General features: G+C 41.7%; 55 protein-coding genes, 2 tRNA genes and 2 pseudogenes. 36 read left to right on the top strand and 23 right to left on the bottom strand.

What is annotated here, in order from left to right:
* Positions 1 to 712: 712 nt before the first annotated feature.
* The 5 genes from minD to DC077_RS06360 all read left to right on the top strand — a co-directional run bounded on the left by minD (position 713) and on the right by DC077_RS06360 (position 4,830).
* The gene (gene minD / locus DC077_RS06380) at positions 713 to 1,522 is read left to right on the top strand and encodes a septum site-determining protein MinD (protein WP_094567712.1); all 810 of its coding nucleotides are present in this window, start codon (positions 713 to 715) and stop codon (positions 1,520 to 1,522) included.
* A gap of 2 nt (positions 1,523 to 1,524) precedes the next feature.
* On the top strand, positions 1,525 to 1,788 hold the full coding sequence (gene minE, locus DC077_RS06375) for a cell division topological specificity factor MinE (protein WP_094567629.1): 264 nt from the start codon (positions 1,525 to 1,527) through the stop codon (positions 1,786 to 1,788).
* Between the two features lie 158 nt (positions 1,789 to 1,946).
* Positions 1,947 to 2,321, top strand: a complete 375-nt coding sequence (locus DC077_RS06370; RefSeq protein ID WP_109201600.1) for an RNA-binding S4 domain-containing protein — start codon at positions 1,947 to 1,949, stop codon at positions 2,319 to 2,321.
* Positions 2,322 to 2,364: 43 nt separating this feature from the next.
* A complete protein-coding gene (locus DC077_RS06365) occupies positions 2,365 to 3,768 on the top strand; it encodes an aspartate ammonia-lyase (protein WP_109201601.1) in 1,404 nt (467 codons plus the stop codon).
* An 87-nt stretch (positions 3,769 to 3,855) separates the two neighbouring features.
* Entirely contained in the window at positions 3,856 to 4,830 is a 975-nt protein-coding gene (locus tag DC077_RS06360) for a tyrosine recombinase XerC (RefSeq protein WP_109201602.1), read from the top strand.
* Positions 4,831 to 5,014: 184 nt separating this feature from the next.
* Here DC077_RS06360 and DC077_RS06355 read toward each other — a convergent pair whose 3' ends face one another.
* From DC077_RS06355 to mrcB, 4 genes are all read right to left on the bottom strand, one after another.
* A complete protein-coding gene (locus DC077_RS06355; RefSeq protein WP_109217899.1) occupies positions 5,015 to 5,596 on the bottom strand; it encodes a peroxiredoxin in 582 nt (193 codons plus the stop codon).
* 147 nt (positions 5,597 to 5,743) lie between these two features.
* Entirely contained in the window at positions 5,744 to 9,076 is a 3,333-nt protein-coding gene (locus DC077_RS06350; RefSeq protein WP_109201603.1) for an Rne/Rng family ribonuclease, read from the bottom strand.
* Between the two features lie 212 nt (positions 9,077 to 9,288).
* The gene (locus DC077_RS06345; RefSeq protein ID WP_109201604.1) at positions 9,289 to 10,005 is read right to left on the bottom strand and encodes a tetratricopeptide repeat protein; all 717 of its coding nucleotides are present in this window, start codon (positions 10,003 to 10,005) and stop codon (positions 9,289 to 9,291) included.
* Positions 10,006 to 10,125: 120 nt separating this feature from the next.
* Positions 10,126 to 12,483, bottom strand: a complete 2,358-nt coding sequence (mrcB, locus tag DC077_RS06340) for a penicillin-binding protein 1B (RefSeq protein ID WP_239990351.1) — start codon at positions 12,481 to 12,483, stop codon at positions 10,126 to 10,128.
* 268 nt (positions 12,484 to 12,751) lie between these two features.
* On the opposite strand from mrcB, the gene DC077_RS06335 reads away from it, so the two are divergent.
* The 3 genes from DC077_RS06335 (at position 12,752) to DC077_RS06325 (ending at position 14,874) form a co-directional block, all read left to right on the top strand.
* Positions 12,752 to 13,585: a transporter associated domain-containing protein gene (locus DC077_RS06335; protein ID WP_109201605.1), complete on the top strand. Its 834-nt coding sequence runs from the start codon at positions 12,752 to 12,754 to the stop codon at positions 13,583 to 13,585.
* 158 nt (positions 13,586 to 13,743) lie between these two features.
* Positions 13,744 to 13,820, top strand: a tRNA-Asn gene (locus tag DC077_RS06330).
* Between the two features lie 76 nt (positions 13,821 to 13,896).
* On the top strand, positions 13,897 to 14,874 hold the full coding sequence (locus DC077_RS06325) for a TAXI family TRAP transporter solute-binding subunit (RefSeq protein ID WP_109201606.1): 978 nt from the start codon (positions 13,897 to 13,899) through the stop codon (positions 14,872 to 14,874).
* A gap of 35 nt (positions 14,875 to 14,909) precedes the next feature.
* Here DC077_RS06325 and miaA read toward each other — a convergent pair whose 3' ends face one another.
* Positions 14,910 to 15,845: a tRNA (adenosine(37)-N6)-dimethylallyltransferase MiaA gene (gene miaA / locus DC077_RS06320; RefSeq protein ID WP_109201607.1), complete on the bottom strand. Its 936-nt coding sequence runs from the start codon at positions 15,843 to 15,845 to the stop codon at positions 14,910 to 14,912.
* Positions 15,846 to 15,896: 51 nt separating this feature from the next.
* On the opposite strand from miaA, the gene DC077_RS06315 reads away from it, so the two are divergent.
* Complete coding sequence (locus DC077_RS06315; RefSeq protein WP_109201608.1) at positions 15,897 to 16,865, top strand: KamA family radical SAM protein; 969 nt, start codon at positions 15,897 to 15,899, stop codon at positions 16,863 to 16,865.
* A 4-nt stretch (positions 16,866 to 16,869) separates the two neighbouring features.
* Here the strand turns inward: DC077_RS06315 and hflD are convergent, their stop codons facing one another.
* Positions 16,870 to 17,472, bottom strand: a complete 603-nt coding sequence (gene hflD / locus DC077_RS06310) for a high frequency lysogenization protein HflD (protein WP_109201609.1) — start codon at positions 17,470 to 17,472, stop codon at positions 16,870 to 16,872.
* Positions 17,473 to 17,677: 205 nt separating this feature from the next.
* On the bottom strand, positions 17,678 to 18,373 hold the full coding sequence (locus DC077_RS06305; protein WP_109201610.1) for a DUF1345 domain-containing protein: 696 nt from the start codon (positions 18,371 to 18,373) through the stop codon (positions 17,678 to 17,680).
* A 340-nt stretch (positions 18,374 to 18,713) separates the two neighbouring features.
* Here DC077_RS06305 and DC077_RS06300 point away from each other — a divergent pair, with 340 nt between their 5' ends.
* Complete coding sequence (locus DC077_RS06300; RefSeq protein WP_109201611.1) at positions 18,714 to 20,012, top strand: CitMHS family transporter; 1,299 nt, start codon at positions 18,714 to 18,716, stop codon at positions 20,010 to 20,012.
* A gap of 204 nt (positions 20,013 to 20,216) precedes the next feature.
* Here DC077_RS06300 and DC077_RS06295 read toward each other — a convergent pair whose 3' ends face one another.
* Positions 20,217 to 21,470: a hypothetical protein gene (locus DC077_RS06295; protein ID WP_133243421.1), complete on the bottom strand. Its 1,254-nt coding sequence runs from the start codon at positions 21,468 to 21,470 to the stop codon at positions 20,217 to 20,219.
* Between the two features lie 112 nt (positions 21,471 to 21,582).
* Positions 21,583 to 22,473 (bottom strand): hypothetical protein, encoded by an 891-nt coding sequence (locus DC077_RS06290; RefSeq protein WP_109201613.1) that lies wholly within the window; start codon positions 22,471 to 22,473, stop codon positions 21,583 to 21,585.
* Between the two features lie 205 nt (positions 22,474 to 22,678).
* Here DC077_RS06290 and DC077_RS06285 point away from each other — a divergent pair, with 205 nt between their 5' ends.
* The 4 genes and pseudogenes from DC077_RS06285 to DC077_RS06270 form a co-directional block, all read left to right on the top strand.
* On the top strand, positions 22,679 to 23,038 hold the full coding sequence (locus DC077_RS06285; protein WP_109201614.1) for a DUF3037 domain-containing protein: 360 nt from the start codon (positions 22,679 to 22,681) through the stop codon (positions 23,036 to 23,038).
* A 64-nt stretch (positions 23,039 to 23,102) separates the two neighbouring features.
* Positions 23,103 to 23,378: a hypothetical protein gene (locus DC077_RS06280; protein WP_133243422.1), complete on the top strand. Its 276-nt coding sequence runs from the start codon at positions 23,103 to 23,105 to the stop codon at positions 23,376 to 23,378.
* Between the two features lie 280 nt (positions 23,379 to 23,658).
* Positions 23,659 to 24,786 (top strand): annotated as a pseudogene (locus DC077_RS06275) (IS3 family transposase).
* A gap of 15 nt (positions 24,787 to 24,801) precedes the next feature.
* Positions 24,802 to 25,026, top strand: a pseudogene (locus DC077_RS06270) (integrase core domain-containing protein); the annotation flags it as partial.
* A 287-nt stretch (positions 25,027 to 25,313) separates the two neighbouring features.
* Here DC077_RS06270 and DC077_RS06265 read toward each other — a convergent pair.
* The 4 genes from DC077_RS06265 to DC077_RS06250 all read right to left on the bottom strand — a co-directional run bounded on the left by DC077_RS06265 (position 25,314) and on the right by DC077_RS06250 (position 27,486).
* The gene (locus tag DC077_RS06265) at positions 25,314 to 25,784 is read right to left on the bottom strand and encodes a hypothetical protein (RefSeq protein WP_109201616.1); all 471 of its coding nucleotides are present in this window, start codon (positions 25,782 to 25,784) and stop codon (positions 25,314 to 25,316) included.
* 8 nt (positions 25,785 to 25,792) lie between these two features.
* Complete coding sequence (locus DC077_RS06260) at positions 25,793 to 26,113, bottom strand: STAS-like domain-containing protein (protein WP_109201617.1); 321 nt, start codon at positions 26,111 to 26,113, stop codon at positions 25,793 to 25,795.
* Positions 26,110 to 27,174 carry a hypothetical protein gene (locus tag DC077_RS06255; protein WP_109201618.1) on the bottom strand — a complete coding sequence of 355 codons (1,065 nt, stop codon included), beginning with the start codon at positions 27,172 to 27,174 and terminating at the stop codon, positions 26,110 to 26,112. Before DC077_RS06255 ends, DC077_RS06260 begins: the two co-directional genes overlap by 4 nt.
* A gap of 222 nt (positions 27,175 to 27,396) precedes the next feature.
* Positions 27,397 to 27,486 (bottom strand) — tRNA-Leu (locus DC077_RS06250).
* Between the two features lie 178 nt (positions 27,487 to 27,664).
* Between DC077_RS06250 and DC077_RS06245 the strand changes: the two genes are divergently transcribed.
* Positions 27,665 to 28,426 carry a tyrosine-protein phosphatase gene (locus DC077_RS06245; RefSeq protein ID WP_109201619.1) on the top strand — a complete coding sequence of 254 codons (762 nt, stop codon included), beginning with the start codon at positions 27,665 to 27,667 and terminating at the stop codon, positions 28,424 to 28,426.
* A gap of 233 nt (positions 28,427 to 28,659) precedes the next feature.
* On the opposite strand, the gene DC077_RS06240 is transcribed toward DC077_RS06245, so the two are convergent.
* The 10 genes from DC077_RS06240 to DC077_RS06195 all read right to left on the bottom strand — a co-directional run bounded on the left by DC077_RS06240 (position 28,660) and on the right by DC077_RS06195 (position 37,347).
* A complete protein-coding gene (locus tag DC077_RS06240; protein WP_109201620.1) occupies positions 28,660 to 29,343 on the bottom strand; it encodes a cytochrome b/b6 domain-containing protein in 684 nt (227 codons plus the stop codon).
* A gap of 103 nt (positions 29,344 to 29,446) precedes the next feature.
* Positions 29,447 to 30,514: a cell envelope integrity protein TolA gene (gene tolA / locus DC077_RS06235; protein WP_109201621.1), complete on the bottom strand. Its 1,068-nt coding sequence runs from the start codon at positions 30,512 to 30,514 to the stop codon at positions 29,447 to 29,449.
* Between the two features lie 32 nt (positions 30,515 to 30,546).
* Positions 30,547 to 30,972, bottom strand: coding sequence for a biopolymer transporter ExbD (locus tag DC077_RS06230; RefSeq protein ID WP_109201622.1), 426 nt, complete (start codon positions 30,970 to 30,972; stop codon positions 30,547 to 30,549).
* 32 nt (positions 30,973 to 31,004) lie between these two features.
* Positions 31,005 to 31,712 (bottom strand): protein TolQ, encoded by a 708-nt coding sequence (gene tolQ, locus DC077_RS06225; RefSeq protein ID WP_109201623.1) that lies wholly within the window; start codon positions 31,710 to 31,712, stop codon positions 31,005 to 31,007.
* Positions 31,713 to 31,728: 16 nt separating this feature from the next.
* Positions 31,729 to 32,121: a tol-pal system-associated acyl-CoA thioesterase gene (ybgC, locus tag DC077_RS06220; protein WP_094567602.1), complete on the bottom strand. Its 393-nt coding sequence runs from the start codon at positions 32,119 to 32,121 to the stop codon at positions 31,729 to 31,731.
* Between the two features lie 105 nt (positions 32,122 to 32,226).
* On the bottom strand, positions 32,227 to 33,159 hold the full coding sequence (locus tag DC077_RS06215) for an RluA family pseudouridine synthase (RefSeq protein ID WP_157953500.1): 933 nt from the start codon (positions 33,157 to 33,159) through the stop codon (positions 32,227 to 32,229).
* Between the two features lie 136 nt (positions 33,160 to 33,295).
* Positions 33,296 to 34,357, bottom strand: coding sequence for a recombinase RecA (recA, locus tag DC077_RS06210; protein ID WP_109201625.1), 1,062 nt, complete (start codon positions 34,355 to 34,357; stop codon positions 33,296 to 33,298).
* Positions 34,358 to 34,602: 245 nt separating this feature from the next.
* On the bottom strand, positions 34,603 to 36,024 hold the full coding sequence (hldE, locus tag DC077_RS06205) for a bifunctional D-glycero-beta-D-manno-heptose-7-phosphate kinase/D-glycero-beta-D-manno-heptose 1-phosphate adenylyltransferase HldE (protein ID WP_192874927.1): 1,422 nt from the start codon (positions 36,022 to 36,024) through the stop codon (positions 34,603 to 34,605).
* A gap of 112 nt (positions 36,025 to 36,136) precedes the next feature.
* The gene (locus tag DC077_RS06200; RefSeq protein WP_109201626.1) at positions 36,137 to 36,955 is read right to left on the bottom strand and encodes a TatD family hydrolase; all 819 of its coding nucleotides are present in this window, start codon (positions 36,953 to 36,955) and stop codon (positions 36,137 to 36,139) included.
* 53 nt (positions 36,956 to 37,008) lie between these two features.
* Positions 37,009 to 37,347 (bottom strand): PilZ domain-containing protein, encoded by a 339-nt coding sequence (locus DC077_RS06195; protein WP_109201627.1) that lies wholly within the window; start codon positions 37,345 to 37,347, stop codon positions 37,009 to 37,011.
* Between the two features lie 393 nt (positions 37,348 to 37,740).
* Between DC077_RS06195 and DC077_RS06190 the strand changes: the two genes are divergently transcribed.
* The 21 genes from DC077_RS06190 to DC077_RS06090 all read left to right on the top strand — a co-directional run bounded on the left by DC077_RS06190 (position 37,741) and on the right by DC077_RS06090 (position 57,367).
* Positions 37,741 to 38,463: a metal ABC transporter ATP-binding protein gene (locus DC077_RS06190; RefSeq protein WP_109201628.1), complete on the top strand. Its 723-nt coding sequence runs from the start codon at positions 37,741 to 37,743 to the stop codon at positions 38,461 to 38,463.
* A gap of 3 nt (positions 38,464 to 38,466) precedes the next feature.
* Positions 38,467 to 39,345 carry a metal ABC transporter permease gene (locus tag DC077_RS06185; protein ID WP_109201629.1) on the top strand — a complete coding sequence of 293 codons (879 nt, stop codon included), beginning with the start codon at positions 38,467 to 38,469 and terminating at the stop codon, positions 39,343 to 39,345.
* Positions 39,346 to 39,579: 234 nt separating this feature from the next.
* Positions 39,580 to 39,828: a MoaD/ThiS family protein gene (locus DC077_RS06180; RefSeq protein ID WP_109201630.1), complete on the top strand. Its 249-nt coding sequence runs from the start codon at positions 39,580 to 39,582 to the stop codon at positions 39,826 to 39,828.
* A gap of 4 nt (positions 39,829 to 39,832) precedes the next feature.
* Entirely contained in the window at positions 39,833 to 40,318 is a 486-nt protein-coding gene (locus DC077_RS06175; protein ID WP_109201631.1) for a molybdenum cofactor biosynthesis protein MoaE, read from the top strand.
* Entirely contained in the window at positions 40,300 to 40,914 is a 615-nt protein-coding gene (gene mobA, locus DC077_RS06170; protein WP_109217898.1) for a molybdenum cofactor guanylyltransferase, read from the top strand. The genes DC077_RS06175 and mobA overlap by 19 nt, the downstream gene beginning before the upstream one ends.
* A complete protein-coding gene (locus DC077_RS06165) occupies positions 40,901 to 42,103 on the top strand; it encodes a molybdopterin molybdotransferase MoeA (RefSeq protein WP_109201633.1) in 1,203 nt (400 codons plus the stop codon). Before mobA ends, DC077_RS06165 begins: the two co-directional genes overlap by 14 nt.
* Before the next feature lie 8 nt (positions 42,104 to 42,111).
* Complete coding sequence (gene rsmG / locus DC077_RS06160; protein ID WP_109201634.1) at positions 42,112 to 42,747, top strand: 16S rRNA (guanine(527)-N(7))-methyltransferase RsmG; 636 nt, start codon at positions 42,112 to 42,114, stop codon at positions 42,745 to 42,747.
* Positions 42,748 to 42,808: 61 nt separating this feature from the next.
* Positions 42,809 to 43,585 (top strand): ParA family protein, encoded by a 777-nt coding sequence (locus DC077_RS06155; RefSeq protein WP_109201635.1) that lies wholly within the window; start codon positions 42,809 to 42,811, stop codon positions 43,583 to 43,585.
* A gap of 35 nt (positions 43,586 to 43,620) precedes the next feature.
* Positions 43,621 to 44,466: a ParB/RepB/Spo0J family partition protein gene (locus DC077_RS06150; RefSeq protein WP_164488752.1), complete on the top strand. Its 846-nt coding sequence runs from the start codon at positions 43,621 to 43,623 to the stop codon at positions 44,464 to 44,466.
* Positions 44,467 to 44,580: 114 nt separating this feature from the next.
* A complete protein-coding gene (locus DC077_RS06145; protein WP_109201637.1) occupies positions 44,581 to 44,934 on the top strand; it encodes an ATP synthase subunit I in 354 nt (117 codons plus the stop codon).
* Positions 44,935 to 44,942: 8 nt separating this feature from the next.
* The gene (gene atpB, locus DC077_RS06140) at positions 44,943 to 45,764 is read left to right on the top strand and encodes a F0F1 ATP synthase subunit A (protein ID WP_109201638.1); all 822 of its coding nucleotides are present in this window, start codon (positions 44,943 to 44,945) and stop codon (positions 45,762 to 45,764) included.
* Positions 45,765 to 45,837: 73 nt separating this feature from the next.
* Positions 45,838 to 46,071: a F0F1 ATP synthase subunit C gene (gene atpE, locus DC077_RS06135; RefSeq protein WP_094567588.1), complete on the top strand. Its 234-nt coding sequence runs from the start codon at positions 45,838 to 45,840 to the stop codon at positions 46,069 to 46,071.
* A gap of 68 nt (positions 46,072 to 46,139) precedes the next feature.
* Positions 46,140 to 46,610 (top strand): F0F1 ATP synthase subunit B, encoded by a 471-nt coding sequence (locus DC077_RS06130; protein ID WP_109201639.1) that lies wholly within the window; start codon positions 46,140 to 46,142, stop codon positions 46,608 to 46,610.
* Between the two features lie 58 nt (positions 46,611 to 46,668).
* The gene (locus DC077_RS06125) at positions 46,669 to 47,217 is read left to right on the top strand and encodes a F0F1 ATP synthase subunit delta (RefSeq protein WP_157953499.1); all 549 of its coding nucleotides are present in this window, start codon (positions 46,669 to 46,671) and stop codon (positions 47,215 to 47,217) included.
* A 31-nt stretch (positions 47,218 to 47,248) separates the two neighbouring features.
* The gene (gene atpA, locus DC077_RS06120) at positions 47,249 to 48,799 is read left to right on the top strand and encodes a F0F1 ATP synthase subunit alpha (protein WP_109201641.1); all 1,551 of its coding nucleotides are present in this window, start codon (positions 47,249 to 47,251) and stop codon (positions 48,797 to 48,799) included.
* A gap of 47 nt (positions 48,800 to 48,846) precedes the next feature.
* The gene (gene atpG / locus DC077_RS06115) at positions 48,847 to 49,743 is read left to right on the top strand and encodes a F0F1 ATP synthase subunit gamma (RefSeq protein WP_109201642.1); all 897 of its coding nucleotides are present in this window, start codon (positions 48,847 to 48,849) and stop codon (positions 49,741 to 49,743) included.
* 45 nt (positions 49,744 to 49,788) lie between these two features.
* On the top strand, positions 49,789 to 51,177 hold the full coding sequence (gene atpD, locus DC077_RS06110) for a F0F1 ATP synthase subunit beta (RefSeq protein ID WP_109201643.1): 1,389 nt from the start codon (positions 49,789 to 49,791) through the stop codon (positions 51,175 to 51,177).
* Between the two features lie 12 nt (positions 51,178 to 51,189).
* Positions 51,190 to 51,603 (top strand): F0F1 ATP synthase subunit epsilon, encoded by a 414-nt coding sequence (locus DC077_RS06105; protein ID WP_109201644.1) that lies wholly within the window; start codon positions 51,190 to 51,192, stop codon positions 51,601 to 51,603.
* A 619-nt stretch (positions 51,604 to 52,222) separates the two neighbouring features.
* On the top strand, positions 52,223 to 54,310 hold the full coding sequence (gene ppk1, locus DC077_RS06100; protein ID WP_109201645.1) for a polyphosphate kinase 1: 2,088 nt from the start codon (positions 52,223 to 52,225) through the stop codon (positions 54,308 to 54,310).
* A 24-nt stretch (positions 54,311 to 54,334) separates the two neighbouring features.
* Complete coding sequence (locus tag DC077_RS06095; RefSeq protein ID WP_109201646.1) at positions 54,335 to 56,146, top strand: SLC13 family permease; 1,812 nt, start codon at positions 54,335 to 54,337, stop codon at positions 56,144 to 56,146.
* A gap of 24 nt (positions 56,147 to 56,170) precedes the next feature.
* On the top strand, positions 56,171 to 57,367 hold the full coding sequence (locus DC077_RS06090) for an amino acid aminotransferase (protein WP_109201647.1): 1,197 nt from the start codon (positions 56,171 to 56,173) through the stop codon (positions 57,365 to 57,367).
* Positions 57,368 to 57,671: the final 304 nt, after the last annotated feature.

Genomic DNA, 57,671 nt, shown 5'->3' with positions numbered 1-57,671 from the left:
TGATAATGATTATTGAGTTACTGTTTTAATAGCGGCAGTCACACCAACGATAATCAAGTAGATAGTAATAAGTGGTTAAGATTAATATTAGCAAGTTATGATTATAGAGTTGTGATCAAGTTGTGATATTAATCAGCTGTATCAAGGAATCAGTTGCATCATGATGCTTAAGCTCTATATTATGACTCTATATTACTAAGTCTTACTAAATATCCCTAATGCATCAGAGATATTTATGTAATAGTTATGGAATGTTTATGTAATGGTTATAAATTTATAAACATACTTATAAATAGCTATAAGTAGCTATAAATGATTATTAATTAGACGTTAGTTTAAGGTATATTGTATCTTCTATAGCTATTTTGTTTATTGGTATCTTTATCGAATATTATCGAATATTATCGAATATTTTTATCGATACCTCTATTCGTATCGCTATTATTTATCGCTATATTATTAGTATCATGATCACTTATCGTTTAAATTTATGATATAGAAGAATGATAAATAGAAGCGATAGCTCCTTTGCCATAATGGATCCTAAAGGTTCATTATTTGATTTTTCTTGATTAAAGTAGAGAAAAGAGTAGCGCAAAGGCTCAATAAATGGGAGAGTAATTCTCTCGAAAATTCTTTACAAGAATTTAATATTTCTTAAGAATTTTAATTAGGTAATCTAAATAGATAGAATTTGTATGTGGGGGCACGAGTGGCAAGAATCATAGTTGTAACATCCGGTAAGGGTGGTGTAGGTAAAACGACGACGAGTGCGAGCATTGCAGCAGGGCTTGCAAAGAATGGACATAAGACCGCAGTGATCGACTTTGATGTAGGTTTGCGTAACTTAGACCTAATCATGGGTTGTGAACGTCGTGTCGTATATGACTTTGTGAATGTTGTGAATGATGAGGCTTCATTGGCACAAACATTGATTAAAGATCGTCGTCTTGAAAATCTCTACATTCTTCCCGCTTCTCAAACACGCGATAAAGATGCCCTCACAAAAGAGGGTGTTGAGAAGGTGATGAAGGAGCTTGATGGTATGGGATTTGAATTTATCATCTGTGACTCACCAGCCGGTATTGAGAAGGGTGCACAGCTTGCAATGTATTTTGCAGATGATGCTATCGTAACAACCAATCCAGAGGTCTCCTCAGTTCGTGACTCTGACCGAATTTTAGGAATTCTTGCAAGCAAAACAAAGAGAGCAGAAGAGGGTAAAGAGGTTAATCAGCACCTTGTGATCAATCGCTATAACCCAACACGTGCAGCGAATGGTGATATGCTCTCTGTTAATGATATTTTAGATATTCTTGGTATTCCCCTTTTAGGAGTGGTTCCAGAGTCTCAGGCCGTATTGCAATGCTCTAACTCAGGGGAACCTGTGATTATGAATGAAGAGTCAGATGCAGGACAAGCCTTTAATGACATTGTTGAGCGTTTTCTTGGAAAAGATCTCCCTCATCGTTTTATTGAAGCGCCTAAGAGAGGCTTCTTTGGACGGATTTTTGGAGGTTAGAGATGTTTCAGCTGTTGTTCGGCAAGCGTCGTAGATCAAATACGGCATCGATTGCAAAAGAGCGCTTACAGATTATTGTTGCGCATGAACGTGTAAAGAATATGGATGGAAATCCAGATTTTATGCAAGATCTTCAACGAGATATATTGGAAGTTGTTCGTCGCTATTTGCCAGTTGAATCTGAGCAGATCAATATAGCGATGGAACGCGACGGAGACTGTGACGTTTTAGAGTTAAATATCGTTTTGTCGGATGATGAAAAATAGGTGATATTCTGTACTACTGCGGTAGATCATTATCTGAGCAAAAAGGTCGATAACTTATTGATAATAAAGTAGCCGTATTGGAAAATACGGCTATTTTTTCGTTAAAGCTTGCAATTTTTTTTTTGATCTAATATAACAAAATAGTGTGAAGAAAACTTATGCGTCTAGATAAATGGTTATGGGCCGCCCGATTTTATAAGACTCGCCGTCTTGCTACGGATGAGATTAATAAAGGGCGCGTAAAAGTCAATGGCATTGAGGCCAAGCCTTCTAGAGTTATCGTCGTAGGTGATTTGGTAACGATAAGAAAGTTACAAGTGATCTACGAAGTCGAAGTGTGCTTGCTTATCGAGCAGCGCGGTCCAGCATCTGTAGCAATGACAATGTATCAAGAGACAGAGGTGAGTATTGCTCGAAGAGAGCACGAGCGTGAGCTTCGCAGATTATCTCCGCAGCCTCACTCAGAATCGAGGAGCAGTCGAGATAAAAAACGTTTAAGAGACGTGAAACAAGGGAAATATTTTAAATCGTAATATAAATACGTTTAGTGACGTATATCAAGTGGAGAGAAAGAAAATGGGTTATCGGTCAGAAGTTGATTTGTTAGGGGAATTATTAGTACCAAGTGATGCTTACTACGGCATCCACACCCAGCGAGCAATCAATAACTTCACCATTTCAACCCAGAAGAACCGAGATAATCCACAATTTATTTATGGCTTAGCAGCAGTAAAAAAAGCAGCAGCAAAGGCGAATATGGATTTAGGAGCTATCAAGCCGGAGGTGGGTCATGCAATTATTGCGGCATGTGATCTCCTTCTAAAGGATGATACTTACTATATGCATTTCCCTATTGATGCATTCCAAGGGGGCGCGGGTACTTCACTCAATATGAATGTGAATGAAGTGATTGCCAACCTTGCACTTGAAACGCTAGGACTTGAGAAGGGGCGTTATGATGTTATTAATCCTAATGACCATGTTAATGAATCTCAGTCGACAAATGATGCGTATCCAACAGGAATGCGGGTCGCTTTTTATAAAGTATCTGAGGCATTAATTGAAGCGGCAGATTATCTATACCAAGGGTTGAAGGAGAAGGAGAAGGAGTTTTCTGAAGTCTTGAAGATGGGGCGGACACAGTTACAAGATGCTGTACCTATGACTTTAGGAATGGAGTTTGGCGCATTTGCGTATCAGATTAAAACGGGCATCGATTATTTAAAACTTGCTCGACAAACGTTGCTCTCGATTAACTTAGGTGGGACAGCGATCGGTACGGGAATCAATACGCCAGATGGTTACGCTGAGCTTGCGGCTCACTACCTTTCAGAAATAACGGGATTCCCCTTCAAGCCGGCGGATGACCTTATTGCAGCAACATCAGATCTTTCTGATTTTGTCTACTTCCATTCTGCATTAAAAGGTTTTGCTGTTAAATTATCAAAAATGGCAAATGATCTTCGTCTTCTTTCATCGGGTCCTCGTGCAGGATTGAAAGAGATCAATCTTCCTGAGTTACAAGCAGGAAGTTCGATTATGCCGGCAAAAATTAATCCCGTGTTGCCAGAGGCTGTTAATAATGCCTGCTTTAAAGTTTTCGGGAATGACACAACTGTCTTAACTGCTGCAGAAGCAGGGCAGCTACAGCTTAATGCGATGGAGCCTGTGATTGCACAATCAACATTTGAGTCGATGATGTTATTAACAAACTCCTGCCGTTCTCTGCAAGATCGTTGTATCTCAGGCATCACAGCGAATGAGAGTTATTGTCTTAACTATATTCTTAATTCGATCGGTATTATCACCTATCTCAACCCTATTATTGGTCATGGAGAGGGGGATATTGTGGGTCGTATCTGTGCGAAGACAGGTAAGAGTGTCCGGGATGTGGTCTTAGAGAGAGGCTTAATGGGGGCAGATCAGTTTGATGAGATGTTCTCATTAGAAAATCTCCGTAAAACATTAGGTCTACATTAAAGGATCTATATTAAGGATCTATATTAAGGATCGCATAGTAGGAGGGGACGTCAGGTTCCTCTCTTAGCGAGATATAAATAAGAGAGAATGTTCAATATTATTGAAATTGATAAAGAGATCGATTCGCCTTTGTGTCAAGAGGCGAATCTTTTTTTAAGCGGGTATCAAAAGGTCTACTCTCCCCATAGTGTGAGGGTAAAGCAGCAGGCTTTGAGTCAATTGATTGTCTATCTTAAAGAGCGGGAGGTTGATGCTTGGCCTGAATGTGATGAGCGAGTATTGCGGGAATATCTGATCTTTAGGGCGAAAGGAGGTCGCCGAAAGCAGCGTGAGCGTCTTAGTAGCGCTAGTCTTGAAACTCATCTTGCCGCCTTGAGAATTTTTTTCACCTATCTATTAGAGAAAGGGATTGTGACTTATAATCCCGCAAGGTTAATCTCCCCCCCTAAGAAAGCGGAACGTTTACCAAAAGTTGTAGAAGCTGAGCTCTTAAAGACCATTTTAGATCGTCCGCCGGAGGATCTGTTAGAGAAGCGTGATCTTGCGATTTTAGAGCTCCTCTACTCTAGTGGTCTGCGTCTTGCCGAGGTTGCGGCGCTTAATTTGCCGCATCTCGATCTTAATGAGCATTTGGTGCGAGTTATTGATGGTAAAGGGGGGAAGGATCGTTTAGTGCCTGTAGGTCAGGTTGCACTGATAGCGATTAAAGAGTGGTTGTCGATTCGCCAAGAGTGGTTATCTGCAGCTTCACTGCTCGATCGGGATGATGAGGCGCTCTTTATCTCTCAAAAGGGAGGACGGCTTTCAGATCGGCAAATTAGCCGCCGGGTGAAGCGTTATGCAGAGAGGAGTGGGGTCAATATTAATCTTCATCCCCATCTTTTGCGCCATTCAATGGCAACCCATATTTTAGAATCGAGCCAAGATATACGGTTAGTGCAGGAGTTATTAGGGCATGCTGATATCTCTACAACCCAAGTCTATACTCATCTCAATTTTAATCATTTAGCGAAGGTTTTTGATAGTGCGCATCCTCGTGCGAAGCGTAAAAAAGAGAAGTAGAAGGGGAAGTCGGGCGAAAAGTAGGGCTGGAAACAAAAAAGAGGCGTAAGAAGAGGCATAGAAAAAGAAGAGGACTACTCACAATGAGTAGTCCTCTTTTCTGTTCAAATATTATTTGATCTTTATGACTGCTTAGCTATGTGCTATCGCCATCTTGTTGATGCTCACTTAATTCCGAGAGGAATTAGAGAGTTTCACCACCTACAGGACGGTTACATGGGCAGAGTTCATCAGTTTGAAGTGCATCAAGGATACGTAAAACTTCAGGAACGTTACGACCAACGCTGTCTGGGTTTACAGACACGTGTTGGATAACGTTGTGTGGGTCTACGATAAATGTTGCACGTAAGCAAACGCCAGACTCTTCATCACGAACACCAAGCATGTCAACTAAATCACCTGCTGGGTCAGCAAATGAGTAGTGGCCTAATTTATCTAAATCTGGATGTGCGCGTCTCCAAGCTAATTTACAGAATTCGTTATCTGTAGATCCGCCCATAAGTACAGCATCACGGTCTTCAAATTCTTTAGCGATTTTATCAAACTCAACGATCTCTGTTGGGCAGACAAATGTAAAGTCTTTTGGATAGAAGTAGATAATTTTCCACTTACCTGGGAATGATTTTTCTGTGATTGTTTCAAAAGCAGAAACACCATTCTCTTCTGGGTTGTTAAAACCAGGTTTTGCTGCAACAACTTCAAATGCTTCTAAAGTATTGCCAACAGTTTTAGGAATACGATAAGTAAAGTCTGTATCAAAAGTCATTGAAAACTCCTTTATATTGAAAGTGATTCGGAATTCGGTGAGAGCAAGAAGTATCTCGATCTCGTTACACTATTTATAATAGGGGCTTTGACTCGATAATTCAATGAAAAGGCTCATTGAATTATCGAAAGGCTCTTATAGATAATCTTAATCACGCAATGAGGCTCTATTTACCTCACTATCGGCGATTTTTTCGATCTCATTTTCACCTGTCTGAATCTGAACTTCTGCCACTTTTTCCGAGTGTATTTCCTTTGTCGCTTCCTGATCTGTTTCCTTTTGTGGGGCAGTTAAGGCAGCGGCTGGTTTCTTCTCTACTTCAACCTTTTTTGATGCTTCAATCTCAGCGTTCTCTTTGACCTCGGCAGGAGATTGAGTTGTAGGTTGCTCTACTTTTGGCGCTTTTATCTCATGGTGAGCAGCTTCTACTGTTGCAGTCGTTGCTTCCTTCTCTCCCTTAGATGTCGGCTCTGTCTCTGTGATCTTCACATCAGAAGCTTCTGGTGAGACTTGAGACTCTGACGGGATCTCTTTCACCGGAGTTTTCTTCTCTTCGGCAGATGACTCTTGAGTTGTACTTCTATTTTCAGACTCATTCTGTTTCTGATCTCTTTTTTCATGCTTCTCTTGGGCTTTCGGCGCTCCCTCTGAGCTTTCTACTTCTCGATCAATCTTCTCTGTTGGAGCCTTGTCAGTAAGTGACTTTTGAGGGGTATCAGTAGCCTCTGTTGCTTGATCTGCTTTTTTAGATGCTGCCACCTCTTTTTCAGGGGTCTGCTTGCCGATCACTTGATCGTCAGCTTTATTTTCGACCTTTGAAGATTGGTTCTCGGGCTTTTGTCCTTCATCCACTTTTTCAGAGACCACAGCTTTTGTCTTGGGCTCAACTTTTTCGGTCACTTGCGTATTCTCTTCTACCGCTTCAACCTGTTTTGGTTGTGCTAGCTCCTCTTTAGCGACTCTCGGACGACCTGTTCTAACAACTCGTTGACGAATCTCTTCGCCCACTTTTACCTCAATAACCTCTTCCTCTTTAGTTCGGTTATTTCTTGTTGCTTTTTTGGCATCAGATCGTTGATCGCGATCACGACGATTGCGTTGACGAGGTGCTCTCTCTTCTGATCGCTCTTCAGATTGATTCTCTTTGCGCTCTTCAGGCTGCTCTTTACGAGCTTCATCAATACTCTCTTCGCGACGCTTTTGGCGTTGATTTTGGCGCTCATTTTGACGCTCATTACGCTCTTTTTCATTATTACGTTGAACGTTTTCGTTACCTCGATCATTGCTTCGATCATTGTCGCGGGTTTGCGTATTTTTATCGGCTACCTGTTGCGTTTGAGTTGAAGGTTGGTTTTTCTCATGATCCGCCTCATTGCGAGTGTTTTTACGATCATTACGCTCTCGCTGTTTCTCTTGTCCGCTTTGAGTCTCTTGCTGAGCTCGACTTTGTTGATTACGACGCTGATTTTGGTTATTGCGCTCTTGCTGTTGATTCTGTTGTTGATTTTGATTATTACGGCGATTGCTCTCTTTAGGCTCATTTTGTTGAGCTGTTTGATTGAATTCCGCATTTACATCAACTTCACGCTCGACTGTCTCAATGGTATTGCGACTAGGATGATTATGGCGTTGATTACGCTGGCGCTGCTGATTATTGCGACCGCGATTATTGCGCTGTTGATCACGATTGCGATTATTGCGCTGCTCATTGCGAGGATTTTTCTCCTCTTTTTTCTTCTTCCCGCCTTGATTGTCGCTCTCTGTTGTTTTGTTGAAGAGTGCTTTTACATAGTTGAAGATTGAGCTTAAAGCCGCCTCTGTTTTTTGGATAAAGGTTTTCTCTGCTATGGGAGCAACCTCTTCTACCTTCGGTGGAGGCGCCATTGGAGAGATTCCGGAAACAGCCGGTTTTTCAATCATCTTCTTATTAGCGATCACCGCTTGATTGCGAATATCATCGATCGTAAGCTCTTCTTTGATGATATGTGCTTCACTGTCAGCGCCGGTCTCTTCATCATTGATGCGATAACGGGTCATCTTAAAGTGTGGTGTTTCAAGCTCAGTATCGGGAATCACGATCACGCGTACTTTAAGGCGAGTTTCAATATCCTCAACATCTGCACGTTTCTCATTTAAGAGATAGACTGCGACATTTACCGGGACTTGAATCACTAATTCTGAGGTGCGCTCTTTTAAACACTCCTCTTCAATCAGGCGTAAAATTCCTAATGCTAATGATTTGGTATCGCGAATTGTCCCTTGTCCTTCGCAGCGAGGGCAGACAATATGGGAGGTCTCATCAAGTGATGGACGTAATCTTTGACGTGACATCTCAAGAAGCCCAAAACGTGAGATTTGACCTACTTGAATTCTCGCTCTATCTGAAGCGAGGGCATCATGAAGTGCTGATTCAACTTTACGCTGATTTTTGCTATCGAGCATGTCGATAAAGTCAATAACAACCAATCCCCCTAAATCGCGAAGTTTTAATTGTCTTGCAATCTCTTCAGCTGCTTCAAGGTTGGTGTTAAGCGCAGTATCTTCAATATCCGCCCCTTTTGTTGAGCGACCTGAGTTGATATCGATTGAGACGAGCGCTTCCGTATGATCAAAGACAAGTGCTCCGCCCGATGGTAGACGGACATTGCGCTCATAAGCCGTTTGAATCTGAGATTCAACCTGGAATCTTGTAAAGAGAGGAATTTGGTCATCGTAGAGCTTAATTTTGTCGCCAATTTGGGGCATGATCGTGTTGATGAAGACTTCCGCCTCTTTAAAGACCTCTTCATCATCGATTAAGATCTCACCGATGTCGCTTCGATAGTAGTCGCGAAGCGCACGGATAATGATATTACTCTCTTGGAAAATAAGAAGAGGCGCAGAATGTTGTTTGCCGGCATCTTGAATCGCTTCCCAGAGCATAATGAGATAGTCGAGATCCCACTGTAGCTCTTCTGAGGTTCTTCCCATTCCTGCTGTACGAACGATAAGTCCCATCTCTTCAGGAACAATTAAATCAGCCATTGCATCGCGAATTTCTGCGCGGCTCTTACCCGATATGCGGCGTGAAACACCGCCTGCGCGGGGGTTATTGGGCATTAAGACAAGATAGCGTCCTGCAAGGGAGATATAGGTGGTAAGGGCGGCCCCTTTGTTTCCCCGCTCTTCGCGTTCTACTTGAATAATTAGCTCTAAGCCCTCTTCAAGCTGATCTTTTACTGCCATCTGATGATCTTGAGGGTTCTTAAAGTACTCTTTAGAGATCTCTTTAAAGGGTAAAAAGCCATGTCGCTCAGAACCATAATCGACAAAGCAAGCCTCAAGAGAGGGCTCAATTCGGGTGATTTTACCTTTGTAAATATTAGCCTTTTTCTGTTTTGTGGCCACATTTTCAATATCTAAATCATATAGGTGTTGTCCATCAACAAGGGCAACTCGCATCTCTTCTTGTTGAGTTGCATTAATTAGCATCCGCTTCATTTTTTCTCCAGTAGAGAAATAGAGGTTGCTTACAAGCGTTATCGCCCCATCCTATCCTTGTAGGAGAGCAGAAAACGCAGGAAAGAAAGATCTCTATTGCTCAAAAATTATTATTTATTATTCTTCAATGCAGATGTAGCCCAAGAGACGATCAGTCAAATGGGCTAGATCAAGCTTACGTTTTAAATGAACTATTCAATTATCTGGGCGATCTAGTTACCCGCTGAGCGAGCACTTTGCGCTGCCGCGATAATTTGACGATTTCGTTTAATGAGATCTTCGTTCTTAGTAAAGCTAATAGATTTATTGGCCATCTGCTCGGCAGCAGCGTAGTTTTTCTGATGAAGACGAATCTGTGCAAGATCGTACCAGATACTTGCATTTCTAGGCTCTAAGCGAACTGCTCTTTCAAGCGAACTAGCCGCTTTATCGAGACGATTTTCTTGAACTGCTTTTCGCGCATCATCGAGGAGAACTTTTACTGCATTACCGCCAGAGGGTGCTGCTGGAGGCGTTTGCGCTACAGGCGCTGCGGGAGCTGGAGGCGTTGCCGCTGCTGTCTTGACACCACTGTTAGGTGCCGGAATAGCAGGAGCTGTTGCTGTAGGTGCTGCCGGGAAGGTCGCTTGAGGCGTAGCATTACCAGTAGTGGTAGCAGGCCAGTTAGACGACGAAGGGGCAGGGAATACAGGTGCCTCCGTTGGTATTTGTTGTGGTTGCTGAGAACCTAAAAAACCAACCTCATTACTTTGAGGAGCTTGAACCGGTGAATCTTGTAACGCGTATGCTTTAACCGCACCGCTATTGTCAGGGAAGCTAGGCTCATAAGGTTGTCCTTGGATCGGACGAACGCGAGCTCCCTCGGGCGCTGTGGCTGCACAGGCCGTTAAGACTAATAGACTTATTAAAAAAATGGCATTTCTTTTCACGAAAATATCCTTAAACAAATTCTGTTGCATCATGGAATAATCACTGATGAATAGTCGTTATAATTTACCACAGATTATCTCTGTAATACAGTGAGAGTTGCATTCCAACATAGGGGGATGTTACTCAAATATAAAGCCACCAGATTCCGGAGATTCTGGGAGGTAGAAGCATTCACTCGCATAGGTAGGTTGATAACCTGCTATGAAAGGAAGCGTTCTAATTTTAGTATCAGGGCAGTTGTTTCTCGGAGGCAGGAGTCCGGTAGAGAGATCAACCGCGACATCGATAATATTGGCCGGTTTCTCTTGTGAGATACTCTCAAGGTGAAGGTTTTTCATCGCTCCCGCCCAGATTGGCAGGGCGCCAGCAGTCCCTGTTAAGCGTCTGATCGGTTTATTATCATCGCGTCCAACCCAAGAGACCGCAGTATAGTTGCCGGTAAAGCCTGCAAACCAACTATCGCGATAATCATTGGTTGTCCCTGTTTTTGCAGCGACGCGAATATTTTTACCAAGACTATTGCGTAATGAGCCGGCAGTTCCTTGATTCACGACATCGATCATCGCTTCTGTAATGAGATAGTTTGGCGCCGGTTCAATTGCTTGGATAGGGTCAACCTCAATCTGAGCAAGAAGTTTACTATCGCTATCTGTTACCTCGCGAATGGAGCGAAGAGGTGTGTAATAACCATTATTGGCGATAGTTGAGTAGATCTGTGCCACCTCGATAGGAGGAAGATCTACCGAGCCGAGAAGGGAAGAGGGAACCGCCGGAATATTATATTTGATGGGATTGACGCCAAGGCGATAGAGCGTATCGACAACATTCTCGACACCAATATCCATCCCTACTCGAATAACCGGTAAGTTATAGGATTTTGCTAGCGCGGTAATAAGGGGAACCCAGCCATGTAATCGGCGATCATAGTTATTAGGACTCCAAGTTTTACCACTAATGACTAGATTGATGGGGGAGGCATCATCGAGCGGAGTTGCCAATGAGTAACGACTCGGCTCCTCTAACGCACGAAGATAGACAAATGGTTTTACTAAAGAGCCGATGGGACGATTTGTATTGAGTGCTCGGTTAAATCCTGCTTGTCTAACATTACGATCACCAACAATAGCGGCAATTTCACCGGTATTATTTTTAGCGATAACGATCGATCCTTGTAAAATATTGGGGGTCAGTCCTCGATCTTTTTCGATCCGTGAGAGTGTACTCATCACCGATTGTTCAGCATAATTTTGGACGATAGGGTCGAGCGTTGTGAAAATTCTTAAACCCCCAGAGTTGAGCTGGTCGGCGCTATATTGCTCTTTGAGTTGCTTATAGACAAGCTCGATAAATGCCGGGAAGCGGGTCTTTGCTGGAGGTGGGTTTTCTAAAATTTTAAGAGGCTCAGCTTTTACGATAATCGCATCCTCTTCACTTAAGAGATTCTGCTCAACCAATACATCAATAATTAAGTTGCGACGTTTAATAGCGATCTCGGGATTACGACGAGGATTATAGCTACTTGGGCTAGGAATAACGGCAACTAATGTGGCAATCTCCCCAATAGAGAGTTCGTTGACGGGTTTTCCAAAGAAAAATTCACTCGCGAGTCCAAATCCATGGATCGCACGATCTCCATCTTGTGAGAGATAGATCTCATTGACATAGGCCTCTAAAATCTCATCTTTATCGAAGCGCCAATCGAGAACAATAGCGTAAAACATCTCTTGGATTTTACGCTCTAAGGTTTTTTCGCTCGTTAGGAAGTAGTTTTTGATCAACTGTTGAGTCAGTGTTGATCCCCCTTGGACATTTTTACCCGCTTTAAAGTTGGTTACTAGCGCCCGCATAATCCCTTTAGGGTTGATTCCAAAGTGCTGATAATATGCACGATCTTCCATCGCAAGAAGCGTATCGATCAACATCGGGGGAATCTCTTCTCGTTTCAAGAGAATACGATCCTCATTGTGTGTTGGATAGATAGAAGCGATTAAGAGGGGTTCAATACGGGTTAAAGGAATCTCTTCACCTGTTGAGCGGTTTTTAATGCTGGTGATACGATTATTTTTAAAATTGACCTCAACTTGCTGAGATTCTTCTGTCCCATCGCTATAGGTAAAGGGGCGAGTATGAACAGAGATACGATTATTGTCTTGATCAAAATAGAAGGTGCCCGGTTGGCGCAACGACTTTGAAGAGCGATAGAGGATCCACTCTAACTCTTGAAGCATCTCTTTAGGCTTGAGCTCTTTACCTGTGTAGAGCTCTAAAGGACGAGCGTATACCCGTGCCGGAAGTGCCCATTGGCGGTTTTTAAATTCGGGGGTAATTTCGTGATCTGCTTTGATAATAAAGTAACCAAAGATAGGGAGCGTAACAAGAGCAACGATCACAATAATGGAGATGATGAGTCGCATAAGGTATGCCACAGCACGATTAGCACGTTCACCAGTAGTTAGATGGTTTTTTTTGTTTTTCATGAAATAACGGATACCAGCTCTGAAATAGGGGAGTACTCTAAAAAGTAGTGGCTTCAATAGATATCGCGATCTTCAGAGAGATGATCTGCATAATCTACTTTTTGACTTTTTTGTTTACGATTTTGCATTATATAAGATCCGCTCTCTAATGAAAAATATAGTTTATATCAACTTTCTTAGTAGCATTTTTCGTCATATCGGTATAATCTTAACTTATTAAAATAATGAGCCTATTAGTATTTAAATTCTATAGAGGTGAATAGAGATAATGGCTGAAGAAGGTAGTAGGAAAGGCGAATCTTGGTTGCAACGACTAGGGTTCGATAAACATAAAGATATTAGTATTGAAGGTTTGATTCGCGATTGTGAAGAGGCGAAAAATCAGGGATTAATTAGTGATGATTCTATGGAGATGATTCGCGCTATTATCGCTGGGTCGCAACAGATTGTGCGGGATATTATGGTGCCGCGCGCAAAGATGATCACCATTGCAATTGATGAATCACCTGAATCCATTCTAGAGCGAATTATTGCATCGGGCCATTCCCGTTTCCCCGTCTTATCTGATAATCATGAAGAGATCGCCGGTGTGCTTCTCTCAAAAGATCTTCTACCCTATGTCGGGGAGAAAGAGCTTGATATTAAGCCACTGATCCGTCCTGTAGAGTATGTTCCTGAAGGTAAATTTGTAACTGCACTGATCAATGACTTTCGAATGAAGCGAACGCATATGGCGCTTGTGGTTGATGAGTTTGGCTCGGTCTCGGGTCTTATTACAATCGAGGATCTTTTAGAGCAGATTGTCGGCGATATTGATGATGAGCATGATCGTTGCGAGGAGCCGGCAGAGCAGGTGATGGTTTTAGGTGAGAACCACTATCGAATCGATGCCTTAATTCCGTTAGAGGACTTTAATAGCTATTTTCATCGAGATATTGAAGAGGAAGATGTTGAGACATTGAGTGGTCTTATTATGAAGACTGCCGGCAGCCTCCCGGCTGAGAATGATCAGGTAATGATCGATGATATGTGTTTTAAAATACTCCCCTTTACCGGAAATTATATTAGCCAGGTAGAATTAACCTTTAAGGAAAACTCATAGTATCATCGTGTCATAGTGGCATCGTGTTATCGACACACTCTTTTCCTTATCTGTGGCTAGAAAATTGTGTAAAAATTGCATAATTGCATAAATAATTAACAACAGGCTCATTTTGTTTGACAGAGTTAGGATGATTCTCTAAAATAACAATTCTTAATTCCTCGATAGCTCAGTTGGTAGTAGCACTTGACTGTTAATCAAGGGGTCCCTGGTTCGAGCCCAGGTCGAGGAGCCAAATTAAGAAAAGCCCGGATCAGCTGATTCGGGCTTTTTTTATTCAATAGCTCTTAAATTTAGATAAGAGAGGATTGATGAGACAGTTTTTTATAGTAATCCTAATGGTCTGTTTTTGGGGTTGGAGTGGAGAGCTCCTATTAGGTGATGATCATGATCGCCGCGAGATTAAGATTCTAAGGCAGACACCTTCAGAGATCGATCGGGCAATTAGTGACCATCTCTGTATGAGCTATGAGGTGATTCATCCCTATCATCGCTGTTTAGAGCGCTATTATGATCAGGGTGATCTTGATCGAAAAGCGCTACAAGAGTATGACTTTATTATCACTACTGAGCAGTTTTACAATGAATCATTAGCAAAAGATTTCCAGTTAGTATTGCCTCTCTATCATCAGGCCTTTACGGTTGTGGCTAGGGGGATCTCTCGTGATGAACTCTTTTCTGATGGGCAAAATTTTGGTGTACTCGATCAGCCTACTCAGACAAAGGTATTAGCTGATGTCTTAAAGGCGATGAATATTAATCGTAAAAAGCTCCCGCTTCGCCATTTCTCATCACAAGCACTGATTGATGATTTTTGTAGTTTTGAGATCAATGTGGCATTTGTAACGGGTGCGCATCCAAGTCGAATTGTTCGACAGATCAATACCCTTTGTGGTGGCGAGCCTCTCTCAATCGTTGCAGCACTTCCTAAAAACTTCTTCCAAAAGCATCGGTATTTCTATAAAACGGTTGTTCCTAAGGAGTTCTATTGGCGTATCCCAGAGGATATTGAAACGCTCAGTATTCGCCATCTATTAGCGGTTAATAACCGTTATGATAGTGATGAGCTTGAGGCGCTAATGAGCAGCTTTATCGATGAGCTTGAATATAACCGCTCTCTTCCTGTCACAGAAGCCTCTATTCTCCTCAATTACAATAATCTTCAGACCCCGCTTCATGAGGTTGGAGATGAAATTATTGAAGAGCTTCAAGAGGAGCTTCAGGCAGAATTGGCAACAGAAGGGGTGACTATGCGCTCTAATGAGTCATTATTAGGCACTTTAGATTAGTTGATCAGTGTGATCGCTTTTATGGCTCAATACTGTTATGACTCAATAAATTGTTGAATCTGATGGAGTGCTTCCTCGGCATAATGGGGCGTATTAACCTCAAATGTGGAGAGATTCTCTTCGCTTCTAAGCCATGTTCTTTGCCGTTTAGCATATTGTCTTGTGGCGATAATTGCGCGTTCTACTGCTTCAGATAGGGTCATCTCTCCTTCAAGATAGTTCCAGATCTGGCGATATCCGACAGCACGCATTGAAGGGTAGTCGAGATTGAGCTCGGGATAGTGTTCTCTAAGTGTTGCAACCTCCTCAATTAAGCCGGCATCGATCATCTTATGGTAACGCTGGGCGATCTGTTGGTTGCGTCTCTTTTCATCACTATTTGCTAAGGCAATTTTAAGAAATGGGTAGGCAATTCCCGGTTTTTTAGGGAGATTCCAGTAGTAGGTCAGAGGTTTTCCTGTTTCAAGGTAGACGCTCAGCGCCCGAATTACCCGTTGAGTATCATTTGGGTTGAGGCGCTGAAAGCTATCAGGGTCAACTTCCTTAAGCGCTTGATGTAGTACTGCGCTCCCTTCTATCTCCGCACGCTCTGTCAGCTGCTTTAAAGTATCCGATGAGACTTGTGGAATCGGGGAGATTCCTTCTAAGAGTGACTGAAAGTAGAGAAAGGTCCCTCCGACAAGAAGGGGGATCTTTCCTGCAGCAAAGCTTCTTTCGATCTCATAGATCGCATCACGGCGAAATTCAGCGGTAGAGTAACGTTCGGTCGGCTCACAAATATCGATCAAGCGGTGAGGATAACGGATTAAGGTCTCGGCATCAGGCTTAGCGGTCCCGATATTCATCTCCCGATAGATCATGGCCGAATCTACCGAGATAATCTCTACCGGAATTTGATCGGCAATTCGCATCGCAAGCTCCGTTTTCCCGGTAGCGGTAGGGCCCATCAAACAAATTACTCTCTTATTCATGTAAAATCCTTTATGATAATAAGATTATTTTTTACAGGATAGTATAGCGCAATGAGCCAGTATTGGACGACCTTAGATCACCTTTATATAGAAAAGTTACTTGAGCCGGGAGCGGAGATTGATCAAGTTGCTCAATCCTTTCAGATTAAGATTAGTCCGACAATGCAACAGCAGATTTCCCGTGCAAAAGGGGAAGAGCGAGAGGCGCTGTTGCGCCAATTTATCCCTTCGATAGCAGAGAATCATATCCTGCCAGAAGAGTTAGATGATCCTATTGGTGATGGTCGTTTTACCCCTGTAGCGGGAGTTGTGCACCGTTATCCAGATCGAGCATTGTTGAAGATTACCCAGCTTTGTGAAGTCTATTGCCGTTTCTGCTTTCGTAAAGAGATGATTGGGCAGAAAGGGGAGAATTTAACAAAATCTGAGCTCCAAAATGCGCTCGACTATTTTGCTGAGCATCAAGAGCTGTGGGAGGTGATATTAACAGGTGGCGATCCTCTGATTCTCTCTATCCGTCGGTTGCGCGAGGTATTATTGGCATTAGCGGCAATTCCCCATCTAAAAAGTATTCGAATTCACTCGAGAATCCCATTGATCTCTCCTGAAAAGATCTCTCCAGAACTCTTAGCGCTCTTAGATGAGGTAATGGCAAGTGGCAAGATGCTTACTGTCGTCCTTCATGCGAATCATGCGGCGGAGTTCTCACCGGAGGGGAGAGCGGCCTTGCGTGCTCTGCGTAGTAAGGGGGTGATGTTGCTCTCTCAGTCAGTATTATTGAAGGGCGTTAATGATAATCTTCCGGCATTAAAGGCGTTGATGTATACCTTTGTGGAAAATGGCGTTAAACCTTACTATCTCCATCAGATGGATCTTGCTCGGGGAACAAGCCACTTTGTGGTGAGTAATGAAGCAGGTATTGCTTTGATCAATCAATTGCGAGAAGAGATCTCCGGAATCTGTATCCCCCGTCTTATTATTGAGATTCCAGAAGGTGAGGGAAAGCGGGTGTTAGCATAGCTTTTTATAGAGTTAGCAGAATCTCTTGAGCGGTCTGCGGAATACGGTTCCAAGGAAGAAGTAGGTTGAGGCGTGAGCCACCATATTGGCGCCATAACATTGTTGAGCGGATACCGGCGAGAAGTAGAGCTCTAATTTCATTGGCAATATGGGGTTGGGAGAGAATAGATTGCTCCCCTTTGACCATAATGCGAGGTGTTAATTTGCTTAAGGTTTGCGAGTAGAGATCGGCGATCGCTGCGATGATATTTTCATGAGTGATCTCAAAATGTTGTAATCGGGCAGCGATATTCTCAAGGCCACTTCCTAAAATATTGAGTATCTCAGGATTTTTTCTAAGGGAAGCCTCTAGTGAAATGAGAGAGTAGAGATAGATCTTTGCCGGCGCCGGTACATTTTTTAATCCGTGGGCAAATGCTGATAGACCAGGTTTAATATTGCTCACTCCATCATAGACATCATCGATATTTTCCGGTTTGAGAACAAAGATACTATGGAGGAGTGGGTTGCGCTCCTCATTGGGGATAGAGCCGATCGTTGCAATTCGATCAACCAATATCGCTGATTGTAATACTGCCGATAGTGCAATGACTTGATTTCTATTCATTCCCTGCTATTTCATCCTCTTGATCGATCTTCAATATCGATAATATCTTTTAATGTAACTTTAGCTTAATTTTAACTTTTCGGCTGACGCCTCTTCTTGTCGTCAGGGCTATTGCAAATCATAACAGAGCTTATAGCTTCTCTGCAAAATCTTCCCGCCAATTTAGAGCGCTACGGGCGGGATTGCTCTTATCATGATTTCAACACTAGAAGAGGCTTGCAGAGATATTGATACAGAGTCCTAAGATGGCCATATTGAAGATAAAAGAGACGATCGATTGAAGGAGTACGGCGCGTCTCATTGGGGTGGAAGCGATCTCCACATCGGCAGTTTGTGATGCTACTGCAATCGTAAATGAGAAATACATAAAATCAAAATAGCCAGGACGGGTGATCTTATCGGGGAAGAGTAGCCAAGGGCTCTGCTCAATATCGGGGCTGCTGTAGAAGAGATGGGCATAATGCATGGTGTAGCCCATTGGCAGTAGAAGCCAAGAGGAGATTAGAGTCGATGCTGTGAGGACATATTGTAAAATCTTCTCATCTCCCGTTAATCCATCATGGCCACCCAAACCGAAGAAGAGGACGAGGAGACTTGCACAGCATCCCGTTAATAGAAAGAAGAGTACCATGCGCGCACTCTCATCCTCATTACGCGTTAGATGGCGAATGTCGTGATTTTTGTGGCGCATAATCTTTTGGGCTAGGAAGAGAATATAGCTCCAGGAGAAAGCATTCCAACTGATGATAAAACTCATCCAAGGTGTATGTTTCGAGATCAAGAGGCAAAAGATAGTGATCGCCACGATGAGAGAGACAAGAAAGCGGGGGCGAGACAGAATGGTGTTGTGAATAAAGTGGAGGGTGCGAAAATTTTCTTTCTCTGGTGTAGACTTCTGCATAATGCGCGCTTCCTCCGTATGCTCATATAAGAGATATAATTTTAGATAAATGTTGTAGATAGAACTATGTAGATAATGATTCTTTTAAAGAGATGCTCTTTAAAAAATTTGAATTATTTTTCAAAATTGATAGAAGAATTATATCGAATAAATGAGGTGGGGCGAAAAGATATTTTTAACTCCATTTTTAGAGGGTTGAATCGGTCTCTTTATCGCATCCTTTGTAGCTTGTTGGTAGTTAATTTGTAGACAAATCATCTTAACTTCTTGTTCTTCGCTTTAATCTCCTCTATAAGTAGATAAATAACTTTTTATATAGAAAACAGTAAAGGAGAATGGAGTGCTAAGTCTGATTGGATTTGCCACAATTTTAACAATTGTTACCTTATTAATTCGGGGGAAAGTGATCCCGATAGTTGCCTTAACGCTAATACCTATCATTGGTGCTTTAGTGGCGGGCTTTGGAATGGAGGAGATTGGTGGTTTCTTTAAATCGGGTTTAGGCTCGGTGATGAATGTTGTGGTGATGTTTATCTTCGCCATTATCTTTTTTGGAATTTTACAAGATGCAGGTCTCTTCGATCCTCTGATCAACAAGATGATTCAATTGACGAGGGGAAATATCATTACGATCTGTATCGGTAGTGTGATTATTGCTGCGATTGCTCAGCTCGATGGTTCGGGCGCTTCAACCTTCTTAATTACCATTCCGGCACTCTTACCGCTCTATAAACGGATGCGGATTAGCCCCTATCTTTTAGTGCTGTTGATCGGGGGGAGCGCAAGTATCATGAATATGATTCCTTGGGGTGGTCCTTTAGGGCGAACGGCGAGCGTGATCGATATGGATGTTACAGAGCTTTGGCGTCCATTGATCCCGGTGCAGGTTGTGGGAATGATTCTTATGGTAGGCTTAGCAACCGTTTTGGGAATGCGTGAGAAGCGTCGTATTGCGGCATTGCCGGCATCATCTGAGGTAGAGGGAAGTGATGAAGATTTAGCGCCGATGACATCTGATCTTAAGCCGGGACTTTATCTCTTTAATCTCCTTTTAACGATTGGCATCATCGCTATCTTAGTGACGGGAATTATTCCGGCAGGCTTTGCCTTTATGATCGGGGTTGCGATCGCTTTACCGGTGAATTTCAGAACAATTCAGCTACAGAATGAGTGTATTAAACGTCATGCGCCTAATGCTTTATCGATGGCGTCAATTATTCTTGCTGCCGGCGTCTTCTTGGGCGTTTTAAATGGTACAGGAATGTTAACCTCTATTGCGCAAGATCTTATCAATATTATGCCGGAATTTATGGGGCGTTATATCCATCTAATTATTGGCTTTTTAGGATTACCTTTCGATCTTCTTTTAAGTACAGATGCTTACTACTTTGCATTACTGCCCGTTGTTGACCAAATAGCGACAACTTATGGAATAGCATCAACCTCAACAGCTTATGCGATGATTGTTGGTAATATTGTAGGAACATTTGTTAGCCCCTTCTCTCCTGCACTATGGCTCGCGCTTGGTTTGGCGAATATCGAGATGGGGCGCTATATCCGCTACTCCTTCTTCTGGATGTGGGCGATTGGTATCTTATTGCTGATTGCAGCCATTATTATGGGTGTTATTGCGGTATAAGTAGAGTCGCAATAGGCTAAACGAAAATAGATAATCCCTAATAGACGCAAAATCGATGGAGCTTGCGACTATTAGGGATTTTTAATAGCTAGGAGTCATCAATCGAGAATAACCTGACTCGTGATTGTGATCTCGCTTTTATTGCTATGTTGTGAACGATTTTATAGAACAACTTTATGGGTTAACTTTATGGACCATAATGGCTTATGGTTCATTGCTCAACTGTAGGTAGTCAATAACATTGTTATTCTCATAGTTGTTGAGGATATAGAAGTAGTTTTGGTACTCAAAAAGGGTATCGTTAGATCTATTTCGATCCCCTTCCACAACTCCTTCAAGGAAGAAGACCTCTTTACGATCATTGACGACCCAAACTAATGTCTCTTTGATGTTTTGATATTGGAAATCTTTGTAGTAATCCGCAGTGTAATTATCAAAATTATCTAAAATAGCCCGAAGACGTGCTTCCTCATTTCGAGCAGCTTCATAACGTTGATATTCGTTACGGGGTAAAATATCGGAGAGGTCAGGGCGATTAGCAAGAAGATTTTTTCGCTCTTGCTTCAATTGAGCGATCCCTTCTGTTAGGAGGTTGGATACCAACTCATAGCGAGCGACTAAAAGATCTTTGATCTGTGATTGCAATTCAGCCTCAATCTTGGGGAGATTTGCCTTGATAACATCAAAATCTGCTTCTTGAAGATAGATGTCAGAGAGCGGTGCACCATGAAACCTTGTGTCATTCGTTAAATAGAGCGGCAAGATGAGGTTATTTGAAAGTGATGATGGAAGATCGCTGCGAATCAGGTTATGACGAAAATTTTCAACTCTTGAGCTACGGATACTCTTCCACATTGAGAGGTTATTTTGGTAATCCAAAGGATATTTAAAATCGTTAGGATTAGGGGGTGGAAGATCCTCTCTAAATTGTTGGAATTTCTCGATCAAGGACTCTAGCATAGAGATATGGTATTCGATTCCTGATAAGCCATCGATAGCATAGCTATTGAAGCCTAGATCCGTTGGAGATACGAGCGGGTTTTCATTAAGAATTCTCAATTGCTCTTCTGCGGCGAGGGTAACTTCATCAATCTTTTTAATTTTTGCATCAAAGCGCTGTTCAGCACTATTTTGTAGATTACCGGCAATATTTTTTGCGGCTGTTAACTCCTCTTGAAGAGAGCGTTTAAGCGAGGAGAGTAGTGCATCTCTGCGTGCCTTAAATTCTTTAGAAGTATCGATAAACTGACATTCATACACAACAAGATCTCGACTAAGATTGTCTGTTGCGCTACTCCAATCTGTTGTTTGACAAATTTTGCGATTATCGAGAATCTTTCCGACTTGGATTGTTCTCTCATCATCCATAAAGGAATTTTTTACTGTTTCAATTCTAGCGCTATCTTCACCACAACCGGCGATAATAAGTGGAAGCGCAAGTAACCATACTTTTTTCATAAATAGCTCTCTACTTAATAGATTCGTTTTAAAGGGGTTATACTCTTTTGTTGCGATATTTAGCTCACAATAGAGATTTCGGACAGAGATATTAGCGATACGGATCATCAACTTAAAAAGTGATCAACTCGTTGCCATTATCTGTCTCAAGTTCAAGTATTTTAGGCTCTGGGCAATTTTTAAAGAGAAGATAGCTTGGTTCCCCTGCTTTGATAATAAGGGGGAAATTGGGCTTTGTGCCGTAGAGATCCTTAAGCGGTTGAGGGAGATAATCATGCCCTACAACAGCCCCTTTTTCTGTTCTAAAGAGGGGACAATTTCCCTGATTGAGCGAGATACCTTGGATTGTTACTGGACTATGAGGCGCTGTGAGAAGAATCATCGTTATTGAGCTATTAAGAGTCTCTCTGCTAACACGATACTCTGCTGCGAGCTGTGTGGAGTTGGGTGCTAACAATGCCGAGGAATCTAAGTGGTTAGTCGCTCTTTTTTGCTCCGCCACTGTAGGGTTGACTGTATCGATAGCAGTTTCGATATCATGACTATTCTGATCTCGCATTGCCCGGCAATCAGTAAGATTTTTGCTAATCTCTCTATTTTGTGGGTTAAATCCCCCTAAGTATTCTCCATTCCAAAAGAGCTCAAAGAAGCTCGCTTGAGAGAGCGCTTGTGTCATTTGATTCCATTCTCGAGCGCCTTTATCACTAAAGGTCTCCTCTGGAACGGAGTAGGATCGCCCATCAATGGCAAGTTCAATCGGCGCTAGTACGCCATCATCATCGTAGGCAGGGACTTGATTCCCTTGAAAGTAGATAGTAACGCCATGATCATAATCCTCGCCGGCCCCTACATTACAACTAATAAATAGCTCGGCACCGTCATTATTTTCTAAACTATATTCAAGATAACCTTGTCCAAACCCACTGTTCCAGGTGAAAGGTGTAGCATAAGCAGCTGTCGCAATAGAACCTACTGCACAGAGCATCATCGCGGCTTTTCTCATAAGCTCTCCTAAAGTATCGCTTCAATCAATATTTTTAAATTATTTTCACATTATAAACCGACGATATTTTAAGTGTTTCTAAATTATCCTACTTTTTGACTTATCGATCGATATAGTCATTATTTTCTAAAATGTTTTATGTGAAACATTTTGTTTTGGGCGACATTACGCCATTATCCCTATCTATATAGGAAAAGAGGATTGTATGGGAAGAATTGCTGATACTTGTAATACACTACCGACTTCTTGGAAGTGGGCGAATTTAGAAGAGGATCTTCCTGCAGATTATGATTTTGAATTTGTGCGTAGAACTCTTGGTAGAGTAAAGATGTCAGGTGAGTTATGGAGGGGCAATATGAATCAAAAAGTCGCTTTGAGATATGTTGTAATTCAATTTATGCCCTACATTGAAACAGGCGAGTTTGCCAATATTGGTATAGTTGCATTGAGCCCTAAGATAGGTTTTTTTGATTATAGGATAGCTAGAAAGTATCGTCGAATTACCCAGTTTTTTCCTAAGCTACAGGGACGAGAGTATAGAGCTGGGGTCAGTTTTTTTAGCTGAAAAAATAGGAGATGATGAATTTAATACAAATTTCTCTTTGGTTCAAAGAGATGAAGAGAAAAGATTGAATAAAATTATTAAGCCTATCTATTTAGGACAGAATGAACCTAGTAAAATTTATGAGAAATCAGATAGTTGGTTGATTAGAGTTGATAGATTACGGAGCTTTGGGCATTTAAGTAAAGAGACAAAGATACTGTTTACATATGAAGGACCAGAGGCGGCAACAAGTTATCAAGAAAAGGCTTTAAGTCGAGTATTAAAGGAGATTCAATGCCAAAAAGTCGAGGTTCTAGAGCATAGAGATATAAATGGTATTCGTCAGTTCTCTGAGGGCTAATCTAGCTGTTAGAATCGATTTTAGAGACAAATATCCAGAAAAGTTAAGTTATAATGATCTGGCATATAAATTATGCAGGAGATAGATAACTAGTTGATCTTAAATGGGGATGAAAGTAGAGATATTTACGCCAAAATTCCCGCCAAACCGAATTCTAGATAGCAAAAAGCCCGCTAAATAGCGGGCTTTGAGACTTTGTAATGGTGCCGTAAACTTACCCTAAAAAGACACAAGCCAAAACTAGAGATTTCTGTCATCATTATTTTAGATAGAGGAAATCATGAAACGATCAAAATTCACAGAAACACAAATTGTAAACATTTTAAAATTAGCAGAAAAAGGCGTTAAAGTGACCGATATCTGCCGAGAGCACGGCATTAGTAGTGCTACGTACTATTCAATGGAAAAGTAAATATGGAGGCTTAGAAGCCTCGGATTTGAAGCGATTACGGGAAATTGAAGCTGAAAATGCCAAGCTCAAAAAAATGTATGCTGAATTAGCTTTAGAAAATGCAGCAATTAAGGATTTATTGGGAAAGCTGTAACGCCGGAACGACGCAGAGAAGCGACTCAACACTTGGTATATCAAGGATTACTTTCGATAGCTAAGGCTTGTCGATTGACAGGTCTCTCTCGTCGCAGTTGGTACCGGCCTGATCCGAAACAAAACCGTCTAAAACGTGATCAGCCTATAGTGGATGCGCTTAATACAATTATTCAAGATTCCACACGGTCTCGTTGGGGGTTTTGGAAGTGTTTTCACCGATTAAGACTCGATGGCAATTTATGGAACTTTAAACGCGTGTGGCGTATTTACTGTGCAATGAATTTAAATCAAAAGAGACGTACTAAAAAACGGTTACCAGAGCGTCATCCTGCACCTTTAGCAGTACCTGCAAAGGCTAATTATAGTTGGTCGTTCGATTTTATGAGTGATGCACTCTATAGCGGTACCCGCTTTAGAGTTTTGAATATTATTGATGAAGATACACGAGAAGCTTTAGATATTGTCGTTGATACCTCACTACCGGTCACTAGAGTTGTGAGAGTTTTAGAGCAACTTAAAGAAGAAAGAGGTGTTCCTAGAATGATTCGTGTCGATAATGGCAGTGAAATGACGTCTTCAGCTTTTACAAAATGGTGTGAAAATAATCACGTTAGGATCTGTTATATTGAACCAGGAAAGCCAAATCAAAATGCTTATATCGAGCGTTTTAATCGCAGTTATCGAACGGAAGTATTAAACCCCCATTTATTCTCCTCACTAGCGCAGGTGCGAGAACTTAGTCGGGCTTGGATGTTAAGTTATAACGAAGAAAGACCTCATGAGTCACTGGGAAATTTACCTCCCAGTGAATTTAAAAAACAATTAACCGAAAAAGTCTCTAGTTATGAACTGTGCGCTTGACGGTAAGCTTACGATTGGGCTAACTCAAAGCAGATCACTCTAATTTATACTCAGCCGGGGAAACCTACACAAAATGCTTATATCGAACGATTTAACCGCACCGTAAGAGAGGGATTACTATCGAATTATCTGTTTGAAACAATCAATGAGGCACAAATTTACTCCACTAAATGGCTATGGAGTTATAATAACGAAAGACCTCATTCAGCCATTGGATCTGTACCACCGTGCCAACTTTAATAAACCAAGAAAAATCTTCTACTTTTAAATAGTCTTAAAAAGGGGAGGATTACAATAGCACTTAATAGTTATTGTTGCAAATAGGTGTAACAAATAAGTAACAAGCATGTAACGCATTCATCAAAAATAGAAGCTTTGCAACAAAGTTACAGCTTTGTTACATAAAAGTTACACATAGATAACTCTGGATAAATCAGTTAAATCAATTAGTTTGAGTGATTTTTATTTTTTGTTACGCTTATTACATGTTTTTGTAGTCAAGTTAAGATTTAATCTTGTGATAGATTTTAAAAGAATTTTTTATGATACGATTCATCTATCAATTTTTTGATATCTATAGTTCTTTTAGATATTAAGTGAACCTGTCTATTTCGCTTATTTATATCGTGTAATTGTATATTCTCTATATCATCAGTTATATCTTTAAAAAGATCACTAATTAAGGAATTATAATTTTTATCTATAGGCAGTCTTTTCTTTAATAGTTCCATCCAACGTTCGGTTTCAGCTAATAATAAATGTATTTCATTCTGAAAGGATATTGCTTCTAACTTTTTTGAATTATCATATGGAGTCCAAAATTTTTGAGAGCTAGTTTCTATTTCTTTTAATGTATCTGAAAGATTTTTGACTATAGACCATGTTTCTGACCTTCTTTGTAGGACTCTTGAGTTTTTATAAATAAAAATCCAACCTATAAGAGCGGTAATAATGGCCATTAATCCAGTGTCTACGAATAATGTTTTAATTACTCCCATTATTTCATTTATTCCTTTTTGGCTTCATCAATATATTGTGAAATGCTATTTTTTAGAAAATTTAATTCTGTAAAAATTTTTATTTTTTCCTTTATAGTCTGTTTATCAATGCCATTTGTTCTATAAAGGCCAGCAAAAGCTTCATCTAGAAAAGAAGAGCCATATCCCATTGCACCATCCAGATAAACATGAATTTCATCATATTTATTAAAATCTTTTAAAAGAAACTCCTCCCTAAAACGCTCTCCATTATCAACCCCATCTCTCATATAACGACCATATGGCATATCTGAAAACTCTTTGGCAACATATATTTTTTTTATTTTCATTCTTGGCCTCTTAAATTAATGTTCCATTGAATTAAAGTACCACCTATAGAGTATGGAAGGTCTGTAGTTTCTACTTGTCCAGAATTGGTATGATACGAGTATCTACCCATTCCGCTAAAAATATGTAGTTCTCCTTTTGGATTATCCTCTACATATCTTTTTATATCAGTTAATCCTTTTCCGTGTTTATCGCTTTGCATACGAGTTTCACCATATTTAATCGCTGCACTTATTTTATCTGAATCAGTTTCAGGATTAAACATTTGTTGAATGAGACTAAAGAAATTTCTTCGAACTAGTGTTATTGGGATACCTTCACCCATGTCATAAATTATCAAAAACAATTGATCTTCGACTTTATGTGCTAATATCCACCATCTTTTCCCTATCTCTGTGATAAATTCTAAAAACAATTTATCATTAGAATATGCATGTAATCCCACATTACTAATTGATTCTGTCAAGGCAGCGTAAAGGTTGTTATTTTCCTCTGGTGATATCCTGCCATCATAAATGGTATCTCTAATAAAAATCAGTATATTTCTTATTTTAGATTTTACAAGCGCTGCTTCATCTGAATCTGGCGGTAATCCAGCAACAGCTGATACTATTTCCATAGAATTTGATATCTCAGGATTACAATTATTATGTCTCGTTAATTTCCATAAGCCACATACCTTGAACCAATTATTAAGTCGTGAAGTTTTACATCTTGTAAGAGCGATAACTTTTTTGTTTTTTGTGAGCTTTTGAAAAAAGTCAATATGAGCATATAAAACAGTGAGAGCACAAATTTTAATTGATTTAGTCTCTAAGAAATCAATTAAAATTTGTTCGCCATTATAAACATGATCTCGAATTATTGTAATAAACTCAATAAAACTAGCATATTCATTTTGAGTAAATAAGTTGAGTGTTTCTGGAGCAATAACTTTAATTCGTGACGACACACGTATGATATGGTGCTTTCTTTTTCTTTTTCTTTTTCGAAAGCTTCGGAATTGCATTTTTTTAGCTCTAATTAACTGGTATGTAATGGTTTTTTGAGAAAGTAGTTTCATGAGTTTCTATATTTATTTTTAATATGAACATATATATGTTTAGCACTTATAAATTAAGAGTGCGACTAGTCTTTCTATTAAATCACCTATCAGGAGATTTAATAGAAAGAATGTAGAAAGATGTCAAATATTGAATGCATAATGCATTGTGACAAGATTTGTGACAAATAAATAAACAGATAGCAGAAAGCCCGCTATTTAGCGGGCTGTTCGTTTTAATAATGGTGCCTAGGGCCGGAATCGAACCGGCACGACCGTATAAGGGTCGGCAGATTTTAAGTCTGCTGCGTCTACCAATTTCGCCACCCAGGCATTAGGTGTAACTCAGTAGAAGACAAATGATACAGGGTAAATTTCTAAAAAGCAACAGCTGATTAAAAATGATCCATTTGTTGGTGGATTATCCTGCTAAATTGAAAACATGGTAGGATAGATGATCTACTGAAAAGGTCTATTGATTAAGGGTTATAGAGTATAAGGGTTTTGATAGATGGGTCAACTATTTAATTTTGAAAAGATTGTAAATTTTAGAAGTTTTGCCGGATTGAAGACTGCAGATAACGCAACGATCAAAGATGGACGGATCTATCGCAGTGCATTGCTCGATTTTGCAACCCCTCATGATATGGATCTACTCCAGTCGCTAGCCCCTGATGTTGTGGTTGATTTTCGACTCGAGGGAGAGAAGCAGGGTGAGGGAATTAAGATGATTCTCGATTCTATCGATTATCAGGCGAAGCCGATCGATGTTGGTAACTTCTTCAGTCCTGATCAGATCTCTGCGTTGAGTGAGCTAAAATCGGAAGATATTGGGCGACTTTTTGAAAAGATGTACCGGGAGTTTCCAACCTGCGGTGCGGTGCAGTTTAAGACGGTTTTTGAGGCGATATTGGCTAATGAGAAAGTTGTTTATCACTGTAGTGCCGGTAAAGATCGTACTGGGGTGATGAGCTATCTGATTCTCTCTGTATTAGGCGTTCCTTATGATGACATTATGGAAAACTATTTAGAATCTAATCGCTATGCGGAGGCGCTCCATCAGCTCTTTAGAGAGAACCGCCGAAAAGCAGGGCAGCATCTGACAATTAGTGAGGAATTAGAAGCGCTCTTTAAGAAGATTCGCTATGTCGTTCCTGAATATCTCGATGTCTTAGATAAGACATTAGTGGAGAATTATGGGGGTGCAGTCCCTTATGTTGAAAAGGTTTTGAAAGTTGATACCGAGCAGCTGAAAAAAACACTCTTAAAGTAGCAGTGATGACAAAGCGCCAAGAACAAAAGAGCGATCTATTGATCGCTCTTTTTATTGGTTTTATCAGTTTTTATCGACTTTTAATAGCTCTTTTCTGATCATTTCTCTCGATATTCTCTTCTATTGTAATGCCCAATAGAGCAGGGCGGTTAATGGAATTAAGAGAATCACCGCATAGAGAAGCCTCTGTGCTACAGAATTGAGAAAGAGGCTTTTAGGTTGTTTATGCATAATTAAAAGAGTAGGTAAAAGGTTAAGGCAATAATAATTATCATCAATGCAATGCCAACGAGAGGGCGATCTGCTTTGATCGATTCTGGATTTGGGGTATGAGCTGCAGATCGATCGCGTGTACCGGTAATCATAGTACGGATAAGATTTTGGCGTTTGACAATTAGGTAAGCAAAGACTGCGGTGATATGAAGACCAATAAACCATAAGAGAATCGCGCGACCATTGCTATGGATGGCGATCATATTACTTCTCATATCGCTATCTGCCAGTTTTGCTAAAGGAGCATTGGCAAACATATAGGTATTATCTTCTAAGAAGAGACCTGTTACGACTTGGATGAGGAGTAGAAGGATCAAGGCAACAACCATCAATGCCCCTAAAGGATTGTGCCCTTCAGTTGGCGTCACTGATTTTTTAAGGTATTGCACAATATGGAACGGGCCGCGAATGAAGTTGCTAAAGCGAGCCGTTGTTGCGCCAATAATACCCCAAATAAGGCGAAATATGAGCAGAGCAAGAATTAGAGTGCCGGCATATTGATGAATTGCCATTGCAGAATAACTGCCTAAAAAGCTTAAATCATAATAATCTGAAAAGTTATATGATGTGTAGACGCACACTAATACCGCCAGCGCTAATATCCAGTGAAAGAGGCGCGTGGGTAGATCCCATACTTTTATCATCTATTCTCTCCTTATCAATTGAGGTATTGCTGATACTGCAATCATAACACTTATTCGGTGTGCTTGATTATCTTGCTTTATTGCTCTAGGTTCAGGGTTGCTCTTAGTTTGTTGGGCGGAATCTAATCTCAAAACCCTCTTTGGCTAGATATTTTCGCACAACAGGATCCTCTGGCATGGGGACTTTATCGGCACTTAAGATCGCCACAAAGACGCTATTATCAAACTCCTCATTTCCGCTCGATTTTGTCACAACCGGAGTGCCAATAATGGTGCCATCCTCTTTAACTTTAAATTGGATGGTTGTTGTTAGCCCATAACTACCTGGAGGTGTGATCCATAGGGCATAGAGATAGGAGTGAACCTTAGCAAAGTAATCATTATTGAGCGCAGCTGCAATTCGGGTTGCTTCTTCAGCGGCTTTTGCTTCTGCCGCTTTGCGTTCAGCTGCGGCTTTCTCTTCAGTTGCGCGTTTCTCAGCAGCCGCTTTTTCTTTAGCTAAACGTTCCTTTTCAGCGCGCTCTTTTTCCGCTTTCTCTTTCGCTAGACGCTCTTTTTCTGCCGCCTCTTTTGCTGCTTTCTCTTTAGCCGCCTTCTCAGCAGCTTCTTTTGCGCGCTTCTCTTCTGCTAATCTTTTCTCTTTAGCTGCCTTTTCAGCCGCTGCTTTTTTCTCGGCCGCTATTTTTTCTGCTTTTGCCCGTTCTTCCGCAGCCTTTTTCTCTGCAATTGCTCGCTCTTTTTCCGCTTTTTCTCGAGCGACTCGCTCCGCTTCTGCCTTTTGTGCTGCTTGCTTTTCAGCTTCAATCCGCTCTCTTTCGGCTCTCTCTTTAGCGGCTTTCTCTTCAGCGGCTTTTTGAGCAGCTCGTTTTTCCGCTTCGATCCGTTGTCTTTCAGCCTCTTCTCGAGCACGTCTCTCCGCTTCGAGACGCTCCTTCTCAAGTCGCTGTGCTTCGGCAATTCGATTCATCTCTTCGATCACTTCTTCGGTATCGATTCTCTCAGATTTGGCAATACGATTCTCATCACTCACTTTAAGGGAAGGATCATCGATACTTGCCATCTGAATCTTCTGAAATGAAGAGAATGAGAAGTAGCCAACAATAGCGATGACGAGCGCAGTTAAGAGTGCACTACTGAGATTGATAATTCTATCTTGTGTTTCGCGATTCATAATGATCTACTCTTCCTAAGCACAATGGTGGGCTACTCTGTTGGAGCGGTCATAAGTTGGACATTTTTCTGGGTGACGCCCTGAAGGAGCCCCATAGCATCAATGATACGACCGTAAGGGGCATTTTTATCCCCTTTAACTAATGCTTGTATATTATTGTTCTCTGCAAAAATATTGCGAGCTAAAACCTCAATCTCCCCTTCTGGAAGAGCAATATTGGGATTATCCGCAAGATTGAAGAAGAATGATCCCGTTGCATCGACAGAGATCACCATCATCTCCTCCCCTTCAACAGCAACTGCTTGGCTCGACTCCATCTGTGGGGGATCAACATCAATTCCAACGGAGATAGTTGTTGCCGTGACCATAAAGATAGTGAGTAGAACAAACATAACATCGACATAGGGGACAATATTCATGTCTGAAGAGAGTTTGTTGATCCGTTTACGTCGTCTCATAACGATATATCCCTTAGAAATTATTCTGCAGATTATGAATAGTGTTGCGGTGCTGCTTTTTGTGACATTTGAACATATTGTCGCGCTAAGATATTGGCAAACTCATCAATAAAACTGTCGTAACGAGTCATAAGGTTATTGATATCATTACTAAATTTGTTGTAAGCCATTACTGCCGGTATTGCTGCGAGTAGACCGATTGCCGTTGCCACTAAAGCTTCGGAAATTCCCGGCGCTACCTGTGCGAGGGTTACCTGTTTGACCGTTCCTAATGCGGCAAAGGAGTTCATAACGCCGATTACTGTCCCTAATAGACCAATATAGGGAGCAACAGAGCCGATTGTAGCCAGCCACGAGAGGAATTTTTGAATAATCGTCTCCTCTCTTTGGGTCTCGGCAAACATCGCATTTTTGACACTCGATACAATAAAATCGGGAGAGTAGTTGGCATAACCTCGAAGACGAGTAAACTCCTGGAATCCTGAAAGAAAGACCTTCTCTAGATCCCGGCAGTTTTTCCCTCTCTTGATGGCATCAGATGCAAGTTGATTAATATCGGCGCCTGACCAAAAGATCCGCTCAAATTGATTTACACGATGCTTTGCTAATTTGATAGAGATATATTTTTTCCATATTAAGAAGATGGCGATAATGAGCATTATGGCCAGAATCAACATAATAATCTTTACAGGAAAGCTTGCGCTGGCAATTAAGTGCCAAAATTGTAAATCAGAGGACATCGTAAAACTCCTGAAATTAAAAGAATTTGGGAAGGGCTTTAGGGCGTCGAGACTCAACATCAAGTGCGACAATTTCAACAACGCCTCTTGTTAAAATCTCATCATTACGCACAATTAATTGTTCAAATAGTGCTCGTGTTCTACTGCGCTTAATAATGGAGGATCTTACAATGAGATCGTCACAGAGGTAGGCCGGCTGTAGATATTCAATCTCAAGCTTGCGAACAACAAACATCTCATTGGCAGTTGCCGCATGGGTATTGAGATTAACTCCTTTAGCCATCAGCCATTCTGTTCGTGCTCGCTCCATAAAGTTAAGATAGGTCGAGTGATAGACGATTCCGCCGGCATCTGTATCTTCATAGTAGACCCGAATCGGGAGCTCAAAGGTATCGATTTTTTGTTCCATTGTGAATAGGGCCGTCTTCTCTTTTAGAATGAATTAAGGTCATAAACAGCGCCATTTTACCTGATCTTTGTCTAAATTTCGCCGTTTATCTTTATAGTAGTGAACTTATTTGTTTTCTATCTTATTGAGTATTGCTTTAAGCTCTTGAGGAAGCGGGCTTTCAAATTGGTAATTCTCTCCATCAAGGGTGAACTTAAGATGCTGGCAATGGAGAGCTAACCGGGGTGATTGCGCCTTTAATGCCGAGTTTGGGTTGTAGCGATTATCACCGAGTAATGGAAATCCGATATGCGCACTATGAACACGAATTTGGTGTGTTCGTCCAGTCTCAAGTCGTGCTTTTAAAAGAGAGATATTCCCCTCGGTTTGAAGTCGTTGAAAGTGGGTTATTGCCTCTTTTCCGTTAGGCGCGACAACCACATGGCGCTCTCCTTGCTCACGATTTTCTGTATTAAGCGGCAGGTCGATCGTGATGGTATCAGGATATTGATCAGACCAACGTCCCTCTACTAAAAGAGAGTATTCGCGCAGAATATCGGTCTCCTGTAGTGCTCTTAGGCTCTTTCCATTTTTTGCGATCATCAGTAAGCCGCTAGTTTCTCGATCGAGTCTCTGAACTAGCTCATAAAAGTCGTGTTGACCATGTTTTTTCAGGATCTCAATGATGCCATAAGGGATGTGTGAGCCGGCATGAACCGCTGTTTTTGAGGGTTTATCGATAATAAGAAAATTATCATTTTCAAAAATAATGCTCTTTTCGATTTTCTGCCAAGCTTCAATTGGAATAGAGATATCGATACTCTTTTCGATCTTAACTGGCGGGAGTCTAAGTTGATCGCCTGCTTTTAACCGAGTTGTTGGCTTTGCCCGACCTTTATTAATACGCACCTCGCCTTTGCGTATCATCTGATAGATTCGACTTTTAGGGAGTTGCTTAAAATGGGTTAAAAGGAAGTTGTCTAAGCGCTGTGTCTCCTGGTGTTCTGTAATGGTGACCATTGTTGCCGGGATAAATTCAAAAGCGTTATTGTCTGACATAGTGAGCCTTCTACCGAGGTGAGTAATTAAAATAAAATAGCTTCCTAGAAGGAAGCTATTCATTGTTACATATTCATTGTTACATATTTATTATGAGGCTTATTGTTAGATTTACTGTTAATTATTTTAACGCGATCTACTCTTTATCGAGGGCAAGTAGATCATCCTCTTTCTCATCATCATCGAGTGATCCTGCAAGCGGGGCGCTGGTATTGAGGAAATGCTCACGCACTTTCTGCTCAATCTCTTTAGCGGTTGCTTCATTTTCACGAAGATATTGCTTAGAGTTCTCTTTACCTTGTCCAAGGCGAGTATCTCCATAGCTATACCATGCGCCAGCTTTATCAACGATTCCTGCATCAACACCAAGATCGATCACTTCGCCTAGTGTATCAATGCCGGCGCCATACATGATCTCAAATTTCGCTTCTCTGAAAGGAGGTGAGACCTTATTCTTAACAACGCGTACGCGAGTGTCGGCTCCGATTACCTCATCACCCTTTTTCACCGCTCCTGTTCTGCGAATATCAAGGCGAACGGAAGAGTAGAATTTAAGTGCGTTTCCACCGGTTGTTGTTTCAGGGTTACCAAACATCACGCCGATCTTCATACGGATCTGGTTAATAAAGATCACAAGTGTATTTGATTTTTGAATATTAGCTGTCAATTTTCTTAAAGCTTGGCTCATAAGGCGTGCTTGAAGTCCCATATGAGAATCTCCCATCTCGCCTTCAATCTCTGCTTTAGGGGTGAGCGCTGCAACAGAGTCAACAACAACAATATCAATTGCGCCGGAACGCACTAATGTGTCGGTGATTTCGAGCGCTTGCTCGCCATTATCAGGCTGAGAGATATAGAGGTTCTCAACATCGACTCCAAGTTTTGCCGCATAGGTTGGATCGAGGGCATGTTCAGCATCGATAAAGGCAGCGGTACCTCCCGCTTTTTGCGCTTCAGCGATAACATGTAACGTTAATGTGGTTTTACCAGAGGATTCTGGACCATAAATTTCAACGATACGGCCTCTTGGCAAGCCACCAATGCCTAATGCAATATCAAGACCGATTGAACCGGTAGAGACAGGGATAATATTGGTTGGAGTTTGCTGATCTCCTAGGCGCATAACTGAGCCTTTCCCAAATTGACGGTCAATCTGCCCTAAGGCAGCTTGGAGGGCTTTGCGTTTGTTTTCATCCATTTTATAAAGTCCTTATCTACGGGAGGGCTATAATATTACATTTAAGTACTCATTATGCCACAAAAATCATTGCAAAAATTACATTTAAGTGCTTTTAATCTAGCTTTTTCAATTCACTTTTTTTAAATAACTCAGCTTAAACAACACAGCTTAAATATCTCATTTTAACTATTTTATCTAACTTAATCGTATCTAGCTTTCTACTTAGACGCACTTACTTTAGTCTCTCTCAATCGTATCTTAGTTTATTGTTGAGTGGCGATAATCTTTTCAATAGCGCGACTTGTTGAGTAACCATCAACAAAATCGATCAATTCTACTCGACCTCCATTGTTGATGACGGCATCTGCACCGGCGATCTCTTCAATTGTATAATCACTACCTTTGACGAGCACATCGGGAAGAATCTCACGTATTAACGATTCAGGCGTATCTTCATCAAAGAGGGTCACCCAGGCAACAGAGGAGAGAGACGCGAGTACTGTTGCGCGACTCTTTTCATCCATAATAGGGCGTAACTCCCCTTTTAGCCGTTTGACAGAAGCATCTGAATTGAGTGCAACAATAAGGTGGTGTCCCAACTTGCTTGCCTCTTCTAGATACTTCACATGTCCACGATGGAGAAGATCAAAACAACCATTAGTCATAACGATGGTCTCATTGTTCATCTTAGCGCGTTTGACTTCATGTAGAAGTGCTTCTTTTGAGAGAACAAGATTGTGTGGGCGATCTGAGTGACCTAGCTCATAGTCGAGCTCCTCTTGTGTCACATAGGAGGCGCCCATTTTACCAACGACTATCGATGCTGCGATATTGGCAATCTTGCATGCTTGGGGCAGCGGTGTTCCTTTTGCAATCTGTGTGGCGATCATCGCGATAACAGTATCGCCGGCTCCGGTAACATCAAAGACATCTTGGGCTTTGGCTGAAAATGTGACCGGATCTTTATCGCGTTCAAAGAGTGTCATCCCCTTCTCACTGCGAGTGATTAGGAGAGCATCTAGATCGAGTTCGATGCGAAGCTTCTCTGCTTTAGCAAAGAGTTCAGCTTCATCACGACATTTGCCGGCAACGATCTCAAATTCACTGGTATTAGGCGTTAGAAGTGATGCACCTCGATATTTTGAGAAATCATCCCCTTTGGGATCGATAATAACAAATTTTCCTTGAGCTCTTGCATGCTGGATCAGCGCTTGAGGGTCAGAGAGAAAGCCTTTGTTGTAATCGGAAAGAACAATAAGGTCATTCTCATCGATCGTGGCTTTGAGGGATTGGGTAATCTTCTCTATTAATGTTGTTGTCAGCTCAGGTGCTTCTTCAAAATCGCAGCGAACGATATGTTGTTGCCGGCTAATGATGCGTAGCTTTTTGATGGTAGGGAAGCTCGGCTCAGCTACAAACTCTGTTGCGATCTGGTTCTGTTCACAGAGCTGTTGTAGCTCTTGTGCATTGCTATCGATACCGACTAAGCCGGCGAGGGTTACAGGGCACTCCATCTTACTGATATTAAGTGCGACATTAGCAGCACCTCCTAAACGATTCTCAGTATGATTAATATTGACGACGGGAACCGGTGACTCAGGGGAGATTCGATTTGTTGAGCCGATCCAGTAGCTATCGATCATAATGTCGCCAAAAACAGCAATTTTACCAATGGAGTCTTTCATATTGACCTCAAGTAACAGGTGGTACAAAGGGGCTTAAAATTTAGGGATAATAGGAAAATGAGAAAATTAGGAGAATATAGAATCCTAAGGTGTAATCATCATCAGGCATCGATTAGCGTGTGATCGCTTCTAAGCCTTTATGAAATAGTCTCCGGAAGTTGTCACTTGTAATCTTAGCAACCTCCTCAATAGAGACCCCTTTTACCTCCGCAATCGTTTTTGCCACAAAGGGAACAAGCCCTGGGTGGTTCGGTTTTCCGCGATAGGGGACTGGAGTGAGGTAGGGGGAGTCGGTCTCAATTAAGAGGCGATCGAGCGGCGCTTTGGCCACAACTTCCCGTAACTCAGCTGCATTGCGAAAGGTGATAATTCCGCTAAAGGAGAGATAGAAGCCTAAATCTAATCCCTTCTTTGCCATCTCCCAATTCTCTGTAAAGCAGTGAAAGATGCCACCAACATCGCGCGCCTCTTCATGGGTTAAGATATTGATAGTATCTTGCCGAGCATCGCGTGTATGGATAATCAGTGGTTTTTGTGTCTCTTTTGCAATATCGATCTGTGTGATAAAGGCGGACTGTTGTGCAAGTTTATGTTCGACCGAATAGTGGTAGTCGAGTCCAGTCTCCCCAATAGCGATGACTTTAGGGTTCTCTAACATCGGTCTAAAATTCTCCATCGAAGGAGCGATCTTTGCCGGGATTGCGCCGGGATGAACGCCCACTGATAGAGAGATCTCATCATAAGGTGCAACCAATTGTGCCATCGCCTCCCAGCGCTCTAGATCGACACTAACACAGAGCATCTGTGAAACTTTCTGCGCTTTAATGGCGGCGATCAGCTTTTGAAAATCATTGTCATAGGGGGAGAGATCCACCATATCGAGATGACAGTGTGAATCGATAAAGTGAGTAGTATCTGCGATATTTAACATTTCTATCTTCTATTGATGATTGTTGATTATGGCTGTTGATTGAGGGCTATGCATCATGAACGCGTTGTTGCTTCATGCATTCTTAAAAGTGCATTGATTCTTGTCTGGAGAAGATGGTGCTCCTTCTCAATAGCTACGCCGATGCCTTGATGATCGGTGATGTGATGAATCGTCTCTGCCGTTTTAGCAGTGATTAGTGCAACGCGGCCTTCTGTTTTAATGGGGGTCGGATCCCCATCAGGAAGCGTGATCTCTAAGATGATGAGATCATTGAGCTGGAAGGGGAAATCAGTATTGAAGAAGAACCCACCATTTTTAAGAAAGGGGAGATAATATTGGGGAACTTGGCTCGCATTTGCGAATTTCGCTTCAATCTTTTTAGGGTTACTCATAGGGTCAATGATCTCTCTATCTGCAACTTTTGCAATCTTTTTAGAAACATTTTAGAAACACTTTAGAAGCAGATCCGGAATAAGATAAGAACAATATTAATACTCCTTCTCTGACTCCCTCTCTGCGCTAACACTTTGATCCCTTATTATTGCATGAAGTAGCAGGAGATTCGAGATCGAGCGAATAAAGAGTCTCTTTTTTTTACAAAGCGATGGAAAATGATGGCAGAAGAGGTGGCAAAATCGATTTTGCGGTATGATAGAGCCCTTGCAGAATAATCGATTGTTGATCAAACTTTGGCAGCTACAAAGTCGCTTTTAAGCTCCTCTTCTGAGTGAGATCAGTATGATCATAATTCCGTAATTTCGAGGTAAAAGAATTTAAGGATCTAGATGAGAGCATTAGAGATTTCTAACTTAACGGTGAGTTATAAAGCGCATCCTGTTGTGCATCACCTGACGGCACAGTTCCCATTAGGGCAGAGTTGCGCCATTGTCGGGCCTAATGGTGCGGGGAAAAGTACATTACTAAAAGCAATTATGGGGTTAGTGCCCTATTCTGAAGGGGTGATTACTCGCAGTGAGGCTTTAAAGGTGAGTTATCTTTCACAAATCTCTCATATTCGGCGAGATCTTCCTTTAACGCTCTTTGAATTAGTGAGTGCTGGTGCGCTTAATCAAGTCGGATTATTTCGTCGGCTCTCATCCTCTATTCATCAACGGGTCTTTGAGGCGCTTGAGTTTGTGGGGTTAGAAAATTTTGGAGAGCGGAGTATCGATTCACTTTCAGGCGGGCAATTTCAGAAAGCTCTCTTTGCGCGGATTGTAGTGGAGGGGGCCGATTTAATCCTTCTTGATGAGCCTTTTAACGCAATGGATGCTCGCACAACGCAGGAGCTCTGTCTTCTTATCGAACGCTGGGAGGCGAGCGGAAAAACGGTTATTGCAGTACTTCATGATCTTCACTTAGCGAAACAGCACTTTACAAATACCCTTCTTTTGGCGCGTGAAAAGATCGCATTTGGGCCGAGTAAGGTTGTATTGACGGAAGCGAATCTTCTTAAAGCAGAGTCTGTCTCTCTCGGTTGGGAGAGTGATTCTTGGTGTGAGGTGTAACTGATGATCGATCTTTTAAACTCAATTTTTATCGATCCTTTTTTGGATCTCCCCTTTCTACGAAGAGCGCTTGCGGCATCGCTGATGATTGCGGTTTCTTCAGGTTTGGTGGGCGTCTTCCTACTTCTAAATAGAATGAGCCTAGTCGGGGATGCGCTCAGTCATGGCGTTTTGCCTGGGATTGCGATCGCGTTTCTCTTTTTTGGTTTTAATATCTATGCAATGAGTATTGGTGGGGTCGTTGCGGGGTTACTTATTGCTATTATCGCTTCGATTATCTCTAACTATACCAATTTAAAGGAGGATGCGAGTTTTGCGGCACTCTATCTTCTCTCGTTGGCGATCGGTGTTGTCTTAATTATGGAGATCGGCTCTCAAGCGGATCTTCTGCATATCCTCTTTGGCTCTGTTTTGGCAGTTGATGCTTCGTCACTCTACCTTGTATGGGGCGTGCTTTTGACAACCCTTCTTTTGCTCTCTGTTATCTATCGGGCGCTTTTGCTCTATATTATCGACCCTCTCTACCTTAAGCTAAAGAGCAGTGGTGGCCTCTTCTATTATGCGCTCTTCCTCTTTTTAGTAGTTCTCAACCTTGTGGCTTCTTTTCAGGTTTTAGGGACATTGATGACGGTTGGAATGATGATGATTCCGGCGATCTCTGCTCGTTTATGGAGTAATCGTATGGAAGTAGTTCTTCTAATCGCCATTACACTTGGGGCAATAGGGGCTTATCTCGGGTTAGTTGCCTCAGTTCATTATGATATTGCATCAGGGCCGATGATTATTATTGTATTAGCTTCATTCTATCTGATCTCCTTGCTGTTTGGCCTAGAGGGGGGTATTTTAAGGCGTAAAGGGATGCGGCGTCACCGGAAAGCATAGAAATATTATAAATCGTTGTGAAATATCATAAAATAGATATATAGCGTCAAAAAATATCAAAAAAATATCAACAAACATCAAGAATCTTCAAAACATTAAGAGTGCTATATTATTAAAGCGATATATATACATATATGTGTGTATTAAGCAATATAGAATCATAGAATCAAAAATATAGAATTAAGTATTTTTAATTAAGCATTTTTAAGAATTTATTAGAACAAGGGATAGATCGTGATTACAGTAACTTACTTTGGGAATTTAAAAGATCTTTTACAGCTGACTGAAGAACAAATTTCTTGGGAGGGTGGTGATACCGAAGTATTGTTGACACAACTGCGAGATCGGGGAGCTCTCTGGGCGGAAGCTTTAGCGCCGGAAAATATCTTTCGTATCGTTGTTAATGAAGAGATGACCTTTGAACCCACGGTATTAAATGTGGGTGATCGCGTTGCGCTTTTGCCCCCCGTTACAGGAGGTTAATAATATGGTTATCTCAGTTAGTGTTCAGCGTGAGGCATTTGATCTTGACCAAGAGAGTGCTGATTTAATTGCAAAATCAGGAGATGCCGGTGCGCTGGTACTTTTCCAGGGAATGGTGCGCGAGTTTGACCAAAAGGTACCGCTTGAGAAGATGGTTCTTGAGCATTTTCCCGGCGTTACAGAGCGGGAGATTATACGAATTATTGAGATCGCCCAAAGTCACTGGGATATTGCCGGATGCCGCGTTGTCCACCGTATAGGTGAGCTCTTCTCTGATGATCCTATTGTTCTGCTTATTGTGACTGCAAAGCATCGCCTAGATGCCTTTTTAGCTGCTGAATTTATTATGGATTATCTAAAAACGGAAGCCCCTTTCTGGAAAAAGGAGCATCTAGTGAATGGAGAAGCATATTGGGTTGAGGCAAAAAAGAGTGACCAAGCGATCTTATCGCGCTGGCAGGAGTTAGCGAAGTGGCGCAAAAAGTCGTAGGATTGATTCTCGCCGGCGGGGAAGGGCGACGAATGGGCTATCAGAATAAAGGGCTTCTTCCACTACAGGGACGACGTTTAGTTGAGCATGTTGTGGCGCGAATTGCCCCGCAAGTAGATCAACTCTATCTCTCAGCTAATCGAGATTTAACCTGTTATGAGTCGCTGGGATTGCCAATTATTACTGATGAGCCTCAATGGGAAGGAATGGGCCCGTTAGCCGGCATCGCCTCGCTATTACCCTATTTAGAGGCGAATCAACAGGTGCAGATTGTCAGTTGTGATGGTCCTTTGATTCCTGTTGATTTAGTTGAAAAGTTGGCGAAGGCATTAGCTCGCTTGCAACGGGAAGATGCAATGATTAAAGCGGTCTATCCTGTGACTGATCAGCGAGAGCACTATATCTATCTTCAGGCGCTTGCAAAGGATCTCGAGGTGGTGCTGCCGCTGTTAGAGAAAGGTGATTTAAGAATTCGAGCGCTGCTAAAGAAGTTATCTGCAGCGCCTATCTATTTTGATGAAGAGCGCGCGTTTATCAATTGTAATAGACCGCAGGATCTAGAGGCATTAGAGAGGAATTGTGATGAAAAATTATGATGTTGCATTAAGAGAGTTATTAGCGGGAATGAAGTTAGATCGAGCGGTTCACCGTGTAACACTTGCGGAAGCATATGGACGCAAATTAGCGCAAGATGTTGTGGCAAATTATGATACGCCACAATTTGATAATAGCGCGATGGATGGCTACGCTCTTTGTGATTTTTCTGGTGGGCGGAGTGAGTTTAAGATCGTTGAGCGAATTATGGCAGGTGATGATGTTCATTTCTCACTTCAAGAGGGGGAAGCAGCAAGAATCTTCACCGGCGCAAAAACGCCCGGAAATACTACAACAGTGGTGATGCAGGAGTTGACGAAAGTTGAAGGTGATCAGCTCTATCTCACAGAGGATTGCCCGAAAGGACAAAATATTCGTTATTGTGGTGAAGAGATTAAGAAAGGAGAGATCCTTTTTCATGCTGGGCATGTGCTCGACCCTGCGGCGATTGCACTATTAGCCTCGCAAGGGGTTTGGGAGATTGAGGTTTATCAGGACCTGCGCGTGACGATCTTTTCCACAGGTAATGAGTTAAAAGAGCCGTGGGAGAATATCACCGGCAGTGAAATCTATGATGCTAATCGCTATCAGTTACTTGCGTGGGTTTCATCGCTTGCTAAAGCGAAAGATGGGGGCATCTTAAAAGATGAGTATGCTTCGGTATTGGCGGCTTTATCATCGGCAGCAAAAGAGAATGATCTCATTATCTTAAGTGGAGGTGCTTCGGTGGGTGAGGCGGACTTTGTCGCAAAGGCGATTACTGAGCTCGGCGAATTGCATATGTGGAAGTTGGCTATTAAGCCAGGCAAGCCTTTTGGATGGGGCAGAATTGGCCAATGTCATATTATTATGTTGCCGGGGAATCCTGTTTCCGCCTATGCAACCTTCTATTTGCTTGCTTATCCTGCTATTAAAGCACTGATGGGACTTTCACCACAACTGCCTCAGTTAATGGCAACAATTAATTTTGGTAGCGATCGTATTCAGCCTCGTAGAGAATTTTTGCGTGGAAATTACTACCAAGATGAGCGCGGTGAATATTTTGTCGATAGTGTTGGATTGCAAGGTTCTGCGATGTTGAGCGGTCTTAGTTATGCAAATTGCCTTATTGAGATGAAAGAGAATCAGGCAACGGCAAAAGGTAGTCGTGTTAGAATCTATCCTTTGCCTAAAGAGGTCGCGAAAGCATAAAGGTTGTGATGAATAATATTGTCAAAGATGAGGTGAGAATCGCGCTCGATCAGCTCAATTTCCCAATTGATGATTCTGCCTGCGAGAAGTTAACTCAATATCTGCAAGGAATGCTGCTCTGGAATAGAGCCTATAATTTAACGGCAATTACAGATCCAAAGGAGATGATTATCAAGCATCTTCTCGATTCACTAGTCCTCGTGCCGGAGTTACGTCAGCGTTTTCAGTCTGCTGCCTTAATCGATGTCGGCACCGGTGCCGGACTGCCAGGTATTCCCCTCTCAATTGTGTTGCCTGACTTTCAATTTACCTTGCTCGATAGCGCAACTAAGAGAACGCGCTTTATTCAGCAGATGAAGATTGAGATCGGGCTCCCTAATGTGACGGTAGTCACCTCTCGCGTGCAAGATTATCAGCCTAATGAGCGATTTGATGGGGTTCTTTCGCGTGCATTTGCAAGTGGTAATGACATGGTAAAGTGGTCACAGCACCTTCTAAAAGAGGGAGGAATGTTGATCGCAATGAAAGGGAAAGTGATTCATTCAGAGTGGGAAGATGTTACCGATTTCCCCATTCAAGAAGTTGTGGAGTTGAGAGTGCCGGGCTTAAATGAAGAGCGGCATTTGATACTTTTATCGAAATAGTTTTATCGAAAAGGTTATTTGATATAATTTGACGATTAATTTGGAAAGGTAGGAATCTCCGTTGGCAACAATTATTGCAGTAGCAAATCAGAAAGGGGGGGTTGGTAAAACAACCACCGCTGTTAACCTAGCCTCAAGCTTAACAGAGAGCAAAATGAGGCCTAATGTGCTCTTAATCGATCTCGATCCTCAAGGGAATGCCACAACAGGTATCGGGGTGAATAAGAATGAGTTAGAGAGTAGTGTCGTTGATCTGCTCTTAGGGGAAGCATCCATTGCAGATGTGATTTTAGATCTTGATAAAGCCGGCTTACGTCTAATAGGTGCAAATGCTGATTTAACGGGTGCCGAGGTGATGTTAGCGCAAGCCCAAAATGGGATCTATAAATTGAAAGAGATCTTAGCGCCGATCGGTAGTAATTTTGACTATATCGTCTTAGATTGCGCGCCATCTCTTAATATGTTGACGCTCAATGCGCTTACAGCTGCAACCGATATCGTGATTCCTGTTCAATGTGAATATTATGCATTAGAGGGAATATCGGCATTGATGGATACGATCTCAACGGTTAAAGAAGCAACAAACCCAGATCTTAATATTATGGGGGTTTTAAGAACAATGTTTGATGGGCGTAATACCTTATCTGTCCAAGTTTCAGAAAACTTAGCCGCTCACTTCGGCGATAAGATGTTTGAATCGATTGTTCCAAGAAATGTCCGTTTGGCTGAGGCGCCGGGATATGGTGTGCCGATTACAGTTTATGATGCGAAATCTAAGGGTGCAATGGCATATACAGAGCTTGCGCGAGAAGTGATTTCAAGAAGTAAGAAGAGGTAGCTGTGAAGAAACGAGGATTAGGTCGTGGCTTAGAGATGCTCTTAAGTCAAACAGGTGCAGAGATTGCAACGGATAATGTAAAAGTGGAGCAAGAGGGGATTAAAGAGTTACCGATAGAGCGCTTAGTGCCCGGTAAGTATCAGCCCCGTCGCCACTTTGATCAAGAGGCATTAGAAGCATTAGCCTCCTCCATTAAAGCGCAGGGAATTATTCAGCCTATTGTTGTTCGTGAGGTTGAAGGGCAGAAGCAGGTAGAGATCCTTGCCGGTGAGAGACGATGGCGCGCGTCCCAACTTGCGGGGCTGAAGAGCGTCCCTGTGATCTTTAAACCGATGAGTGATCAGGAAGCGCTTGCGGTTGCGTTAATTGAGAATATTCAAAGAGAGAATCTCAATCCGGTGGAGACTGCAATGGCATTGAAGCGTCTTATTGATGAATTCTCCTTAACGCATCAAGAGGCGGGTGAAGTCATTGGTAAATCGCGCTCTTCTATCACAAACTCATTGCGTCTTTTAGAGCTAGATGCTGCTGTTCAAGCGTTATTGGCAGAGCAAAAGTTAGATATGGGGCATGCACGAGCACTCTTAGCACTTCCTAAAAGTGAGCAGGGCCGTGTGGCATTGCAGGTGATCAAAGAGCAGTTAACAGTGCGAGCAACAGAGCAACTTGTTAAAAAATTATTAGCGCCAGAGAGCGATGAAGAGAGCTCTGTAAAGCGTGTTGAAAAAGATCGAGATGTTCTCAATCTTGAGCGATCTTTGAGTGAGTTTTTAGGAGCTCAAACAGAGATTAAACAGAAAAACCGAGGAAGGGGTGAGGTCGTTATTCGTTACAACTCACTAGAAGAACTTGATGGGATTTTAGGGAAAATTAAACAGTAGATTAAAGGGTAGTGGTAATAGCGCTGCTAAGCTGCTACAAAATCGCTACGAATAATTTGACCTAGACCCTCTTGCCGACTATAATCTTGGCATGAATTTAAAGGCGATGATCTGATGATTCCTAAAATTGTGATTGCACAACTCGCTGTTTTAATCCTAACAGCTACAGCAGCTTGGATTTTATATGATGGTGTAACAGCGGTATCCTTGTTTGCAGCGGGTATTTCAATGTTAATACCCAATCTGTTTATGGCGGCGAATATGTTTATGGTGCGATTCCATAAGGTCTTTTTCTGGATTGGCGTCTTTTTCAATAAAATTATCATCTTAATGCTCTTCTTAGTGAGTATTCTGCTGATCAAGGACCCGAATCTATTCGCGTTCCTAATTGGAATTATAGTCGTATCGCAAGTTCCCCTTGGATATGTGTTAATATCTTCTATTAGAAGAGATAAAGTAATTGTATAGAGAGAACTATGGCTAGTGAATTAACAAATGCATCGTATATTGGACACCATCTCGTTAACCTTAACCAAAGAGGGACGCCGCAAGAAGCTCATGAGTTTGTTAACTTCGGTCTCATCAACCTCGATACCGTTTTCTGGTCAATCTTGTGTGGTATTATTGTCGTTCTATTCCTTTGGGCAGCGTCGCGCAAGGCGACATCTGGAGTGCCAGGACGTTTCCAAGCTTTTGTTGAAATCTTAGTAGAGTTTGCAGAGAAACAATCGAGAACATTGGTCAATGGGCCACAAGGTTTTATTGCGCCTTTAGGTCTTACTGTGTTTCTCTGGATCGTCGTCATGAACTCTCTTGACTTCTTACCGATCGATCTTGCTCCTAAGATGATTGATGTATTAGGTCTTTCAGATTCTCTCCCATATCACAAAATTCTTCCAACTGCCGATGTGAGTGCTACGTTAGGTATGTCTATTGCTGTACTTGCAGTTGTGATCTTCTACTCTATTAAAGCGAAAGGCATGGGCTTTGTAAAAGAGCTTTTCTGTGCACCTTTCGGTATCTGGTTAGCGCCTGCTAACTTTGTGTTAAACCTCGTTGAGTTCATCTCTAAAGCCTTCTCATTAGGTATGCGACTTTTTGGTAACATGTTCGCAGGTGAGTTGATCTTTATGTTGATCGCTTTATTAGGGGCGACAGGAACATTATGGGGAATGGGTCTTCATGTATTTGCAGGTGCAGCATGGGCAATCTTCCATATCTTGATCGTTATTTTACAAGGATATATTTTCATGACTTTGACACTTGTTTATCTTGGTCAAGCGCATGAATCTCATTAAAGAATCAATCGAAAGATTGTGTTTCATAATTATTTGTTAACGTTAGTATTATCTTATTTTAAGGAGTTATATTATGGGTTTAGTAGCAATCGCTTGTGGTATCATCGTAGGTCTTGGTGCGATCGGTGCAGCATTAGGTATTTCAATGTTGGGTTCTAAATATATCGAAGCATCTGCAAGACAGCCAGAAATCATGGATTCACTTTTACCAAAAGTATTTATCCTTGTTGGTCTTATTGATGCGGCGTTCTTAATTGGTGTTGGTATTGCTGTATTCTTCGGTATGACTGTATTCGCAGGTGCGTAATTCCACTACACTTAAAGCTAAGTGGTAAAGACATTTGTTGTACAGGCATATAAAGGATAGGTAGTAAAATGAATATTAACGCAACCTTGATTGCCCAATTTATCGTCTTTTTCATTTTGGTTTTGGTGGTTATGAAGTTTATCTGGCCACCTTTAATCAAAGCGATTGAAGAGAGACGTGCAAAAATTGCTGAAGGTTTAGCAGCTGCAGAAGAGAGTGTTGCAGCACAAGCTACGGCTGAAGCTGAAGTAGATGGTCTTCTTAAGCAAGCTCATCTTGAAGCGGCAACCCTAGTGAGTAAAGCACAAGCTCAAGCGGATAGCTTAATTGCACAGTCTAAAGAAGAGAGCAAGGTAGTTGGGCAAAGAGAGATTGATGCAGCGCACGCTAAAATTGAAGCAGAGTTAAGTCAAGTCAAAGAGAGCTTGAGAAAACAGGTAGTTGCTTTAAGTATTATGGGTGCAAGCAAGATCATAGAAAAAGAAGTTGATGAAACGACTCATGCTAAGATGTTAGAAGAGTTGGCAAAACAACTGTAATCGCCTGCTCTTCACTATGAAGAGCATTTTGATAACTAATAAACGATGTAAGAGTAATATGTCAGAATTAGCAACAGTAGCAAGACCTTACGCTGAAGCCGTATTTATGATTGCGAAGGAAAATCCGCAAAGTGCAGATCACTGGTTGGATTTCCTCAGCTCATTAAAGCTATTAATGGGAACAGAGGCGACTCGTGAAGTGATGGGCTTACCAGAATTAGGTTTCGAAAAGAAAAAAGCATTCTTAGGTGAGTTATCAGCTAAGATTTTAAAGCGAGAGCTTACTAAAGAAGAGAATGATTTCTTACTAACCATTAGTGAAAATAAGCGTTTTGGGATTTTGCCTTCTGTTTATGACGAGTACAGAGCGCGTTTATTAGCGGAAAGAAACATTCTTGAGGCTGAAGTGCAGAGTGCATATCCCTTAACGGATGGGCAGAAAGAGATGTTTGTTAAAGCTCTTCAGAAGCGTTTTAATAAAGAGATCGAATTAACAGAAACCATTTCGCCTTCCTTGTTAGGTGGTGCTATTTTAAAAATAGATGATTTAGTCATTGATGGTTCGATTTTAGGTCGTTTAGACGGCATGATCCGATCAATGAATTAAGTTTAATGAATATAAGAGGAAGATTTAAAAGATGCAATTAAATCCATCTGAGATCAGTGATCTCATTAAATCCAAGATTGAAGAATTTGAGCTCAAGCCCGAAGAGAGTACTGAAGGTACGGTAGTAAGTTTAACTGATGGGATTGCTCGCGTTCACGGAATTAATTCTGTGATGCAAGGTGAAATGGTTGAATTACCACACGGTGTTCGTGGTCTTGCGCTGAACCTTGAGAGAGATTCAGTGGGTGTTGTTCTCTTAGGTGATTATGAAAAGATCACAGAAGGGGATAAAGTTAAGTGTACAGGACGTATTCTTGAAGCACCTATCGGTCCAGAACTTCTTGGTCGTGTTGTTGATGCGTTAGGAAATCCTATCGATGGTAAAGGTGAGCTTGGTACAACGTTAACTGCACCTATCGAGCAGATCGCACCTGGCGTTATCGATCGTCAATCAGTTGATCAACCGATGCAAACAGGTTATATCGCGATTGACTCAATGGTTCCAATCGGCCGTGGTCAGCGTGAGTTGATTATCGGTGACCGTCAAACTGGTAAAACAGCGATTGCAATCGATACTATTATCAACCAAAAAAATAGTGGTGTTAAATGTATCTATGTAGCAATTGGTCAGAAGAACTCAACAATTGCAAATATCGTTGCTAAATTAGAAGAGCATGGTGCAATGGATCACACGATCGTTGTTGCAGCAAGTGCTTCAGAGTCGGCAGCTCTTCAATATCTCTCAGCGTACACTGGTTGTACAATGGGTGAATATTTCCGTGATCGTGGTGAAGATGCGTTAATCATTTATGATGACCTTTCAAAACAAGCGGTTGCATATCGTCAAATCTCCCTCCTTCTTCGTCGTCCACCAGGTCGTGAAGCATATCCTGGGGATGTTTTCTATCTTCACTCACGTCTTCTTGAGCGTGCAGCTCGCGTTAATGCAGACTACGTTGAGAAGTTCACAAATGGTGAAGTTAAAGGTAAAACAGGTTCATTAACGGCATTACCTATTATTGAGACACAAGGTGGGGACGTATCTGCATTCGTACCAACTAACGTTATCTCAATTACAGATGGTCAGATCTTCCTTGAAACAGACCTCTTTAACTCAGGCGTTCGCCCAGCGATGAATGCGGGTATCTCCGTATCTCGTGTTGGTGGTGCAGCGCAAACGAAGTTAATCAGTAAGCTTGGTGGTGGTGTTCGTCTTGCACTTGCTCAATATCGTGAGCTTGCAGCGTTCTCCCAGTTTGCTTCGGATCTTGATGAAGTAACACGTAGACAGTTAGCACGTGGTGTTCGTGTTATGGAATTGATGAAGCAAGCGCAATATCGTCCATATACAATTGCAGAGATGGCACTTATCCTCTATGCAATCGAGTACAAATATGTTGATGATTTGCCAGTTGAAGAAGTTCGTCCATTTGCGCAAGGTCTTATCGCTTCAGCGAATGCAACAGACCAAGAGCTCTTAAAAGACATCAACAGCAAAGGTGCCTATAACCAAGATGTGTTAGATGCGCTTGATAAAGTTGTTAGTCAGTATAAGAAAGGTGGAAGCTGGAAAGTAGCTTAATAAGTTGCTTTTCAGTTCATAACACATAGCAATTAGGTAGGAATTTCATGGCTGTTGGAAAAGAAATACGTAGTAAGATTAAAAGTATTAGTAATACTCAGAAGATTACTAGTGCGATGGAGATGGTTGCAGCGAGTAAGATGCGTGCTACGCAACTTCGACGCAATCGATCTCTACCTTATGCGCAACAGGTTATCAAGCTCGCTGCGCATTTGGCTGAGGCAACACCTGAAGAATTCAAGCATGAATACTTAATACCACGAGAAGTAAAGCGCGTGGGCGTGATTGTTGTCAGCTCCGACCGTGGTTTAGCTGGTGGGTTGAACAATAACCTATTTAAGCTAGTCGTCACAAAGATGAAAGAGTGGCGTGAAGCAGGTATTGAGATGGAAGTTGCCACTATTGGTAACAAAGCAAATGCTTTCTTCGGTCGATTTGGACATGATCTTGTTGCGACTGTGAATAATTTAGGTGATGCACCTGCGTCGAAAGATCTGATTGGTATTACAACTGCAATGCTAGATCTTTTCCAAGAAGGGAAAATTGATGAACTCCATGTTTTTGCTAACGAGTTTGTGAATACAATGACGCAAAAGCCAATCGGTATTCAGGTTCTCCCTGTCGTTCCCGGAACGCTTCAGAGACAGATAGGTATTGAGAGTGTAGCGCAGGAGTCAAATCTTGCATGGGACTATGTTTACGACTCTGAGCCTGTTGAACTAATGAATACTGTATTAGATCGTTATATTGAAAGTGTGATCTTTCAAGCAGTCGTTGAAAACGTTGCCTGTGAAATGGCAGCTCGTATGATTGCAATGAAGGCCGCAAGCGATAATGCAAGCGATTTAATAGATGAGTTGCAATTGGTTTATAACAAAGCTCGTCAAGCAGCAATTACTCAGGAAATTACTGAGATTGTTAGTGGTGCAGCAGCAATCAATTAATACGACGTTAACAAAAATTTGGGTTAATAGAGGTTTAGATAGAGTATGTCAGGAAAAATTGTACAGGTAATTGGTGCAGTTGTTGACGTGGAATTCCCACGCGATGCTGTTCCAAGTATATATAGTGCACTTAATGTTGTAGGATCGAAAGATGATCTCGTACTTGAAGTACAACAACAATTAGGTGATGGCGTTGTAAGAACGATCGCAATGGGTAGTTCAGATGGACTTAAGCGTGGTGTTGAAGTTGTTGATACTAAACAACCGATCTCAGTACCCGTTGGTGAAGGTACACTCGGTCGTATCATGGACGTTTTAGGTCGCCCTGTAGACTACGCAGGTCCAGTTGAAGCTAAAGAGCATTGGGCGATTCATAGAAAAGCGCCAAGCTACGAAGATCAAGCAGGTTCTACAGAAGTTCTCGAAACAGGTATTAAAGTTATCGACTTACTCTGTCCGTTTGCTAAAGGTGGTAAAGTTGGTCTCTTCGGTGGTGCGGGTGTTGGTAAAACCGTAAACATGATGGAGTTGATCAACAACATTGCTAAAGCGCATGAAGGTCTTTCAGTCTTTGCTGGAGTTGGTGAGCGCACACGTGAAGGGAACGACTTCTACTACGAGATGAAAGACTCTAACGTATTAGATAAAGTTGCCATGGTTTATGGTCAGATGAATGAGCCACCTGGAAACCGTTTACGCGTTGCTCTCTCAGGCTTAACAATGGCTGAGTACTTCCGTGATGAAGGTCGTGATGTTCTTCTCTTTATTGACAATATCTATCGTTATACGCTTGCAGGTACTGAAGTATCAGCACTTTTAGGTCGTATGCCATCTGCGGTAGGTTACCAACCAACACTTGCAGAAGAGATGGGTGTTCTTCAAGAGCGCATTACTTCTACGAAAAAAGGTTCGATCACATCGGTACAAGCAGTCTACGTTCCTGCGGATGACTTAACTGACCCATCACCAGCGACAACGTTTGCTCACTTAGATGCAACAATCGTTCTTTCACGTGATATCGCATCATTAGGTATCTATCCTGCAGTTGACCCACTTGATTCAACTTCACGTCAGCTTGATCCATTAGTTATTGGTCAAGAGCATTATGATGTTGCTCGTGGTGTACAGATGATTCTTCAGCGTTATCAAGAGTTAAAAGATATTATCGCGATTCTTGGTATGGATGAGCTTTCAGAAGAAGATAAGTTAACAGTTGCTCGTGCTCGTAAGATCCAGCGCTTCTTATCACAGCCATTCCACGTTGCAGAAGTATTTACAGGTGCACCAGGTAAATATGTATCACTTCAAGACACTATTGCAAGCTTTAAAGCGATTCTTGCAGGTGAAGGTGACCATATTCCTGAGCAAATGTTCTATATGACCGGTAACTTTAATGAAGTTCTTGATCGTTACGCGAAAGAGACCAAGAAGTAATAAGGGGATAATATGAAAACTATCAAAGTCACTATTGTAAGTGCTGAAAAAGAGCTCTACTCTGGCACTGCAGCATTCTTTGCAGTTACAGCAATTACTGGTGAGATAGGTGTTTATCCTGGTCATGTTCCAACTTTAGCACACCTCAAGCCAGGGCAAGTTCGCTTAGAGCTCGAGAATGGTACCAAAGAGGTCTTCTGGATTTCCGGGGGTATTCTCGAAGTACAACCGAATGAAGTGATTGTTCTAGCAGATAGTGCTGAGCGTGCTGCAGATCTTGATCAAGCCGCGGTTGAAAAAGCGAGAGCTGAAGCTAAGGCTGTACTTGACTCAGGTAAACCTGAGCTCGATATTGAGAAGGCGTTAATTGAATTAACATTAGCAAAATCTCAATTAGATGCAGTAAACAGATTAAAAAATCTTTAAGATTTTTAATAATATTAAAAGCCCACATCTTATGTGGGTTTTTTTATTTCTACGCTTTATTCTGATTCCTTATCCTTATCCTTATCCTTATCCTTATCCTTATCCTTGTGTTTGTGTTTTGTTTTCTTTAATTCTACTTTAGAGATATTGGTGAAACATTGATACTTTGGGGAGCGATCTATTGAGACATTTTGATGCATAATGCCGAGAGTTGTGTCTGCAATATATTTGGAAGATATCTGAAATATATCGAATTGTAATATATCGAGGTTATGATATGAGGTTGAGGTATTCAGTCATTAATAGAGATAGATAGCAATAGAGAGAGATACCGTTAATCGCTCCTAATATCATTTTCTTAAATAGAAATTAGCTGCGCTATAATAGGAAGAGGTGTAGAGAATAGTCATTTCTATTTGCTTGAATATTATTTGAATATCACTTGAGTATTAATTTGAACATTACTAAGAATTTATTGGAATGTTTATTTTGGATTTATTTGGAATCTATTTTGGATATTCAGATAGTTATCTGAAAACTTATTTAAATGCTACTTTTAAGTATTATTTTGTTCTCCTATAACCTTGCCACCTTGCTATTTTAATAATGAGAGATAAGTATGGAATTTGAATTGCCTGAATCAGCTGAATTACCCTTAATTAATCGAGAGAAATCGATTCTCGCTTTTCAGGAGCGTGTCTTAAAACAGGCAGAAAATCCGCATATCCCATTATTGGAGCGGCTCAATTTTATTACCATTGTCTCCTCTAATCTCGATGAGTTTTTTGAGGTGCGCTTTGCCAATATTAAAGAGCGTATTTTTGCCGGAGAGACACTTATTGATGGGGAGCCTATCGATCTTTGGCAAAAAGGGATCTATCAGCGGATAACGGATTTAGTAAAAGCGCAATATGCCTTATTAGATCAGGAGATCTTACCGCTTCTAAAAAAAGAGGCGAATGCTGAGTTTGTGCACCGAAAAGATTGGACAGTGGCAGATAAAGCACAGCTTTTAAGTTATTTTAATGAGTCGATCAATCCACTTTTAACGCCGATTGCACTCGATATCGCTCATCCTTTTCCCCATATCTACAATAAATCACTCAACTATATTATTGAGTTAAAGGGAAAGGATATTTATGGGCGAGAAGTTGATACCGCAATGCTCTCTATACCTAAAAATCTGCCGGCATTGATCCGTCTGACGAGCGACCCTTCACGTGTTCGCTTTACCACGATCAGTGAGGTGATTCGAGATCAATTGAAGGTCATCTTCGATGGATTTGTGGTAAAAGCCGCCTATCAATTTAGAGTAACGCGTAATAGCCATCTCTTTATTGACAAGGAGGAGCTTACTAATTTACATCAAGCCCTCAAAGGGGAGCTCCATCAACGAAATTTTGGTCATGCTGTCCGTTTAGAGATTAGTGCCCATATGCCCAAGAAGCTGGTAGATTTTCTTGCAAAAGAGTTTGAATTGCCGGCAACGGAGATCTATCCGATAGAGCATTTTATCGATCTTTGTCGCTTTCGGGAATTGAATCACTTTTTAAAGGAGCAAAGTGAGCTTTTTTACCCTGAATTTTACCCAAAGTATGCAGAGAAATGGGTTGATACGAATGATATTTTTTCGATTATTAAAGAAAAAGATCAGCTATTTCATCACCCATTTGATAGCTTTGCGCCAACGGTAAGATTGCTTGAGGTTGCCGCAAATGACCCCCAAGTGCAGATGATTCGTATGACAATCTATCGTACCGGCAATGATTCACAGTTGATGAAGCATCTTGTTACTGCTGCGAAGAATGGAAAAGAGGTTAATGTCGTCTGTGAACTGATGGCCCGTTTTGATGAGGAGACCAACCTCGCTTGGGCTGCTATTTTGGAAGAGGCAGGGGTTAAGGTTGTTTATGGAATCTTTGGCTATAAAACCCATGCAAAGATGCTCTTGATTGTTCGAAATGAACCAACAGAGGAGAATCCGGATCACCTTGAATATTATACTCACCTGAGCACCGGCAATTACCATACAGGCACCGCGCGGCTCTATACTGATTTTGCTATTATGACGGGGAATCGAGAAGTAGCTCAGGATGTAACCAATATCTTTGTCAATTTAGGGAGTCTTGGCCGACCACCCCAGTTGAAGCGTCTCTGGCAAGCTCCTTTTAATCTCTATGATAATTTGATTGCCCATATCAATTTTGAGATAGAGGAGGCAAAGGCGGGAAGACCGGCCTCAATTATGGCGCGGATGAATGCGCTCCTAGAGGAAGGAATTGTTGAAAAGCTCTATGAAGCCTCTAATGCCGGAGTTATTATCAATCTACTTGTTCGTGGAGCCTGCTCTTTACGTCCTGGATTGAAGGGCTTTTCAGAAAATATTCGTGTCTACTCCGTTGTTGGGCGTTTTCTAGAGCATTCACGCGTCTTCTATTTTTATCGCGCAGGAGAAGAGCGGGTCTATATCTCAAGTGCCGATTGGATGCATCGAAATTTTTTCCGCCGAATTGAGGTAGCAGTGCCGATTGAGCACCCCTCTATTAAGCGTCATATTATCAATGAAGGCTTACTCTCTTATTTTGCTGATTATACGGCTTGGATCCTCGATGGTCGAAGTGGGGAATACTCCCAGGAACCATTTACAATGGAGGAGAGAGGCGCTATGCTTTCAGCACAAGAAAAGTTATTAATATCCCGACAGTAGACATTCGGAAGTAGATGGAGTCACATGCTGACAATATTTTCTGATCCACTTATCAGCGGAATCACCAATACGCAACTCTATGCGTTATTGATTCTATTCTGTAGTTTTATCGCTTTCATGTTAGGAAAGTGGCGCTTTGATGTGGTCGCTCTCGGTGCGCTATTGGCGATGGTTTTAGTGGGTGTTGTTCCGCTCAATAACGCTTTTTCTGGCTTTAGTCATCGTGCGGTTATTACCGTCGCTTCTGTCTTAGTGCTTAGTAATGCACTAGGAAATACCGGCGTGACCTACCATCTTTCACAACATTTGAGCCGCTTTTCAGATCGGCCCGTACTATTAGTCCTAACTTTAACGGGGCTTGTCGCTTTCTTCTCCGCCTTTATGAATGATGTTGGAGCGTTAGCGCTTATTATGCCGGTAGCGCTACAAGTATCACAACGTTACAACATTCCTACCTCAAAATTGTTGATGCCGATGGCTTTCGCATCTCTTTTAGGAGGAACGGCTACATTGATCGGAACTCCTCCCAATATGATTATTGCTCAATATCGGGAGACTGTAGATCCGGCGGCGGGTGCTTTTGCCATGTTTGATTTCTTGCCGGTCGGTATTGTTGTGGTGATTGTAGGCCTCCTCTATATCTCTTTTATTGGTTGGCGCCTGATTCCTATTCGGGATACGGAGAATAATAGCCGCCTCTTTGAGACGGATGATTATCTTTTAGAAGCCAAAATCTTACCGAATAATAAATTTATTGGGAAGACGATTGCCGAACTTGAGAAGGTGACAGAAGATCATGTTAATGTTGTTACGCTTCTTCGAGGAGCAAGACGGCTACTTTCGCCAAGTAAAGAGGAGATCTTACGGGAGAATGATGTTCTATTGATTGAAGGACAACCGGAAGATCTAAAGCAGTTAGAGTTGCTCTCAGGGGTGAATATCCGCTTTAGTAAAGAGGGAAAAGAGGGTGATGGAGTCGACACCTTGCAGACCTTAGAAGTTGTTGTCAATCCTGGTGCTAGAATTGCAGGACATATGATCTCGGAGCTCTATCTTCGAGAGCGCTATAAAATTAATATATTAGGGATCTCTCGCCAGAGTGAGAGTATCCGGCAGCGCTTCTCTCGATTAACCTTAAAGCCCGGGGATATTCTTCTGATTCAAGGGGATAAGAGAGAGCTTCCTGAAACGATGAATTACCTTGGTTGTCTGCCGTTAGCAGAGCGTAATATCCGTCTAAAACCCTCTTCAAAATTGTTACCAACAGTGGGAATTTTTATTATTTCCATACTTTTGGTGGCATTTCAGCTTTTACCGCCTCATATCGCCTTTCCTTTAGCGATCTTTTTTCTCATCATCTTTCGTCTTGTCTCATTGCGAGAGGTCTACCAGAGTATTGATGGGCCTCTTATTGTCCTTTTAGGATGTTTTATCACCGTGGGTGCTGCGCTCGACTCGAGTGGGGCAACAAATATTATTGTCTCATCGATTGTTCCCCTTTTAGAAGGGCTTCCTGCTATGCTAGTATTGTCTATAATCATGCTCGTAACGATGCTGATTACCGATGTGATTAATAGCTCAGCAACAGCGGTGATTATGGCCCCTATTGCGGTGGGTGTTGCAAATATGATGGGGCATAATATTGATCCCTATTTAATGATCATTGCAATCGCTTGCTCTTGTGCTTTTAATACTCCGATAGGGCACCATTCAAATACATTGGTGATGGGACCAGGAGGCTATCAGTTTGGGGATTATTGGCGAATGGGGCTACTGCTCGACCTGCTCTTGATATTAGCGGCAGTACCGGCAGTGATCTATTTTTGGCCACTATAAAAGTAAAGATAATAAGGAATTAGGATGAAACTATTTAACGATGTTCCATTAGCGCCGGATGACGCGATTTTAGGTGTAGTAGAGTCATATAAGAATGACCCAAGAGATGAAAAGGTCAACTTAAGTATTGGTATCTACTCTGATGCAGAAGGGAAAGTGCCGGTATTAAAAGCGGTTAAAGCCGCCGAGGCATATCTTTTTGAACATTCAGGACCACGCGTTTATCTTCCGATGCAAGGTTTAGGCAGCTATATCGATTGTGTTCAGAAGCTTCTCTTTACAGAAGATCATGAGCTCTATCAGACAGGGCGTTTGGCAACTGTTCAATCGTTAGGGGGCACAGGGGCATTAAAAGTAGGGGCTGATTTCTTACACAGTATCAAACCTAATAGTAAAGTTTATGTCTCAAAGCCAACTTGGAATAACCATATTGCTATCTTTGCCGGTGCCGGTTTTGAAGTAGAAGAGTACCCCTATTTTGATCCAAAGACAAAAGGGGTCGATTTTGCGGCATTCTTTAAGAAAATGGAAGAGATTCCAGAAGAATCCATTGTGGTTCTTCATGCATGTTGCCACAATCCAACAGGAGCAGATCTCTCAACTGAGCAGTGGCAGCAATTAGCAGATCTTTTTAAAGCACGTAATTTAATTCCCTTCTTAGATATGGCTTATCAAGGCTTCTCTAAGGGAATTAGAGAGGATGCGGAAGCGATTCATATCTTCGCTGCAAAAGAGATGCCGGTGTTTATCGCCACCTCCTTCTCTAAGTCATTCTCACTCTATAGTGAGCGAATTGGCGCATTGACTGTGATCACTTCAGATAAAGAGGAGCAAGAGCGTGTTACCTCACAATTGAAGATTATGGTTCGTGCAATCTACTCTTCACCACCTTCATATGGTGCGCAGATCGTCCACTATGTATTAGCAAATGATCAATTGCGTGCAGAGTGGGAAGCGGAACTTACACAGATGCGTGATCGAATTAAATCGATGCGTTCAAAATTTGTTGAGTTGCTCAATAGCAAGCAGGATAAGATCGATTTTAGCTTTATCAATGATCAAGCAGGGATGTTTTCTTACTCAGGACTTAGCGCAGATCAAGTTGCAAAAATGAAAAAGGATTATGCTATCTATACGGTTGATACCGGTCGTATCTGTATTGCTGCGTTAAATGACCAGAATATTGAGCTTGCGGCGAATGCGGTAGTTAATGTACTATAACAGCATTTGATTCATCTATTTGTAGGGGGTTTTTATATGTCAGAAAGTGTATTTATATATAAGCTTCCGCTCTACATCATTGCCTTACTCTGTATTGTTGGTTGGGCGCTTCTCTTTAGTGTTATCTTTTTTAGCTAATTAAAGGGATCGAAGAGATAGAGCGGTTGTAAAAAGAGTGCTATTTAGCACTCTTTTTCTTTGTCTGCGATAATAAATAATATCATAGGCGTAGCGTGTATACGTGTGTATGTGTATGGGTGTGGAGTGATTTCAATTGCATTTCTGAAAAAGTTTTGCAAAGTTC

The organism is Ignatzschineria cameli (assembly GCF_003121895.1).
In the GTDB taxonomy this organism is placed as follows: domain Bacteria; phylum Pseudomonadota; class Gammaproteobacteria; order Cardiobacteriales; family Wohlfahrtiimonadaceae; genus Ignatzschineria; species Ignatzschineria cameli.
This window is presented reverse-complemented; position numbering and strand designations above follow the sequence as displayed.

Excerpts from the sequence above, each read along its gene's own strand:
- DC077_RS06305 (WP_109201610.1), bottom strand. The coding sequence starts at position 18,373 with ATGCAGAAGTCTACACCAGAGAAAGAAAATTTTCGCACCCTCCACTTT.
- DC077_RS06255 (WP_109201618.1), bottom strand. The coding sequence starts at position 27,174 with ATGAAACTACTTTCTCAAAAAACCATTACATACCAGTTAATTAGAGCT.
- DC077_RS06350 (WP_109201603.1), bottom strand. The coding sequence starts at position 9,076 with ATGAAGCGGATGCTAATTAATGCAACTCAACAAGAAGAGATGCGAGTT.
- DC077_RS06130 (WP_109201639.1), top strand. The coding sequence starts at position 46,140 with ATGAATATTAACGCAACCTTGATTGCCCAATTTATCGTCTTTTTCATT.
- DC077_RS06195 (WP_109201627.1), bottom strand. The coding sequence starts at position 37,347 with ATGAGTAACCCTAAAAAGATTGAAGCGAAATTCGCAAATGCGAGCCAA.
- rsmG (WP_109201634.1), top strand. The coding sequence starts at position 42,112 with ATGAATAATATTGTCAAAGATGAGGTGAGAATCGCGCTCGATCAGCTC.
- DC077_RS06360 (WP_109201602.1), top strand. The coding sequence starts at position 3,856 with ATGTTCAATATTATTGAAATTGATAAAGAGATCGATTCGCCTTTGTGT.
- DC077_RS06165 (WP_109201633.1), top strand. The coding sequence starts at position 40,901 with ATGAAAAATTATGATGTTGCATTAAGAGAGTTATTAGCGGGAATGAAG.
- DC077_RS06260 (WP_109201617.1), bottom strand. The coding sequence starts at position 26,113 with ATGAAAATAAAAAAAATATATGTTGCCAAAGAGTTTTCAGATATGCCA.
- atpE (WP_094567588.1), top strand. The coding sequence starts at position 45,838 with ATGGGTTTAGTAGCAATCGCTTGTGGTATCATCGTAGGTCTTGGTGCG.
- ppk1 (WP_109201645.1), top strand. The coding sequence starts at position 52,223 with ATGGAATTTGAATTGCCTGAATCAGCTGAATTACCCTTAATTAATCGA.
- DC077_RS06355 (WP_109217899.1), bottom strand. The coding sequence starts at position 5,596 with ATGACTTTTGATACAGACTTTACTTATCGTATTCCTAAAACTGTTGGC.
- DC077_RS06105 (WP_109201644.1), top strand. The coding sequence starts at position 51,190 with ATGAAAACTATCAAAGTCACTATTGTAAGTGCTGAAAAAGAGCTCTAC.
- DC077_RS06230 (WP_109201622.1), bottom strand. The coding sequence starts at position 30,972 with ATGAGACGACGTAAACGGATCAACAAACTCTCTTCAGACATGAATATT.
- DC077_RS06215 (WP_157953500.1), bottom strand. The coding sequence starts at position 33,159 with ATGTCAGACAATAACGCTTTTGAATTTATCCCGGCAACAATGGTCACC.
- atpG (WP_109201642.1), top strand. The coding sequence starts at position 48,847 with ATGGCTGTTGGAAAAGAAATACGTAGTAAGATTAAAAGTATTAGTAAT.
- DC077_RS06335 (WP_109201605.1), top strand. The coding sequence starts at position 12,752 with ATGGCTGAAGAAGGTAGTAGGAAAGGCGAATCTTGGTTGCAACGACTA.
- recA (WP_109201625.1), bottom strand. The coding sequence starts at position 34,357 with ATGGATGAAAACAAACGCAAAGCCCTCCAAGCTGCCTTAGGGCAGATT.
- DC077_RS06090 (WP_109201647.1), top strand. The coding sequence starts at position 56,171 with ATGAAACTATTTAACGATGTTCCATTAGCGCCGGATGACGCGATTTTA.
- DC077_RS06240 (WP_109201620.1), bottom strand. The coding sequence starts at position 29,343 with ATGATAAAAGTATGGGATCTACCCACGCGCCTCTTTCACTGGATATTA.
- atpD (WP_109201643.1), top strand. The coding sequence starts at position 49,789 with ATGTCAGGAAAAATTGTACAGGTAATTGGTGCAGTTGTTGACGTGGAA.
- DC077_RS06315 (WP_109201608.1), top strand. The coding sequence starts at position 15,897 with ATGAGCCAGTATTGGACGACCTTAGATCACCTTTATATAGAAAAGTTA.
- DC077_RS06285 (WP_109201614.1), top strand. The coding sequence starts at position 22,679 with ATGGGAAGAATTGCTGATACTTGTAATACACTACCGACTTCTTGGAAG.
- miaA (WP_109201607.1), bottom strand. The coding sequence starts at position 15,845 with ATGAATAAGAGAGTAATTTGTTTGATGGGCCCTACCGCTACCGGGAAA.
- DC077_RS06325 (WP_109201606.1), top strand. The coding sequence starts at position 13,897 with ATGAGACAGTTTTTTATAGTAATCCTAATGGTCTGTTTTTGGGGTTGG.
- hldE (WP_192874927.1), bottom strand. The coding sequence starts at position 36,024 with ATGAAAGACTCCATTGGTAAAATTGCTGTTTTTGGCGACATTATGATC.
- DC077_RS06200 (WP_109201626.1), bottom strand. The coding sequence starts at position 36,955 with ATGTTAAATATCGCAGATACTACTCACTTTATCGATTCACACTGTCAT.
- DC077_RS06190 (WP_109201628.1), top strand. The coding sequence starts at position 37,741 with ATGAGAGCATTAGAGATTTCTAACTTAACGGTGAGTTATAAAGCGCAT.
- DC077_RS06150 (WP_164488752.1), top strand. The coding sequence starts at position 43,621 with ATGCTCTTAAGTCAAACAGGTGCAGAGATTGCAACGGATAATGTAAAA.
- DC077_RS06175 (WP_109201631.1), top strand. The coding sequence starts at position 39,833 with ATGGTTATCTCAGTTAGTGTTCAGCGTGAGGCATTTGATCTTGACCAA.
- DC077_RS06095 (WP_109201646.1), top strand. The coding sequence starts at position 54,335 with ATGCTGACAATATTTTCTGATCCACTTATCAGCGGAATCACCAATACG.
- DC077_RS06125 (WP_157953499.1), top strand. The coding sequence starts at position 46,669 with ATGTCAGAATTAGCAACAGTAGCAAGACCTTACGCTGAAGCCGTATTT.
- DC077_RS06265 (WP_109201616.1), bottom strand. The coding sequence starts at position 25,784 with ATGGGAGTAATTAAAACATTATTCGTAGACACTGGATTAATGGCCATT.
- atpA (WP_109201641.1), top strand. The coding sequence starts at position 47,249 with ATGCAATTAAATCCATCTGAGATCAGTGATCTCATTAAATCCAAGATT.
- mrcB (WP_239990351.1), bottom strand. The coding sequence starts at position 12,483 with ATGAAAAACAAAAAAAACCATCTAACTACTGGTGAACGTGCTAATCGT.
- minE (WP_094567629.1), top strand. The coding sequence starts at position 1,525 with ATGTTTCAGCTGTTGTTCGGCAAGCGTCGTAGATCAAATACGGCATCG.
- DC077_RS06185 (WP_109201629.1), top strand. The coding sequence starts at position 38,467 with ATGATCGATCTTTTAAACTCAATTTTTATCGATCCTTTTTTGGATCTC.
- DC077_RS06365 (WP_109201601.1), top strand. The coding sequence starts at position 2,365 with ATGGGTTATCGGTCAGAAGTTGATTTGTTAGGGGAATTATTAGTACCA.
- DC077_RS06245 (WP_109201619.1), top strand. The coding sequence starts at position 27,665 with ATGGGTCAACTATTTAATTTTGAAAAGATTGTAAATTTTAGAAGTTTT.
- atpB (WP_109201638.1), top strand. The coding sequence starts at position 44,943 with ATGGCTAGTGAATTAACAAATGCATCGTATATTGGACACCATCTCGTT.
- tolQ (WP_109201623.1), bottom strand. The coding sequence starts at position 31,712 with ATGTCCTCTGATTTACAATTTTGGCACTTAATTGCCAGCGCAAGCTTT.
- DC077_RS06295 (WP_133243421.1), bottom strand. The coding sequence starts at position 21,470 with ATGAAAAAAGTATGGTTACTTGCGCTTCCACTTATTATCGCCGGTTGT.
- tolA (WP_109201621.1), bottom strand. The coding sequence starts at position 30,514 with ATGAATCGCGAAACACAAGATAGAATTATCAATCTCAGTAGTGCACTC.
- DC077_RS06145 (WP_109201637.1), top strand. The coding sequence starts at position 44,581 with ATGATTCCTAAAATTGTGATTGCACAACTCGCTGTTTTAATCCTAACA.
- ybgC (WP_094567602.1), bottom strand. The coding sequence starts at position 32,121 with ATGGAACAAAAAATCGATACCTTTGAGCTCCCGATTCGGGTCTACTAT.
- hflD (WP_109201609.1), bottom strand. The coding sequence starts at position 17,472 with ATGAATAGAAATCAAGTCATTGCACTATCGGCAGTATTACAATCAGCG.
- DC077_RS06290 (WP_109201613.1), bottom strand. The coding sequence starts at position 22,473 with ATGAGAAAAGCCGCGATGATGCTCTGTGCAGTAGGTTCTATTGCGACA.
- DC077_RS06370 (WP_109201600.1), top strand. The coding sequence starts at position 1,947 with ATGCGTCTAGATAAATGGTTATGGGCCGCCCGATTTTATAAGACTCGC.